We start from the raw sequence: 55072 nt of genomic DNA, 5'->3' as shown, positions 1-55072 counted from the left end.
TCGGGCTACGGGCTCGATGTCGAGACCGAGCTGAAAATGCTGCGCGTGGCGCGGGCGATCCCTGGGCATCGGCCCATCGACATCCGCACCAGTTTCCTCGGCGCCCATGCGGTGGCGGCCGAGTACACCGGGCGCGCCGAGGCTTATCTTGAGGAACAATGCCTGCCCGCCCTGCGCGCCGCCCATGCCGAGGGGCTGGTCGATGCGGTGGACGGGTTTTGTGAAGGCATTGCGTTTTCACCCGCGCAGATCGCGCAGGTCTTCACTGTGGCGCGCGATCTGGGCCTGCCGGTGAAACTGCATGCCGACCAACTCTCCGATCTGGGCGGGGCGGCGCTGGCGGCCGAGTTCGGCGCGCTTTCGGCGGATCATCTGGAGTACACACAAGAGGCCGGTGCCAAGGCGATGGCGGCAGCGGGGACCGTCGCGGTCCTTTTGCCGGGCGCGTTCTACACCCTGGGCGAAACCCAACGCCCGCCGCTCTCGGCGTTCCGGGCGCGTGGGGTTGATGTGGCGCTGGCCACAGACTGCAACCCCGGCTCCTCGCCGCTGACCTCTCTTCTGCTGGCCATGAACATGGGCTGCACGCTCTTCGGGCTGACGCCGCTCGAGGCGCTTCTGGGCGTGACCGCCCATGCAGCAAAGGCGCTTGGCGCGTCGGATCGCGGGCGCATCGTGCCGGGCCTGAGGGCGGATCTGTGCCTGTGGGACGTAGCGCATCCGGCGGAGCTCGCCTACCGGATCGGGTTCAATCCCTTGCATGCACGGGTGTTCGGAGGTGCCCTGTGAGCCCGCTCCTGACGCCTGGCGCGACACCGCTCGCTGTGCTGCACGAGCTCTGGGCCGAGACGGGGGCGCCAAAGCTCGACCCCGCGGCACATCCGATGATCGCCGCCGCGGCGGAGGTGGTCGCGGAGGCGGCAGCGGGCGAGACCGCGATTTACGGTGTGAACACCGGGTTCGGCAAGCTTGCCAGCGTGAAGATTGCGCCGCAGGACCGCGCCGCACTTCAGCGCAACCTGGTTCTGTCCCACTGCTGCGGCGTAGGTGCGCCCCTCGATATCGCGACGACCCGGCTGATGATGGGGCTCAAGCTGCTTTCGCTGGCGCGGGGCGCGTCGGGCGTGCGGCTCGAAACCGTGCGGCTGATCGAAGAGATGCTGGCGCGCGGGGTGGTTCCGGTGATCCCCTCGCAAGGCTCCGTCGGCGCGTCGGGCGATCTTGCACCGCTGGCGCATATGGCGGCCACGATGATCGGCGAGGGCGAGGCGTGGTACGAGGGCGCGCGGATGCCCTCGGGTGCGGCATTGCAAAAGGCGGGGATGGAGCCCATCTCGCTCGGCCCCAAGGAGGGGCTGGCGCTGATCAACGGCACGCAGTTTTCGACGGCCTGTGCGCTTGTCGGGCTCTGGGCCGCCTGGCGCAATGCGGCCACAAGCGTGGTGACGGCGGCCATGTCGACCGATGCGATCATGGGTTCCACCGCGCCACTGCGCGCCGAGATCCACGGCCTGCGGGGGCATCGAGGCCAGATCGAGGTTGCACAGGCGCAGCGTGATCTGATGGCAGGCTCCGAGATCCGTGAGAGCCACCGCGATGGCGACACCCGCGTGCAGGATCCTTACTGCATCCGCTGCCAGCCTCAGGTGACCGGTGCTGCCATGGACCTGCTGCAGGCTGCCGCGCGGGTGCTGGAGGTCGAGGCCAACGCGGTGACAGACAACCCCCTGGTGTTGGTCGAGACGCGCGAGATCGTCTCGGGCGGCAACTTCCATGCAGAGCCGGTGGGCTTTGCCGCCGATCAGATCGCGGTGGCCCTCTCGGAAATCGGGGCCATTGCGCAGCGCCGCGTCGCACTGATGGTCGACCCCACGCTGTCATTCGATCTGCCGCCCTTCCTGACCCCGGAGCCGGGGCTCAACTCCGGCCTGATGATCGCCGAGGTCACCACCGCCGCGCTGATGAGCGAGAACAAGCATCTCGCCAACCCCTGTACCACCGACAGCACCCCGACCTCCGCGAATCAGGAGGACCACGTGAGCATGGCCGCTCATGCGGCCCGCCGGTTGCAGCGCATGAACGAGAACCTGAACGTGATCCTCGGGGTCGAGGCGATCTGTGCGGCGCAAGGCATCGGGTTCCGCCAGCCATTGTCCACAAGTGTGCCCTTGCAGCGGGTGATCGACGTTCTGCGCGCGCGTGTGCCCGAGGTCACCGAGGACCGCTATCTTGCGCCCAGCATCGAGGCCGCCGCGGCCATGGTGGCCGACGGCACGCTCTGTGACGCGGTTGCCTTACCGCCCTTCGTCCGTGGGGAGGGCGCGTGACCCCCGTCACCGTGATCCGTGGCGCGGGCCCCGTGGTTCTGGGGATCCCGCATGCCGGCACCGAACTTCCGCCTGACGTGACCGCCGATCTGAACGCGACGGGACGCGCGCTGACCGATACGGACTGGCACATAGACCGGCTTTACGAGGGGCTGCTGCCCGAGGCGACCATTGTGCGGGCCAATGCCCATCGCTACGTGATCGACGCCAACCGCGACCCGGAAGGCACAAGCCTCTATCCGGGGCAGAACACCACCACCCTGGTGCCCCTCACGGATTTCGACGGGCGACCGATCTGGACCCGCCCGCCCTCCGAGGCCGCCATCGCAAACCGCCGTGCCGCGGTTCACGCGCCGTACCACACCGCGCTGGCGGAGGCGCTGATGCGGGCCAAGGCGCGGCACGGTGTGGCGATCCTTTTTGACTGTCATTCGATCCGGTCGCGCATTCCGTTCCTCTTTGAAGGCGTGCTGCCGGACTTCAATATCGGCACCAACGAGGGCCGCTCCTGTGCCGCCGAGGTTGCGGAGGCTGTCCACGAGATCTGCAATGCGGCCTCCGTCTATACCACCGTCCGCGACGGCCGGTTCAAGGGCGGCTGGACAACGCGCCACTACGGGCGACCTGCAGACGGCATCCATGCAATTCAGATGGAGCTGGCGCAATCCACCTATCTGGCCACAGAAGCCGCCCCTTGGGTCTTTGATCGGGCGAAGGCCCGCGCGCTGCGACGGCACCTGAGGCAGATGCTGACGGCGCTGGCCGACCTTGCGCCCAAACTTGGAGGGTTCTCATGATAACGACAGGTCACAACATCCGCGACATCTTCCCGCCCACCGGGCCGCAGATCAGCGCCAAGAGCTGGCTGACCGAGGCGCCGATGCGCATGCTGATGAACAACCTGCACCCGGATGTGGCCGAAAACCCGCATGAACTGGTCGTCTATGGCGGCATCGGGCGCGCCGCACGCACTTGGGAGGACTTCGACAGCATCGTGGCCAGTCTCAAGAACCTGGAGGCGGATGAGACCCTGTTGGTGCAATCGGGCAAGCCCGTGGGTGTCTTCCGCACGCACAGCGACGCGCCACGCGTGCTGATCGCCAATTCCAACCTGGTACCGCATTGGGCGACCTGGGAGCATTTCAACGAGCTCGACCGGCGGGGGCTGGCGATGTACGGGCAGATGACCGCCGGATCGTGGATCTACATCGGCACCCAAGGCATCGTGCAAGGCACTTACGAGACCTTCATGGAGGCGGGGCGCCAGCACTACGACGGCAATCTGAAGGGGCGCTGGATCCTGACCGGTGGTCTGGGCGGCATGGGGGGCGCGCAACCGCTCGCGGCGGTGATGGCTGGGGCCTGCTGCCTGGCGGTCGAATGTGACGAGACCCGCGCCGATTTCCGGCTGCGTACCCGCTATGTGGACGAAAAGACCGATGACCTCGACACCGCGCTTGAGATGATTGCGCGTTGGACGGCAGCGGGCGACGCAAAGTCTGTGGCGCTGATCGGCAATGCGGCGGATGTCTTTCCCGAGCTCGTGCGACGGGGCGTGCGCCCTGACATCGTGACCGATCAGACAAGCGCGCACGATCCGATCCACGGCTATCTGCCGCAGGGGTGGAGCGTCGCCGAATGGCGCGCCAGACAGGACAGCGACCCTGCGTCGGTGGAACAGGCCGCGCGCGCCAGCATGCGGGTCCATGTGGCCGCCATGGTCGACTTCTGGAATGCGGGCGTGCCAACGCTGGACTATGGCAACAACATCCGCCAGGTGGCCCTCGAGGAGGGGCTCAAGACCGCCTTTGCCTTTCCGGGGTTCGTGCCTGCCTATATCCGCCCGCTCTTCTGCCGCGGGGTGGGGCCGTTCCGCTGGTGTGCGCTCTCGGGCGACCCCGAGGATATCTACAAGACCGATGCCAAGGTGAAGGAACTGATCGACGATCCGCACCTGCACAACTGGCTCGACATGGCGCGCGAGCGGATCAGTTTTCAGGGGCTGCCAGCCCGCATCTGCTGGGTGGGTCTGGGCCAGCGGCACCGGCTTGGTCTCGCGTTCAACGAGATGGTGCGCTCGGGCGAACTCTCGGCGCCGGTGGTGATCGGGCGCGACCACCTCGACAGCGGTTCGGTCGCCTCACCCAACCGCGAGACCGAGGCGATGCGCGACGGCTCCGACGCGGTCAGCGACTGGCCGCTGCTCAACGCGATGCTGAACGTCGCAAGCGGCGCCACATGGGTGTCGATTCACCACGGCGGCGGGGTTGGCATGGGCTTTTCGCAGCACTCGGGCATGGTGATCTGCTGCGATGGCACCGAAGACGCCGACCGCCGTCTGGCCAATGTGCTCTGGAACGATCCCGCCACCGGGGTGATGCGCCATGCGGATGCCGGCTATGATATTGCGCTGGACTGCGCGCGTGAACAGGGTTTGAACTTGCCGGGGATACTCGGGAGGTAAGCCTATGTTCCTCAGGAACGCCTGGTACGTGGCCGCGTGGGAGCACGAGATCACGCAGAAGTTGCAGCAGATCACGGTGCTGGGCGAGACCATCTGCGTCTTTCGCACCCAGAGCGGCGAGCTTGTCGGGCTCGAGGACGCCTGTCCGCACCGCAAACTGCCGCTCTCCAAGGGGCGGATCAAGGGGGAGACGGTCGAATGCGGCTATCATGGCCTGACCTTCGACGGCGCGGGTCAATGTGTCTGGGCGCCGGGTACGGGGTGCATTCCTTCGGAGGCGCGCGTCCACGCCTATCCGCTGCACGAAAGATACGGGCTGGTCTGGATCTGGATGGGCAATCCCGTGCTGGCCGATCCGGGCGAGATCATCGAGATTGCCGAGTACGACGATCCGGCCTGGGGCATCAACCGCGGTGCCGCGATGGAGCTCGAGTGCAACTATCTGCTGATGTGCGACAACCTGCTCGACCCCACCCATGTGGCCTGGGTGCATGAGAGCAGCTTCGGCCAGAGCGCCGCGAAGGACACACCGTTGCGCGTTACGAAAACCGATGCGGGGGTGATTGTGCACCGCTGGATGCTGGATGTCGAACCTGCGCCGTTCTACAGGAAGGTCATCGGCTTCGAGGGCAACTGCGACCGCCTGCAGCACTACGAGGTGCGGTATCCCTCTCACGCGCTGATCAAGGCCGTCTTTGCCCCGGCAGGCACTGGCGGGCCGGACGGTCCGCTGCACCAGGATGTCTTCCGCATGGACAGCTACAACTTCATGACGCCGGTGACCGAGACCTCAACCCGGTATTACTGGTTCCAGCTGCGCAACATCCGCCCCGATGACGCAGCACTTTCGGAGATGATGAGTGCCGATGTCCAGCAGGCCTTCCAGGAGGACCGCGCCGTGCTCAGCGAGGTGCAGCAGGGCATGGCCAACAGCCGCACTCCTCATATCGACCTGCCCATCGACGCAGGCCCATTGCGGTTCCGGCGACAGTTGCAGGCGATGATCGACGAAGAACAGCAGGCCGGCCGCCAGATAGCGTAGCCGCCGGGCGCTCAGAAGCCGACGGCAGCGCCATCCTTGCGCGGGTCCGATCCCGCCAGATATCCGCGACCGGGCAGGCGGTGGATCAGCTGCGCGCCACCAAAGCCGAAGGCGTTGTCCGGCGCCTCCAGGGCGAGCTCGTGACCCATTGCGCGCAGCGCGTCGAGCGTGGCAGCGGGCAGGGTGGTCTCGCAGGCCACACCGAGGCCCTCGGTCACCCGCCAGCGCGGTGCATCCGCGGCCATCTGCGGATCCTGCCCCCAGAGCTGCGTGCGCAGCACCATCTGCACATGCCCCTGCGCCTGCATGGGGCCGCCCATCACCCCAAAGCTCATACGCGGGCCCTCCGGCCCCATCAGAAAGCCGGGGATGATGGTGTGGAACGGGCGTTTGCGCGGGCCGACGCGGTTGGGGTGGCCTGGGTCGAGCGTAAAACCCGCGCCGCGGTTCTGAAGCGCGATCCCGGTGCCCGGCACCACAACGCCGGAGCCGAAACCGGCGTAGTTCGACTGGATGAACGACACCATCATCCCCGAGGCGTCGGCCGCGGTCAGATAGACGGTGCCGCCATGTCTGGGCGCACCGACCTCGGCCTTCGTCGCCCGCTGCGGGTCGATCTGCCGAGCGCGATGCGCCAGGTACTCATCGTCCAGCAGGTTATGGGGGGTGACGGGCGCCATGTGATCGAGGTCGGCGACATAGCCCTCGGCGTCGCGCAGCGCAAGCTTCATCGCTTCGATCTGCAGATGCAGGGCACGCGGGTCGTCCGGATCCATGTCGCGAAGCTGCGTATGAGACAGGAGGCCCAGCCCCATGAGTGCCGCGATGCCCTGGCCATTGGGCGGGATCTCATGCAGGGTCACATCGTCGAAGGCCTTGCTGATGGTGCCGCACCAGTCCGCCTCATGCTGCGCGAGGTCCTGCGCCGAGAGGGCCGCGCCATGCTCGGCGGCACATGCGGCGATCTGCGCGGCCAGCGCGCCTTCATAGAAGGCTTTGCCCTTCGTTTCGGCAATGAGTTGCAGCGTCCGCGCGTGCGCGGGGCTTGCGAAATACTCACCGGCCTGAGGTGCGCGCCCCTTCGGCATGAAGGTCTCGGCAAAGCCGGGCTGATCCGCAAGCTGGGTCGCCGCGCGCTGCCAGAGCGCCGCGATCACGGGCGAGACCGGAAAACCCTCTTCGGCATAGCGGAGGGCCGGTTCGAACAGCGCCTCGAACGGCAGTCTGCCGAACCGGTCCGACAGCGCGACCCAGGCCGAGACTGCGCCCGGGACCGTGACACTTTCCCAGCCGTGAAACGGCATCTTGTCGAGATGTGAGAAGCGATCCGGTGTCCAGCCCGCGGGCGCGCGACCTGATGCGTTGAGCCCGTGCAGCTCGGCACCATCCCAGAGGATTGCGAAGGCGTCGGAACCGATGCCGTTGCCGGTGGGTTCGACGACCGTCAGGGTGATGGCCGCGGCAAGGGCGGCGTCCACCGCATTGCCGCCCCGCGCCAGCATGCTCAATCCGGCCTGCGCGGCCAAGGGGTGTGACGTGGCGACGATGTTGTCTGCCGCCACCGCCGATCGGCGGGACGGATACGGGTGATGGGCGCGCGGTTGCATGAACACTCCTTCCTCCCGCGACACAAGCAGGGCTTGGCCGCTTGCGGAAGGATGTGGAACACCGGAAGCAGGTCGTCAAGCGCGCGGCGCGCGGTGGCCTTCGGTGTCAGCCGACCTTGAAGCCCCAGAAGCTCGTCTGATCGGCCATGAAGTAGCCGTCAAACCCGCGCAGCCGGCCTTGCAGCTCCACGGTGTCTCCGGCGCCGAGTTGGGCCATCGTCTGGAAGGTCAGCGTCGTCTGCTCGGTGACATGTGGCCCGGTGTTTTCATGCAGCGAGCCCGCGATGATGTCGACCCCGTTGCGCAGCAGGCGCGCGCCCATGCGCGCCTGGTCCGAGGTATTTTCCTTGAATGTCAGCGCTGCGCCAAAGACATAGCTGCCGGCGACGGGGGCGATGAACTGGTTGGTGCCCGCATCGAGCGCGCTCTGATCGTTGAACTCGGCGTCGTTGATCGCGATCGTCGTCCAGACGTCAGCGGCGCTGTAGTTGTCGAAGTTCGTGACCCCCTTGAACCGGGGCAGATTGGGCTGTTCGACCACGCCGGTGGCGGCATCTACAATCAGCCCGTCGCGGAAATCGGTGCCGTTGGCCGAGGTGGCGAGGCGGATATCGTCGCTGCCGAAGAGACCGAAGAGCGCGCGCGTGCCGAAATCCTGCTGGAAGACGAAACCTGCATCATCTGCGGATGTCTCCTTGTTGAGCGTCGAGATCATATCGCCCGTGCCACCATCCGCCTGGTAGAGCGCGGTCCAGACAGCACCGTTGATCTTGGCCGAAAACGGCGCGGTGGGAAGCGACGTCATCCCAAGGCCGAAGGCCGCGATCTCCTGCAACTCGTCGCTATCAAGGTCGATCCATTCCGAGCCGTCGTAGACCACCAGCGCCTCGCGCCCGGTCACATAGGCGCGCCAGCCGGGCTTGGCGTCGAAATACTGCCAGAGGCCGTTTTCGAAGAGGGCGAGCCGCCCGTCCTGTCCGTCCCAGGCCCCTGTGGCGGCGTCGCCAACGATGTGCCGATCCCCCTCTGCCGGCGTGGCGGGAGGCGCGGGCTGATCGTCCGTCAGCACGGCCAGTTGCGTCAGCACGTCGAGAATGCGCAGTGCTTCGTTGTGGGTGACGTGCTTCTGAGCCTGATTTGGCTGGATGAACGGCAAGGACAGGCAGCTTGAGGTATCGGCCATTGGGGTTCCCATGAGAAGATATGTTCGGTGGCCAACCTGAGCGAAACACCTTGCGGCCGGCTTAAGCCACCGTGCGCTGGGGCACGGCGTCACGCGCGGACACCCGGGCGGTCGGTCGCCCGAGCCTCCGTTCTTCTCTTCTGTCTGGCCGTGTTTGGTGGTAATCACGGTCGGGTTGAATGACGCCATGCGGCGTCTCCCAAGACGAGCAGGCTGGCGCTGAGCGCCTGGGCCTGCGGTGAAAGGTGACAGATATGACCAGTTTGCGTTTCGTTTTTCTTTATGGGCTCCTGGCCGTCGCGGCCATGTCCACGCCGACGATGGCCCAGGTGCCGCCCAATTGTACGGTGGAGACCGTGACCGACCCGGAGCGGCAGGTGCTGTCCTGTGAGTTCGGGGTGGTCATCGAGATGGAGGCGGCTGCCCAGATGGGCTTCGCCGAGGCGGAAAGCGGCGCGCAACCCGGCGTCATCGATCTGGAGCGCGGCGCCGTGCTGATCGAAGCCGACAAGGGAGAGGCACGTCCGCAAATCCGAACCCCGCACGCCATCGCTGCGGTGCGTGGCACCACCTATCTGGTGGATGTGACGGCGGACCGGACCTCGGTTTTCGTGGTTGAGGGCGAGGTGTCGGTCTTGCGTACTGGTGCGACCGAAGAAGCAGTCGTTCTTGGCGCGGGCGATGGTGTTGACGTCGATGCATCGGACGAGGCGCTTGAGGGTCGCACATGGCCCGCAGATCGCGCCGCAGCCTTGCTCGCCCGCTTCGGCCGATGATGCAGGGCGCCCGGGCGCCGTTGGTTCTTGGTGCCCTCACATTGATCGCAGCGGGGGTCTGGGCCGCGCTGATCTCGGCGCCGCATCTTTCCGCTCGCGCCAGTGGGTTGGACCGGCTCGAGGCGGCTCTGCTCGATCTCCGGCTCTCGGTCTTCGGGCCGGTCGACCCGGCGACCGAAGTGGCCATCGTCGCCATCGACGATGCAACGCTCGCCGCCAACCAAGGCGCCCCCGGTGCCAACCGGGCGCTGCTGGCCCGCACGATCGATGCCATCGCGGCGGCAGGCGCGACGACGGTTGGGCTCGACGTGGTGCTGGCCGACCCGGGCGATGCCGCGGTCGATGCGCGGCTGGCAGAGGCTCTCTCGCAGATCCCAAGCGTGATTGCCGCCGCCGCCAGCTTTTCGGCAGGTTCCCAAGATGTCGGTGTCGCGCGCCCGGCCTCGATCCTGAGGCCGCAACCGGTCTTCGCTGACGTGGCACAGGCGGCTCTGGTGAACATCTCGACGGATGCGACCGGAACACCCCGCTACGTGCCATCCGTCTTCGCGACGGAAACCGGGATAGAGCTGTCCTTCGCACTTGCGCTTGCATCGCGGCTTCGCGGGGTGGAGCCGCAGATCGCAGCCGATGCGCTCAACCTCGGCGGCGACCTCGTGCCGCTCGATGTCGGCTTGACCATGCCGCTGCGGTTGATCGGCCCGGAGGGGCACATCCCCACCTATTCCGCCAGCGTCATCCTCGATGGTACGCATGCGGCCGATCTGGCCGGCAAGGCTGTCCTGGTGGGGTTCACGGCGACCGCCTTTGGTGACCGATTCCCCGGACCCTATGGTGAGAGCGTGCCGGGCGTTGAAATCATGGCCGGCGCCGTGTCGCAGATGCTCGGCAGCCAGCCGCTGCGCCGCGACCTGCAGACCCGCCGGATCGATACAGCTGCCAGCGTGGTCCTGGCGCTGCTGGCCAGCGGGCTCGTGCTGCTCCTGCCCTTGTCGAGCGGCGTTCCGGCCGCGCTTGCTCTGGTCGCGGCCTGGGGTGCCGCCATCCTCGCCGCCTTCTCGGCCGGCGTCTGGCTCAGCGCCGCGGTGCCTCTTGTCAGTGCAATGGCGCCGGTAGCGGCGGCGGCGGCCCTGCGCTACTACACCGAGAAGCGGCGCGCATCGCGCGGTGCTGCGGCGCTCGAAGCGCTGAAAAAGTTCCAGTCGCCGCTGCTGGCGGAGATGATCGCCGAAGACCCGGATTTCCTCAAACAGCCCACATCGCGGGCGCTCTCGATCCTCTTCATCGATCTGAGCGGGTTCACCCTGCTCTCAGAACGGCTTGGCCCGGCGGGCACGCAGGATCTGCTGAAAAACTTCCACCAGATCACCGCGGCAGGGGTCGAGGGGCAAGGCGGCGTTGTCTTGAACTACATGGGCGATGGGGCGCTTGCCGTCTTCGGTATGACCGACGACGGAGAAGCCAGTGCGGATCAGGCGTTCCGGACGTCCTTCGCCCTGCTCGACGACCTTGCCGCCCTCGGCGAGGGCCGGTTCACGGTTGGGTGCCGGATCGGGCTGCACCACGGCGAGGTCGTCCTGTCGCGCCTCGGCGGGGATCATCACCAGCAGGTTTCTGTTGCTGGAGACAGCGTGAACCTCACCAGCCGGCTGCTGGAGATCGCAAAAGCCGAAGGGGCAGCCATCGCCGCCACCGACAGTGTGCTGCAGCGCGCGCGGCAGTCACCGCTGCGTCCGGCTGACCGCACCAAGACGGTGGAGGTGCGCGGTCGGGACGGCGGGGCCGAGGTTCACTTCTGGATGGGTTGACCCGGCCTCGTCAGCTGTTGATCAGCTCACTCAGCTCTTGCGAAGCGGCGCGCAGATCGTCGATGTGCCGGCTGAGCGTGTCGATGTTGTGACGCTGCAGGGGCGCATGGACCGACAGGGTTGAGACCAGGCGCTTGCGGTCGTCGAGGATCGGCACGGCAATTGCGACCATGTCTTCCATGAACTCCTGATTGTCCATCGAATAGCCGCGCTTGCGGGTGGCCTCGATCTCGGCCTTCAGCGTGCTCTTGTCGGTCATCGTCCCGGGCGCGTGGCTTTCGATCGTCGCGGCCGAGAGGTAGCGGTCGAAATAGGCGGGCCTCAGCGACGACAGATACATCTTGCCGCTGGCCGTGCAGTAGAACGGCACCTGGGTTCCTACGGGCAGTTGTATGCGCAACGGCCAGTGGGTTTCGACCCGGTCGAGGTAGGTCATTCCGTCCCGATCCGGTGTGGCGATGTTGCAGGTCTCGCCGATCTTCTCGGCCACGCTGCGCAGGATCGCAAGCCGGACGGTGCGGATGCGTTGCGACGACGCCGTGTGAACGGATAACTGTCGCAGACGAGGGCCGGGCCCGTAGGACCGGCCGTCGACGTCTCTTTGCAGGAACCCTTCCGCTTCCGCGGTGTTGAACAGCCGGTGCAGCGTTGGCTTCGGCAGATTCAGCGTATCTTTCAACGCCGTGGGCGTGACGGGCACGCCGGCCTTGGCAACTTCCTCAAGCAGGACCAGCAACCGCAAATTGGTTGGGATCTGGCCCTGCCGTTGGTCTGCGAAATCATCCGGCATTATCGCTCCTAGATGCCCTTACCGCATCAACTCCACCAACCACAACGCGCTAAGCGGCGACATCGCGACGAAGATCCAGATCGCCAGCAGCGAGAAGAGGTAATACGTTGAGTACTTCAGCAACCGGAAATAGGGAACCCCTGTCACACCGGAAGCCACATAGAGGTTCAGACCGTAGGGCGGCGTGATGAACCCGATGGACGCGCCGACGAGGAAGATCACAGAGAAGTGGATGGGATCGACCCCGACGGACGCCGCGATCGGTGCAAGGATCGGCGCCAGAATGATGGTGACGGGAAGCGACTCCAACACCATGCCGGAGACGAACACGATCACCATCGCAGTCGCAAGAACTGCGTAGTAGCCACCCATCGAGATCACGAAATCGCCGATAACCTGTTGTGCCCCCAGAAGCGACAGGATCTGTTGCATCACCACCGAAATGGCAATCAGCGGCGCGAGGATCCCGGTGATCTGGGCCGACCGCACCACGATGCTGGGGATCTCCGGGATCGTGAAGCCATCGACCAGCAGCATCTCGCCCCAGCCCTTGTTCTGCCACTCCTTGTCGTCTGTGATGTGGAAGAGATGGCTGAGCGCCCAACTCACAAGACCGGCGATGACGCAGAAGCCCACGGTCACACCCGCCGCTTCGGTGGGCGAGAACTTGCCGGTGTAGATGCCCCAGAGCACCAGACCAATGGCGAAGAAGCCCAACCACGCGCCAAGACCAGTCTTCAGCACGCGTGCGATCTGAAGCGGGATGAGGAACCCCCAACCATTGGCCCGGCAGATGACCCAGCAGGCGAACTGCATGGCGAACACCATAAGCGCTCCGGGTAGGATACCGGCAATGAAGAGCTCGGAGATCGGAAGGTTCATCAGGAAGCCGTAGACGATGAAGATGATCGACGGCGGTATGATGATCCCGACCGTACCGCCCGCGGCGGCGGTGGCCGCCGAGAAGCGCTCGTCATAACCGCCCTTGACCATCTCGGGGTGCAGCATCGAACCGATGGTCGCGGTGGTGGCCGAGTTCGACCCCGAGATCGCTGCGAAGAGCCCGCAGGCGCCCAAGGAGGCCATCGCCAGACCGCCGCGCAGCCAGCCGAGACAGGCGTAGGCAAAATTCGACAATCGTCGCGCGATCCCCGACTTGTTGATCAGGTCGCCCGTCAGGATGAAGAGCGGCATGGCGAGCAGGGCAAAGCCCTTGTTGAAGACGTTCATGAGCTCGGAGCCCATGTTGTCGAGCGTGAGCCCCAGCACGAAGGAGCAGCCGATCACCCAGTAGGCGATGACCAGCAGCACCGGCACCCCGAGCATGAAGAGGCCGGTGACGCCCAGCGAGATGAGCGTGATGAGTGTACCGTCGGCCATTATGCATCCCCCCCGATAACGGCTTGTTCGATCAAGGGCTCGCCCGACCGGAATTTGCGCATGTCGTCCATGATGTTCTGCATGGCGCGCCCGGCCATGAGGACGGCTGCGGCCGGTGCCGTGGCGAGGAACCACCACTGCATCGTGTTATCCGTGCCCAGAACGATCTGGAAGTTCGAGGCCGAGTTGGCCGTGAGCCGGAAGGTCGTCACGAAGAGGATCAGGGCGAAGCCGAACCACAAGAAGAAATCGAGCCACAGACAGACGATCTGGCCGCCTGCGGGCATCTTGGTCCGGAACTCGGAAAAGCTCAGGTGCGTCCGCAACCGGATGTTATAGGAGGCCCCGAACCAGGCCATGATCATGAAGAGGAACGGCGGGATCGTCGTCGACCAGGGTTGCTGGTTGTTGAATATGAACCGGTCGATCACACCCCAGAAGATGATGAAGGCGATGGCCAGGTAAGAATAGACCATGATCGTGCGCTCCAGGTGCCGTTCGACAAAGGGCACTGTGCGATAGATCAGTGAGACGATGTATCCGCCGACGATCAGGGCGATCGTCCCAAGATACCACGCCGCGTTCGAGCGAAGCGCTCCGGAAATCTCGAAGCTGTCTCGCGACGCAAGCGCCGACAGAATCGTTCCCATCTCAGATAGAATAGACAAACCTCGTTCCTCCCAAAAAAGGTTTGATCCGCGGGGCCGGCCCGCCACGCGCGCGGTGTGATCACCGCCGGTGGCCTGGGTCAGGCAGGTCGCGGAAAAAAGGGCCGGCCCCCGCGAGGGGACCGGCCGCGAGACAGTGCTACGCGGCTTATGCCTTCCACCAGCGACGCGGCTCGACGTTTTCGGCCAGCGTGTGGGGGTTGTTACGGACTTCGTTGTAGATGTCCTGGTATGTGTCGATGCCACCGGCCCAGCCGTTGATCCGCTCGCGCCACTGCTCCCAGAGCTGCGGCTGGAACTCGGGCGAGCACATCTCTTCGGCTTTCTTGCGCTCTTCGTCCGACAGCATCGCCATGCGCACGTTGTTCTCGGCAAAGATCGTGCCGGGCAACTGCGGATCGGTTGCACCAACCGTGTTCACGAGGGCCGCTTCGTTGGCCGCCTGCACGTGCACCTGCGCCAGATATGCCGACTCCATGACCGCGTCCTGCAATTCGCCGCCCAGCCCGTCAAAGACAGACGCCGACATCGCGGTGTGCTCGGTGCCGCAGAAGAAGCGCAGATCGACCGACTGGCTGACGACGGGCGACATGTTGGCGTAAGCCACGGCCGAGGCCCAGGTCTCGGCCCCGTCGATCAGGCCCTGCTTGAGACCGTCGAGCGTTTCTTCCCAGGCGATCGGCACCGGGTTCAGGCCGAGCGCCTGCATTGCGATCCGGCCCAGCTGGGTGCCCGTTACGCGGTTCTTGGTGCCATTCAGCGTTTCGATGTTGGTCACGAGATCACGATCCTGCCAGGCGAGGCCCAACTGGATGCCGCGCAGCTCGGCGTGGCTGAAGAGGAACTTCAAGCCGTGACGCTTCTCGAAAGGCTCGCGCAGGATGCGCTGAGATTCCGGGCTGTACATAAAGTAGTATTGATCGGCCCGCGTCCGGAACATGTAGGCGTAGTCGAGCACGTTCAGATAGGGCGCGCCGCCCGCGGAGTTCTGCGTTGACGCCGCATACATGTCGACGATGCCTTGCTGTGTCTTCTCGACACAGGAGAGCTGGTTGCAGATCTGGTTGTTGCCGATGAATTCGACGCGAATCTCGCCATCGGTGCGGCTTTCCAGGTCACGTGCGAACTCCAGAACGCCGGCCCGCTCGATCAGCAGGTTTTGCGGGTTGAAGCCGGCAGCACCCATCTTGAGGGTGAACTTCGGTTCATTTGCGAACCGTTTTTCGTAGCTCGATTCAGCGGCTTGAGCCAGGTTCGACAGGCTCATCGCGCCGCCGAACGTGCCCGCGGCCAGCAGCGTCGAGCTGAGACCATAGCGGCCTGCAACTCGGAAGAGATCCCGCCGCGACAGGTGTTTGATATTGTTCTGAACTTTCATGACTTCCTCCCTGAATGTCATTTATTGAGACTAGCAGTCCCAAAAAACACTAGTATGTTTCCTTCTTTTTGCATAGAGTTTTTTTCGCAGCATCTTGGGAGGTGGAAGTGGAAGCTGATTTTATCGTCGTCGGTGCCGGCTCTGCCGGATGCGTGCTGGCCAATCGGCTCAGCGCGGATCCGAAGAACAAGGTGATCCTGCTCGAAGCGGGCGGGCGGGACTTGAACCCTTGGATTCACATCCCCGTTGGCTACTTCAAGACAATCCACAACCCGTCCGTCGACTGGTGCTACAAAACCGAGCCGGATCCGGGCCTCAATGGACGCTCCATCGAGTGGCCGCGCGGCAAGGTTTTGGGTGGGTCTTCCTCCCTGAACGGCCTCCTCTACGTTCGCGGTCAACCCCAAGACTACGACCGTTGGCGGCAAATGGGCAATAGCGGATGGGGGTGGGACGACGTTTTACCTCTCTTCAAACGGGCCGAGAACAACGAACGCGGCGCCGATGAGTATCATGGCGATCAGGGGCCGCTCTCGGTGTCGAACATGCGGATTCAACGGCCGATCACCGATGCCTGGGTCGCCGCGGCACAGGCGGCGGGGTACAAGTTCAACCCCGATTACAACGGCGCGGATCAGGAAGGCGTCGGCTTTTTCCAACTGACCGCGCGCAACGGGCGGCGCTGCAGTTCTGCCGTGGCCTATCTCAATCCGGTGAAGAAGCGGCCCAACTTGCGGATCATCACCCATGCGCAGGTCGACAAGATCGAAATCACCGAGGGCCGCGCCACTGGCGTGACCTACGCGGACCGCGGCGGCAACCCGCAGACCATCACGGCGCGGCGCGAGATCGTGCTCTGCGGCGGGGCGATCAACTCGCCTCAACTGCTGATGCTGTCGGGCATCGGCGAGGCAGAACAGCTCGCCGAGCATGGGATCGAAGTGAAGAAAGACCTCAAGGGCGTGGGCAAGAACATGCAGGATCACCTGCAGGCCCGACTGGTCTACAAGTGCAACGAGCCCACGCTGAACGACGAGGTCTCCAGCCTCTTCGGTCAGGCCAAGATCGGGCTGAAATACCTGATGTTCCGTGCCGGACCGATGACGATGGCGGCGAGCCTGGCCACGGGCTTCCTGAAAACCCGCGAAGACGTGGAGACGCCGGACATCCAGTTCCATGTGCAGCCCCTTTCGGCTGAAAACCCGGGAAAAGGCGCCGACAAGTTTTCGGCCTTCACGATGTCCGTCTGCCAGCTGCGCCCGGAAAGCAAGGGCGAGATCCGCCTCAACTCGGCACGTCCACGGGATTATCCCAAGATCATCCCGAACTATCTCTCGACCGAAACGGACTGCCGGACCATCGTTGCAGGGGTCAACATCGCGCGCAAGATCGCGCGGCATGCGCCGCTGACCTCCAAGATTTCAGAAGAGTTCCGGCCCCATGCGAGCCTCGATATGGACGACTACGAGGCCACACTGGATTGGACGCGCAGCAACACCGCATCGATCTATCACCCGACGGGCACCTGCAAGATGGGCTCGGATGCGGATGCGGTGGTGGACGCTGAGTTGAAGGTGCATGGGATCCAAGGGTTGCGCGTGGCCGACTGCTCGATCATGCCCGAGATCGTCTCGGGCAACACCAATGCGCCCGCGATCATGATCGGGGAGAAGGCGTCGGATCTTATGCTGGCCTCCTGAGAGTTCACAAAACTGATACAAATTCGTCATGTCTCTGTGTCTTGAGTCTGCGCCTTTGCGCGCACCTCAAGACCACGGAGCTTTTCAATGACGAGACACTTGCTGCTGACCAGCACGCTTTTGGCGACTGCTGCGATGACGCCTGCCTTTGCAGAGATGAATTTCAACCGCATCGCGTCCTTCCCGGTGACGTCGAATTTCGATGGCACGGCACCTGACGAGACCTCGGCGGAAATCATCGACGTGACGGGGGACGGCATGACCCTGGTCTATACCGACAGCCCCGCCGGTGTGATCGGTGTGATCGACATCACCAACCCGGCGGTGCCGGCCCCCAAGGGCACCTTGGCCGTCGATGGTGAGCCTACTGCTGTCTCGATCATCGGCAATACCGCCTTTGTGGGCGTGAACACCTCCGAGAGCTACACCGCGCCTTCCGGTTTCGTGAAGGCGGTGAACCTCGATGACATGAGCATCACCGCGACCTGCGACTTGGGTGGTCAGCCGGACAGCACCGCGCGGGCCACGGACGGCTCCTTCATCGCCATTGCCATCGAGAATGAGCGTGACGAAGACCTCGGTGAAGGTCGCGTGCCGCAGATGCCGGCGGGCGATCTGGTGATGATCGACGTGGCTGAGGGCACGCTTGACTGCGGCACCCTGCGCCGGGCGACGCTCACCGGGCTCGCCGAGGTTGCGGGTGACGACCCTGAGCCCGAATTCGTCGATATCAACGGGCGCGGCGAGGTTGTGGTGACCCTGCAGGAGAACAACCACATCGCCGTGGTGGCGAAAGACGGCAGCCTTGTGTCGCATTTCTCGGCGGGCGCTGTTGATCTGGAGGACATCGACACGACGGACGAGCGCGCGGCCCTGATCTTCGATCAGAGCCAGCCGCGGCGTGTCCGTGAGCCCGACGGGGTGCAGTGGATCGATGATAATCACTTCGCCATCGCCAACGAAGGCGACATGGATGGCGGTGCCCGGGGCATGACCATCTTCCACAAGGACGGCACGCTGGTCTGGGAGAGCGGCGCCACGCTCGAACATGCGATTGTTCAGATTGGCCACTATCCGGACAAACGCTCGGACGCAAAGGGGGTTGAGCCCGAGGGCATGGAGTTCGGCGTCTTCGGCGACACGCCTTACGTGTTCGTCATGGCCGAGCGTGCGTCCGTGGTTGCCGTTTATGATGTAAGTGATCCCGCAGCGCCGGTTCTGAAACAGCTCCTGCCGTCGGGCATCTCCCCGGAAGGCGCAGTGGCGATCCCCGAGCGCGGGCTGCTGGCCACGGCGAACGAGTTCGACGGGCTGGAGGATGGGGCGGCCCGTGCGCATGTGATGCTCTATCAATATGCCGAAGCGCCCGCCGCCTATCCGCATCTGACCTCCGAGGGCATGGATACGCTCACCGGTTGGGGCGCACTTTCGGGCATGGTCGCGGATGCCGAGGGTGTGATCTACGCGGTGTCCGACAGTTTCTATGGCTACCAGCCGCGCATCTTCAAGATCGACCCCACCGAAACACCGGCCCGGATTGTCGAGGCGATTGACGTGACCCGCAATGGCATGCCCGCACAGAAGCTCGACATGGAAGGCATCACACTCGACGGCGAGGGCGGCTTCTGGGTGGCCTCCGAAGGCCGGACCGACCGGGTGATCCCGCATGCGCTCTACCATGTGGGCGCAGACGGTCAGATCGAGGATGAGATCGGCCTTCCGCCCGAGTTGATGGCCGTCGAGAGCCGCTTTGGGTTCGAAGGCATCACCAAGGTTGGCGATACCCTTTGGATGCCCGTGCAGCGCGAGTGGAAGGACGACCCGAAAGACCACGTGAAGCTCGTGGCCTACAATCTCGAGACGGAGGCGTGGGGCGCCGTGCTTTATCCCAAAGCGGCGGCAGACAAGGGCTGGGTTGGTCTCAGCGACATGACGGTCTACGGAGACAACATCTATATCGTGGAGCGTGACAACCAGCATGGGCTCGAGGCGGTGACGAAGAAGATCTACGCGGTGCCGCTCTCCGAGATGACCCCCGCCGCTCTCGGATCAGAGCTGCCGGTGGTCACCAAGACGCTTGTACGAGACCTGATCCCGGACCTGACATCGACGGGCGGTTACGTGCTGGACAAGGTCGAGGGACTGGCGATCACCCCTGATGGCACGGGCTGGGTCTCCACCGACAATGACGGCGTCGATGATCACTCCGGCGAAACCATGTTCTTCAGCATCGGGCCGGTTGAAAAATAATCTCGCCCAATCCCAATGCATTGCGCGGCGCAGCACCTCATTTGAGGGTGGCGCCGTCAGACTCTGCATGACAGGGGCCCGACCGGCCCGGTAACCTGATGGCAGAGAATCAGGCGGGCCGGGGGGCGGTATGAAATACGAGACCATTACTGAAACGAAGGTGGCACACAGTGTCCTCGGTCTCGATGAAAAGGATGTCGCCGCCTTCGTCTGGGACCGCGTGAAGGACCGATCGCTGAGCAAGCTGATGGCGGACCTCAATCGCGATATGCTGTCCGGCACCGAACGTGAGCGCCAAGACGCCGAACGCGCGCTGAGCCGTCTGGGTTTTCTTTGATTGCCAAGGCGTGACCCATGGCGCGGGGTGCACTTTGTCCGACGCGATTGAGGTTGCCTGCGCAGTCTGAATTTTCTTTGGTTTTCAGCGTCTTGGGGCGGTTATGGCAGCATCTGATCGTGTCGGTTTCGTGCGACCAATTTCGAACGCGTAGCATCGCGGCATCGACGCCTCGCACACGCAGACTGACCAGATAGATGCGGAAGAGCGGTGTCTCCCCGTCCAACACCCATCACGCCATTGGGCTCGACAGGGCATGTGGTGTTGGAAACGTGCTGCTGAGGGGATCGTTTCTGCGATCCACGGCAGAGAGAGAGGCAACAGCTTTGGGATAGTTCGCCTGGCGCATCCAGCATGAGCGTCACCCGGTCACCGGCAAACCATGTCGGCCGCTACTCCACCGGTATCCCCTCCAGATCGGCATTCACGTCGACCGAGCGCAGGATCGGCCCACTTTCTGCGATGCGCAGCAGCCCCGCTTGCGTCGTTGAGGCGCGTTGGGCAGTCAGCCGCCTCCAGACCCGGGCGTAATCCGCGACACCACAGGCCAGCAGCGCCGCGGCTAAGGAAGACCGGTCTAGCAGCTGCTCCGGCAACTCCGCGAGCCGTGCCGCGGGACAATACGCTGTGATGGCACCGCCTGTGCCTCGGCCGCCTTATCGTTGTGCGCTGGGGCCTGGTGCTCAAAATCTCCTTGGTGAGCAAGCGGCCTGCCTCTGTGATGTTCTGGTGAAACCGCAGGCGCTTGCCGATGGGATAGTCGGCGGGCGCGCCGGTCACGAAGGCGGCTGCGCCACGCCGAGAGACCACGAGACCCTGGCTCGCCATGTGCGACACCGTGTGGCGCAGGGTGTGGCGGTGCACACCAAAGCGCTGTGCCGGGCGCGGCCCGATCTGCACCGTGTCAGACGTGTAATCACGCGGCCCGGTGTGGCGGGCGGTGAGGCGTTCTGCGGCATCGATCTGGCGGAGTTCGAAGGGCAGCGCCCGGCGGGTGGGTTTCTGCTCGCCTGGCGCGCGCATGATCTGCACTATGGCATTCCGCGCAGCGGTCTCGGCGTCCGGAAGGGTAGGCAGGATGCGCTTGCGAACCTATCGCGCGGGGTGTTGCAGAAGACGCAGGCGGCAGCGCCCCAGGGTGCTGGCCGGCCGGCTTGCCGCGCGGGCGCGCGAAACGGTGGCGGGCATCACAAAGCGGCTGGCGCGGGAGGCCGCGGAACTGCCTGAGAGCCTCCAGGTGACCTATGTGCCGAGTGATCGCCCCCTCGAAGATACTGTCGCTGAGATCGAGGCACTTTACTTCCCGGAGAGGCTGTAGCGATGCAGCTCTTCGAACATCTCTCCGTCGCGTTCACCCACCAGCGTCAGGCTGTCGACGACAAAAGGTCTCGGGGGCACGTCGTCGAAATGGGCATTCGCGTCGGCCAGCACCTTGCCGACCATCTCGCGCGGCATCGGACCCGTGAGTGTCATGTGGAACCTGAACGCCTCCATGACATAGGGATAGCCCCAGCGTGCGAGGTTCTCCTCCTGCACCGGCGTCAGCCTCGACTGGCGCCGCCGGGCAAGCTCGGCGTCTGTTGGCGGCGCGCGAAAGCAGTCGAGCTCCTTGACCACCGTGGCTGCAAGCTGCGCCAGATCGCGCACATCACCTGTGGGGGTCAGCGCGATGAACGAGCCGATCTGCGACAGGGTCAGACCGTCCAGAGCCACAGGCGCAAGCCGGGTGCTGAGCCTCTCCATCGCGTCCATCAGATCGGCCCGGCTGCGGCCGTCCGCCAAGCGAAACGGCGGCTTGATCGTGCCGTGAAAGCCATACTTGCGTGGCCGCCGGGTGACACTGTCGTCCGGGTGGCCCGCGGCGATACCGGCTGCGATGTCCCAGCCGAGCCAGGTCGCTCCGGCTTCGGCGAAGGCTCCGGGGCGGGGTGTGAAATAGACCCCGTATCTCGTATGGCCCATGCCGCAACCCCTTCCCGTTCGTCACCGTTTTCTCAACCCAGGTTAACACGCCCATGACATCCCGGACCATCTTCGCCAATGCCAAAATTGTCCTGCCGGGCGAGGTGATCGGTCGCAGCGAGACGATCGAAGACGGCCTGATCGCCGCCGTGGGTGCGGGCCGAACGACTGCTGCCGATGCCATCCGCGTCGGCTCCATCGTAGACAAGTCACCCAGCCGCTTCCCGCGGTATGCGCGCAGACTGGCCGATGAGATCGAGGCGATGCGCAAGCGCTGTGCGCTCGGGATCAGCCACCATCCGCACCTGCGCGCCGATCTGATCCGGTTTCGCGTGCTCGGCGAGGCACCGGTCGTGCGCTGGGTGTGGTCGACCGGGGCAAGGGTCAGCCAGGGCGCAGCACGACGGCGCCAGACCGGACCTCTGAGTCGCCTGGCCGACGCGCCGGGCAAGGCCGCCGACCCGCGCATTCCGCTTGCACATCCGGGCGCGCTCTGGCCTGATCCGCGCAATCAGACGAGAGGGCAGATCATGCGCGCAATGCAAGTCACCGAACTGGGAAAACCGCTGCGTTTGCAGGATATCCCGGCGCCCGAACCCGGACCGGGCGAGGTGCAGGTGAAGGTGCATACCTGTGGGCTGAACTTCGGGGATTTGCTTGTGATCAAGGGAACCTATCAGGAAAAGCCTCAGCTTCCCGCAACCCTCGGGATGGAGCTTTGCGGTACGATCACGGCGCTGGGCGAAGGCGTGACCGGGTTTTCCGAAGGCCAGCGGATCGCTGCCTATTGCGGTTTTGGGGCGCTTGCAGACTATGCCGCTATCCCGGCGAATGTCTGTGTGCCGATCCCCGACGCGATGACCGCCGAGGACGCTGCGGCTTTCCTGATCACCTATGGCACCAGCCACGTGGCGCTGGACTACAAGGCGCATTTGCAACCGGGCGAGCGGCTGTTGGTGCTGGGGGCCTCGGGCGGTGTCGGGCTCACCGCCGTGGAGCTGGGCAAGCAGATGGGCGCAGAGGTCATCGCAGTGGCACGCGGCGCAGAGAAGCTCAAGGTTGCCAAATCGATGGGCGCCGATCACCTGATCGATTCCGAGACAGATGATATCCGCAGCCTTGTCAAGGAGTTGGGTGGGGCGGATGTGGTTTACGACCCTATCGGCGGTGACCAGTTCAAGGCAGCCCTACGCGCCTGCAATCCGGAGGCGCGGCTGATCCCTCTGGGCTTTGCCAGCGGCGAGGTGCCGCAGATCCCCGCCAATCACCTGCTGGTGAAGAACCTCACGGTGATCGGCTTCTACTGGGGTGGCTACACGCGGGTGAACCCCAAGGTGCTGACAGACAGCTTCAAGGTGCTGACGGCTTGGTACGTGCAGGGCAAGATCAAGCCGCATGTAAGCCACGTGCTGCCGCTGGAGGAGGCGAACGACGCTCTCGACCTGCTGCGGACCCGCAAGGCGACGGGCAAGGTGGTCGTCAAGATCAGCGCGTTCGACGGTTGAGCACAGGCGTGGGTCTGCGGTGCACCGACAAGCGCGCGGGGCGATCGAAGAACGCAGTCGTTGGAAATGATGATCCCGTTGGGACGACGTCGGCACCACGGGCCACCGAAAATTCGCCGGCGCGCATGCGCGTTCCTCGGGCGTCTTGTGGCGCGCGTGCAGGCTGTTTCCGGCGACCCTGCCAGTGAGGCGCGATTTGTGCGACGCAGCTGCCGCTTGGACGAGCTTGCGGAACGGCCGCTATGAACGTGTTGGCGTCGGACTGACGAGAAGCAATGCGCCAAACAGGCACATCATACCCCCCGATATGCGCTGAAGCATGGGAAGTCGGCCGGACGCGAATGTGGATGCGACCCGTCCAAGACCGGCGTAGGCGAGAATCGCGACGGCTTCCATTGCAAGAAACGCAGCCCCCAGCAGCGCGTAGCTCTGCCAATAGGCTTCGACCGCGACGAACTGGGGGAAGAAGGCAGCGAAAATCAAAATGGCTTTGGGGTTGCTCATCGCCACAAGCGCTTCCGCTGCAAAAGCACGCCGGAGCGTGGTGACGCGCCCATCAATAGCCCGTGGGTCCAAGGCCTTGGCGCTTCGCCAGAGTGAGATGCCCAACCAGATGAGATAGATCGCTCCAACGACTTTCACGACATTGAAGACCGTCGCCGATGCCGTCAGCACCAGACCCAGGCCCAAGGCGCTGAGCACGATCATGGGCACAAAAACGATGAGCCTGCCGACGGCGGCCTGTCCGGCAAAAACAACGCCCTTCTTCGCTCCGTGTGTCATCGACAGAAGGTTGTTTGGTCCGAACGCGAGGTTCAGCGCAAAACAGGCGGGGATGAAGATCAACCAGTCAATCACGGGTGCACCTCAGTGAACTTTGGCCGCGGGCCGCAAGGCTCGGCGGACTGTCGCGGCAATGTGCGGCAAAAGCAAGATGTGGTTCGAACCGGACCATCGGGCCGTTTCATCGGCGCATCACGGCGGTGCGGGCGACGATGCGCGCTTTCTGACGTTCCCGCAGGAAGACGAAGAGGCCCGAGCCGAGGATCAGCGCGATTCCGGCCCAGACCTCCCAGGCGGGCAATTCCGCGAAGATCAGCCAGCCCCAGAAGACGGCGAGCGGCAGGCCCACGTATTCAAAGGGCGCCACCGTGGCGGCATCGGCCATGCGGTAGGCCTGGCTGAGGCAGTAGCCGATCACGGCGACGTTGAAGCCGAGTGCCAGCATCACCCACCAATCGCCCTGCGCCGGCCAGACCCAGGGCCGGAACAGGAACTGAATCGAAGGGTTTTCGACCCCTTCGGCAAAGCGCCCGTCGCCGGCCACGAGGTAGAACCCCACAGAGACCACGATGAAGACCGCCTGGATATAGACAGCGAGGGCCGAGGCCTTGCTCTCGACCCCGAGCTTTCGGGTCATCAGCTGGTTGAGGGCATAGGTCAGCGCCGAGAGCACCGGCAACAGCAGCACGATGCGCGAGGCATCGAGGCTTTCGGTATCGGCCCAGGGGCGCTGCATGATCACCACGCCGGCAAAGCCCACCACAACGGCACTCATCCGGACGACGCCCACCTTCTCGCCCAGGAACGGGATGCTGAGCACCGTGATGAAAAGCGGCGCTGCGAAGAAGAGTGCTGTGGCGTCGGCCAGCGGGATGGCGGCCAGGGCCACGAAATAGCTCATGTTCGCCACCACGATCAGCAGCCCCCGAATGAGGTGCAGCACAGGCCGCCGGGTCTTGAGGATCCGCCAGCCGCCCTCGACCTGCACCATCATCAGCGAGAACATGATCCCGATGCCGGAGCGCAAAAACACGATCTGATGCAGCGGGTAGCCGCCCGAGAGCTGCTTGATCAGCATGTCGTTGATCGAGATCGCGACCATGCCTGCTATGACGAAGGCAATGCCGAGGCTGGCGCGATTCTGGGGGAGGGTGGTCATGGCTCTGGTGGTATCAGCCCAAGGCGCGCTGTCGAGCCCGGAAGCGACATCGGTGAAATCGGATTGGCGCATGGGCGGTCGGCGCGTTAAGACGGGCGAAGGACAGACCGGAGGAGCCGCCCCATGCAGATGTCAGATACCCGCCAGATTGCCGCCAGCCCCGCGCAGGTCTATGCCGCGCTGCTCAGCCCGGAGGTGCTCGAAGCCTGCGTGCCGGGTGCGCAGCAGGTGACGGGCTCGCCCGAAGAGGGGTTCGAAGCGACGGTGGTGCAGAAGGTCGGCCCGGTGAAGGCGACCTTCAAGGGCGCGGTCACCTTGTCGGACATGGTGGAAAATGAATCGCTGACCATTTCGGGCGAAGGAAAGGGCGGTGCCGCAGGTTTTGCCAAGGGCGGTGCCGAGGTGCGCATGACCGCGAAGGACGGCGGTACGGAGCTCAGCTATGACGTCGAGGCCAAGGTCGGTGGCAAGCTGGCACAGCTCGGCAGCCGGATCATCGACGGCTTCGCCAAGAAGATGGCGGATCAGTTCTTCTCCAACCTCCAGGCGGTCTTGGAAGGCCCGGCCGAGGCGGGCGAGGCGCCCGCCGATGACGCGCCCGCAGAGGAGAAGCGCAACTGGCTGAAGCGGCTGACCGGAAAGGGGTAAACCTGCAGGGTAGGTCGGCTTCTGAACGGGGCGCCACGGATTGCGATGTGGCGCACAGAGGGCGGCGTTGAGTGTGCGTCTGCGCGCTGTTAACCTCGCAGGCCGCAGCCTAGGGTGCGCGGCGTGACGTGAAAGGGGCTGAGGCATGGCGGTCATTCTCGATATCAGAGACTTGCGCAAGTCCTATTCGGATGGGTTCGAGGCGCTGAAAGGTGTCGACTTGCAGATCGAGCAGGGCGAAATCCTGGCGCTGCTGGGGCCTAACGGGGCAGGTAAGACCACGCTGATCTCGACGGTCTGCGGGATCACGCAAGCCACCTCGGGGCAGGTCAGCGTGGGCGGACACGACATCGTGACCGCCTTCCGGGCGGCGCGTGCCATGATCGGGCTGGTGCCGCAGGAGATCAATCTTGAGCCCTTCGAGAAGGTCATAAATACCGTGCAGTTTTCGCGCGGGCTCTTCGGCAAGCCGCGCGACGACGCGGCGATCGAGCGGATCCTGCGGCAACTGTCGCTCTGGGACAAGAAGGACAACCAGATCCGTGCGCTGTCGGGCGGCATGAAGCGCCGGGTGCTGATAGCGAAGGCGCTCAGCCATGAGCCCCGGCTGCTGTTCCTCGACGAGCCCACCGCCGGTGTCGATGTGGAGCTGCGCAAGGACATGTGGGAGATCGTGCAGGGCCTGAAGGCGGATGGGGTGACCATCGTGCTGACGACGCACTACATCGAGGAAGCGGAGGCGATTGCGGACCGCGTGGGCGTGATCGCCAAGGGCGAGCTGCTTCTGGTCGAGGAAAAGGCGAGCCTGATGGCGCGCATGGGTCAGAAGCAGCTTGATGTGCAGCTGTCCGAGCCGCTGGAGACGGTGCCAGAGGCGCTGTCGAAGTACGATCTGACGCTCTGTGACGCGGGCTGCACGCTGACCTACGCCTATGACACGCGGGCCGAGCGCACCGGTATCACGAAGCTCTTGCAGGATGTCTCGGCGGCCGGGTTGGTGTTGCGGGACGTGGTCACGCGGCAAAGCAGCCTTGAGGACATCTTCGTGGGCCTGGTGCATGACGACAAGGGGGATACGGCATGAACTGGTCGGCGATCCGTGCGATTTACGTCTTTGAGATGGCCCGGTTTTTTCGCACGCTGGCGCAGAGCTTCCTCTCGCCGGTGCTGTCGACCTCGCTCTATTTCGTGGTCTTCGGCGCGGCCATCGGCAGTCGGATCCAGGAGATCGAGGGTGTGAGCTACGGCGCCTTCATCGTGCCGGGGCTGATCATGCTCTCGGTGATCACGCAGGCGATTTCCAACGCGTCTTTCGGCATCTACTTCCCGAAATTCATTGGTACGATCTACGAGCTGCTCTCGGCGCCGGTGAATTTCCTCGAGATCGTCGCGGGCTATGTGGGTGCTGCGGCCACCAAAGCCCTCTTCATCGGGGTGATCATCCTCATTACGGCGTTCTTCTTCGTCGATGTGACCATCCAGCACCCGCTCGCCATGATCGCTTTCCTGCTGCTCACCTGCCTAAGCTTCGCGCTTCTCGGGTTCATCATCGGCATCTGGGCGGGCAGTTTCGAGCAGCTCCAGCTGGTACCGCTGCTGGTGGTGACACCGCTCGTGTTCCTTGGCGGCGCGTTCTATTCGATCTCGATGCTGCCGCCTGTCTGGCAGACGATCTCCTACTTCAACCCCGTGGTCTACCTCATTTCGGGCTTCCGCTGGTCGTTCTTTGGGTCGGCGGACGTGCCAATTGCGGTGTCGCTTCTGGCGATCACAGGCTTCACCGCAGCCTGCCTGCTGGTGATCGGCTGGATCTTCAAGACGGGCTGGCGCATTCGGCAATAAAGCCGCAGGGGAAATCCTTCTCGCCTGCCTCCTTGTTTGCGGGGGGGTGCCATTCTACATGGGGTCTCATGAAACGCTGGATCCCCTTTATGAAATCCGACCCGACGGTTGCTGTGATCCGGCTGTCGGGGATGATTGCCGCCTCCGGGCGGGCGACGCTGAATGACGCAACCCTCGCGCCCATCATTGAAAAAGCCTTCACCCGCGGCAAGCCCGCAGCAGTGGCGCTGGAGGTGAACTCGCCCGGCGGCAGCCCGGTGCAGAGCTCGCTGATCGGGGGGCGGATCCGGCGGCTGGCCGAGGAAAAAGAGATCCCCGTGATCGCCTTTGTCGAGGATGTGGCCGCCTCGGGAGGCTATTGGCTGGCTGCAGCAGCAGATGAGATCTATGCCGATGACAGCTCGGTCGTGGGCTCGATCGGGGTCATCTCGGCCTCCTTTGGCGCACATGAGTTCCTGGTGAAGAACGGGATCGAGCGGCGCGTCTATACTGCGGGCAAGTCGAAATCCATGCTCGACCCCTTCCGCCCGGAAAACCCCGAGGACGTGGCGCGGCTGAAGGAGATCCTCGAGGACATCCACGTCAACTTCAAGGATCATGTGAGCGCGCGACGCCAAGGCAAACTGCCCGAGGACCGTGACCTCTTTACCGGCGAGATCTGGCTGGCCCGCAAGGCGACCGATCTGGGGCTGATCGACGGCATCGGCCACCTGAAGCCGATGATGCAGGAGCGCTTCGGCGAGAAGGTCAAGTTCCGCCGCTACGGCGTGCGCAGACCGTTTCTTGCACGGTTTGGGGCGCAGATGGTGGGCGATGCCCTGCACGGTCTGGAAGAGCGCGCCGCCTACGCGCAGTTCGGACTGTAGACTTCATGATCCTGAAGATTGTCACCCTGTTCCTGATCGTCATGGGCGTCTTGGCGATGTTCGGCAAGCTGCATTGGCTGGGTGGCAAGCGGCTTTCAAACGCCAAATGTCGGGCCTGCGGACGCTACCGGATCGGGAAGGGCCCGTGCCCCTGTGGCAAGGATGATCGCGCATGATCCTGCCGTGGGTTCTCTGCGGCTTTGGGTTGGTGCTGCTGCTTCTGGCGGGGGACGCGCTGGTCAAAGGGGCGGTGAACATGTCGCTGCGGCTGGGGGTGCCGGCGCTGATCGTCAGCCTCACGATCGTGGCTTTCGGGACTTCGGCGCCAGAGCTCTTGATTTCGGTACAGGCGATCCTCGACGATGCGCCGGGGCTGGCGCTGGGCAATGTGGTGGGCTCGAACACCGCGAATATCCTGCTGGTGCTGGGCGTGCCCGCGCTGCTGGCCACGATGCACACCGCAGAATGCAACACGCGCAAGACCTACAACCTGATGCTTGCAGCAAGCGTGCTGTTCATCGCGCTCGCCTTCCGGGGCGTCTTCGACTGGGTTGCCGGCAGCGTGCTGCTTGCAGGTTTGGCGCTGATGCTGCTGGATGCATTCCGCGATGCGCACCGGCACCGGCAGGCCTGCAAGAGCGCGCCCGAGGAAGAGCCCGAGGGGGCCGATCCGGACCTGCCCTGGTGGCGTATCCTGCTGCTTCTGCTGCTGGGGCTGGCGGGCTTGCCGCTGGGCGCGAACCTGCTGGTGGAGAACGCCACGATCATCGCCAAGACTTATGGCGTCTCGGACACGGTGATCGGCCTCACGCTTGTGGCCATCGGCACCTCCCTGCCGGAACTCGCGACAACGGTGATGGCGGCCCTGCGACGGCAGGCCGATGTGGCCCTGGGCAATGTGATCGGCTCGAACATGTTCAACCTGCTGGCCATCATCGGGATAGCGAGCTTCGTCGGGCCGATCCCGGTGGATCGTGAGTTTCTGACCTTCGATCTCTGGGTCATGCTTGGCGCCTCTGTTCTTTTGCTGCCCTTCGTCTATCTCTCTTGGAACATCACGCGGGTCTGGGGTGTGATCCTGAGTGGCCTCTACCTGGCCTATCTGGCGATCGTGCTCAGCTAGCGGACAACCGAGGGGGGATCTATGCCGACAGCTCTGGTGACAGGCGCCGGGCACCGCATTGGGCGCGCGATGGCGCTCTATCTTGCGGCGCGCGGGTATGACGTGGCGGTGCATTATGCGTCGTCCGTCGCGGGGGCCGAGGAGACGGTTGCGGCTGTCGAAGCCGCAGGCGCGCGTGCGGTGGCGCTGCAGGCGGATCTGCTGGAGGATGCCGCGACGGAAGCGCTGTTCGACCGGGCGGTCGAGGCGCTCGGCGGGCCTATCAGCTGCCTGGTGAACAACGCCTCGATCTTCGAGTACGACACGGTCGAGAGCGCGACGCGGCAGAGCTGGGACCGGCACATGCAGAGCAACCTGCGCGCGCCCTTCATCCTGACCCAGAAGATGGCCGCCCAGCGTCTCTTCCCGCAGACAGATGCCGCGCAGGAGCCGCAGGCGGCAGCGCTGATCGTGAACATGATCGACCAGAGGGTGCGCAAGCTGACACCGGAATTCATGACCTACACGCTCGCCAAGATGGGGCTTTGGGCGCTCACGCAGACCGCGGCCCAGGCGCTGGCGCCCGCGATCCGGGTGAATGCGATTGGCCCGGGCCCGACGCTGCAAGGGGGGCGGCAGTCCGCCGAACACTTTGCCAAGCAGCGTGCGGCAACGGTGCTGGAACGGGGCTCGAACCCGGCCGACATGACGGCGGCGCTGGGGTACTTCCTCGATGCGCCGGCGGTCACCGGGCAGCTTCTCTGTGTGGACGGCGGACAGCATCTGGCTTGGCAAACACCGGATGTCCTCGGCGTCGAATAGACGGTCTGACCGGCAAGTTTTGCACCGGCTTAAGGAGTGTTACAAATCCGTTACTAAAATGTCTTTGTTTTCAAAAACTTGCGCTGCGCAGAAGAAAATATCAAATGAAAACAGTGGCTTGGATATGTGCCTAATTATTGGGCAAACTGTAGAAATCCCGCTAAGGAAAAGGAAAAATTCGGGTGCCCGGAAGTTATCGGCAGAGTTATCCACATGATCCGTGGACAGGTTCGCCCTTGCAGTCGCTTCAACTCCGGTGCAGCCGCCGCTAAGAATCATACCTATGGTTATGTCAGGCCCAGATCAGACTCAGCCCAAGGATGTGGCGACCGGTCACGAGGTGATCCAGAGTTATCTCAAGACGCTCGACACCTCGCCGGGTGTGTACCGGATGCTCGATGCGCAGGCGCGGGTGCTCTACGTGGGCAAGGCACGCAATCTGCGGGCGCGGGTCAGCAACTACGGCCGGCCCGCGGGGCACAGCCCACGGATCGCGCGGATGATTTCGATGACCGCGTCGATGATGTTCCTGACCACGCGGACAGAGACCGAAGCGCTGCTGCTGGAGCAGAACCTGATCAAGCAGTTGAAGCCGAAGTTCAACGTGCTCTTGCGCGACGACAAGAGCTTTCCGAATATTCTGGTGACGGCGGATCATGACTTTCCGCAGATCAAGAAGCATCGCGGCGCGAAGAAGGAAAAGGGCGCCTACTACGGGCCCTTTGCCTCTGCCGGTGCGGTGAACCGGACGCTCAATCAGCTGCAGCGCGTCTTCCTGCTGCGGGACTGTTCCAACGCGATGTTCGAAAGCCGCACGCGGCCTTGTCTGCAGTATCAGATCAAGCGCTGCTCGGCGCCTTGCGTCGGCAAGATCAGCGCGGAGGAGTATCGCCGCTCGGTCAAGGATGCCGAGACCTTCCTGACGGGCAAGACCACGGACATTCAGGCGCGTCTGGCGGCTGAGATGGGAGCCGCGTCGGAGGCGATGGAGTTCGAACGGGCTGCTGCCCTGCGCGACCGGATCAAGGCCTTGACCCAGGTGCAGACGGCGCAGGGCATCAACCCGCAGAGCGTGGCGGAAGCGGATATCATCGCGCTGCACATGGACAGCGGGCAGGCCTGCGTGCAGGTCTTCTTCATCCGCGCGAACCAGAACTGGGGCAACAAGGATTACTATCCGCGGGTCGGACCGGATGTGGATGCGGCGGAGGTGCTGGAGGCCTTTGTGGGCCAATTCTACGATACGCGCGAGCCGCCGCGGCAGCTGATCCTTAGCAATGAGATCGAGAACCCGGACCTGATGGCCGAGGCGCTGAGTGGCAAGCTGGGCCGGAAGGTCGAGCTGCTGGTGCCGAAGCGCGGCGAAAAGGCGGAGCTGATTGATTCCGCCCTACGCAATGCCCGAGAAAGCCTCGCGCGGAAGATGGCCGAGACCGCGACGCAGGCCCGGCTGATGCGCGGGGTGGCGGAGGCCTTCGACCTGAAGGCGCCGCCCGAGCGGATCGAGGTCTATGACAACTCGCACATTCAGGGTGCCTTCGCAGTTGGTGCGATGATCGTGGCCGGACCCGAGGGGTTTCTCAAAAACCAGTACCGCAAGTTCAACATCCGGGGTGACGAGCTGACACCTGGTGACGATTTCGGGATGATGAAGGAGGTGCTGACCCGACGCTTCAAGCGGCTGATCAAGGAGGACCCGGAGCGCACGGAAGGGCACTGGCCAGATCTTCTGCTGATCGACGGGGGTGCGGGGCAGGTAAGCGCCGTGCGCGAGATCATGGAGGCGCATGGGGTGGGCGACATCCCCATGGTGGGCGTCGCCAAGGGGATCGATCGGGATGCGGGCAAGGAAGAGTTCTATCGCACAGGCAAGCAGCCCTTTGCGTTGCGGCACAATGATCCGGTCCTGTACTTCATTCAACGGATGCGGGATGAGGCACATCGCTTCGCGATTGGCACCCATCGCGCGAAGCGGGCGAAATCGGTGGGTGCGACGCCTCTGGACGACGTGCCGGGCGTGGGAGCCGCACGCAAACGCGCGCTGCTGGCGCATTTCGGCTCGGCCAAGGCGGTCGCGCGGGCCAATCTGAGTGATCTGAAAGCGGTGGAAGGCGTTTCGGGCGCGCTGGCCGAGAAGATCTATGATTTCTTCCACGAGCGCGGCTGAGTCTTCGATTGGCTTTTCTGCGAAAAGCCGATGCCTCCGGCGGGGATATTTGAGGCCAGAAGAAGCGCAGGGCGCTTTGCCGGACGATCTCGCTTCGGCGGGATGGCGCCCCGGATCTGTTGTCGCTTTCACCCGCATGGGCCGCGTTGTAGGGTAAACCCATGACGCTGACTTTGCCGAATATTCTGACGATTGTCAGGCTTGCGGCCGCGCCGATGGTCGCGGTGATGTTTCTCTACTTCACCCGGCCTTACGCGGATTGGTTTGCCCTCGTGCTCTTCGTCTTGGCGGCGGTCACCGACTGGTTCGACGGCTATCTGGCGCGCGCCTGGAAGCAGGAGACCAAGCTGGGGGCGATGCTCGATCCGATCGCCGACAAGGCGATGGTGGTCATCGCGCTCATGGTGATTGTCGGGTTTTCTGACGTCTACTGGACGCCCTGGCTGGTGCTGCCCGCAACGGTGATCCTGTTCCGGGAGGTCTTCGTGTCGGGGTTGCGGGAGTTCCTCGGCGACACCGCCGGGACGCTGAAGGTGACCCGGCTGGCGAAGTGGAAGACGACGGCGCAGATGGTGGCGATTGCGGTCCTGTTCTCCCGCGGGATCTTCGAGCATCATCTGGTCATGAACAGCTATGGGATGGATCCTGAGTTGATCGCCGAGGTGATGGGCGGTGAGGTCGAGGATGTGAATGGCTTGCGGACCTACTACCACGCCATGGTATGGTCCGGGCGGGTTGGCTTGTGGATGTTGTGGATTGCGGCGGCGCTGACGCTGATCTCGGGGTATGATTACTTCCGGAAATCCACACCCTATCTGAAGGATGAACTGGGATGAACGTGTTGTATTTCGCCTGGGTGCGCGAGCGGATTGGACTGCCGCGCGAAGAGGTGCAGAGCGAGGCCGCCACGGTCTCGGAGCTGGTCGACGAGTTGGTGGCGCGGGAAGCGCGCTATGCGGCGGCTTTCGCCGACCGTTCGGCGCTGCGCGTGGCCATTGACCAGGAGTTGAGCGACTTCGACGCCCCACTGGCCGGGGTGCGGGAGGTTGCTTTCTTCCCGCCCATGACCGGGGGCTGAGACGCATGCGCATCGTTGTGCAAGACGCGCCCTTCGATCTCGGGGCGGAAACAGCGCAGTTCGCCGCCGGGCACAGCAATATGGGCGCCGTGGTCACCTTCACCGGCGTGGTGCGCGACAGCGATGCAGGATCGCTCGAGGTGATGGAGATCGAACACTACCCCGGCATGACCGAGCGCGCCTTGACTGCAATTGCCGAAGAGGCGCAGCAGCGCTGGTCTTTGGGTGATGTGCTTGTCATTCATCGCTACGGGAGCCTGACGCACGGAGAGATGATCATGATGGTTGCAACCGCAGCGCGCCACCGCAAGGATGCCTTCGAGGCCGCCGAATTCCTGATGGATTTTCTGAAGTCTCGCGCCCCCTTCTGGAAGCGTGAGGTCACAGCCCACGGCGCGGATTGGGTTGCCGCAAAAGCGGAGGATGAGGATGCACTTGGCCGCTGGTAAGCGGTTTGACGTGCATCAAGGCGGGATGTGATCACGCGGTCTAGGGTCTCTCTCGAACCCGAAACACGAGAGAGAGGAGAGATGGGCGATGTTCAAGAAAATCACGGTGGGCTTCGATGGCTCGGAACCGTCGGAGAATGCACTGCGGATGGCCTGTGACCTTGCGGAGAAATACGGCTCGGAAGTCCATGTCTCGCATACGCCGAAAGCCGAAACGGTGGCCTTCGCGCTCGGTGCGGTTGCGGGCTATCACGTGGCCACGACCATGCCCTCGGCTGACGAGGTGGCCGAAGCCGCACAGAAAGTGATCGCCCAGGCCCGCGCCATCGCAAGCAATGCCGGGGTCAAGCAGCCCATCGCGCATGTGGGCGACGGTGAACCGGCGCAGGCCCTTCTGGACTATGCCAAGGAGATCGGGTCGGACCTGATCGTGACGGGGCGACGGGGGCTTGGCAACCTGTCGGGACTTGTCTTGGGCAGCACGTCACAGCAGGTGGCCCACACCGCGCGCTGTGCACATCTGACGGTGACCTGATGCTCAGGCGATCGGCGCGCGATTGACCCGCGCGCGCAGCTCTTCGGCCTCGTGCCGCGCGTCGCGCAGCCCGTCCATGGCTGCGCGCAGTTCCGCTTCGGTCTGGGCGAGCTGATTGGTCAGCTCCGCCTCGCGCTGTTGCAGATAGGTGATCGCCTGGTCGCGGGTCTCTTCGGCCTCGTGCAGCTCTTGGCTCATCCGGTCGAGCTGGGCCACATCTTCGGCCGCCACGCGGCTGAAGCGGTGCACGAGCCAGTTGGCAAACCAGCCCAGACAGAACGCCACAAACAGAATGACTGCCGTGGCAATGACAAACTCGGTCCTACTCATCCCCGGATCCCTCCGCACCCTCAACACCTTCACCACCTTCTGTATCGCCGGATTCCACGGCGCTTTCCAGTGTTGTTTCGCCTTCAGGTTGAGAGGAGACGGGGGAAATCAGACGAAACTCGATCCGGCGGTTGGCCTCGCGGCCCGCTTCGGTGTCGTTTTCGGCGATGGGTTGTGTTTCGCCGTAGCCTTTCGCCACGAAGGTGCTGGTCAGGACGCGGCGCGCGCGCAATTCATTGAGAACTGATTCTGCGCGGGCCTGGCTGAGCGCGAGGTTCATTTCCTCGCGCCCCTGGCTGTCGGTGTGGCCCTGCACTTCGAGGCGCAGATCGCCGCAGTCGCGCAGCACCTGAGCGATCATATCCATCGTGTTGAGTGCACTGTCGTCGATGGTGGCGCTGCCGGGTTCGAAGACGATCTTGGAGGCGGCGACGATCTGGCCAAGGTCGGCCTCGCACTCCTCGGGAGTGGGCAGGGCGGCTATGGGGTCGAGCGCTTCGACATAGGCGACGTCGATGTCGTAGGGGCTGTCCTGGCCCAGTTTGCTGGCCATGAACTGGGCGACCATCGCGCGCGCCCCGCGGTTGCCCGACTGGCCGGTGAGACGGATCGTCTCCGGGGTGACGGTCACCGTCCCGTTGGCCAGATAGGCCAGCGCCTGGATGCCGGTCAACACCCGCGCCGACCAGTCGGCAGGCAGGTCGTCGACCACGCGGGCGGCGGTATAGACGTTTTCGGACCCGAACTTCGCGCGCGCGAAGCTGTCGGTGACCTCGCGCATCTTCTCATCGGGCAGTCGGCCGCGCAGCTGCACCTGACCCTCGGGGCTGAGCGTGGCCACGAATTCGGCTGGACCGGCGGAGGGCGCGGGCGTCTCGGGCAGTACGGGCGTGAGCGCGAAGACCTCCGGCAGCCCGGTCTCGAGCTCGCCTGTCACCCGGTCGAAGAGCCGCTGATCGGTGCCTTCGGCGGCCACCAGCGTCACATCGGCGTTGGAGAAGGTGACGCTGCCAGCGCCAAGCTCCGCCAGCGCCGCGATGGCGGTTTCCACGGCCTCGGCCCAGCGGGGTGAGGGCACACCCATGCCGATCGTACAGGGCGCCGGGTCGCTGAGGCCCGCAGCGCGGGCGGCGGCAAGGATGCGTTCGCCGCTGGCTTCGGTATCGGCCGAGCAGGCGTCGAACCGGGCACCGTCGCCGTCCATGACGAAGCGCAGCGTGAAAGGTGTGATCACGGGCCGGGGTGCTGTGATATTGAGGGTCAGTTGCAGTGCGGGCGGTGCGGTGCGGGTGAGCTCTTTCTCGAGCGCGGCCTTGGCCTCGGTGCTGTTGGTGATCGCGGTGACCTCGACCCGGCCCGCGGTGAGCGAGATCTTGGCGCGCGGCAGGTTGCGCGTTGCGGTGATGGCGAAGGCCAGCGCATCCTCCCAGCCCTCGGGGGCAGGATAATCGGCGGTCTCCAACAGGTCGGTCACCGGCTGATCGCTCATCGCGCTGAAGCCCTCGACCATGTCGGCGCGGTCGGTGCTGTCGGGGATCAGCCCGATGATCGAGACGCCGGACGTGTTTCGCAGCACCTCGGCCGAGAAGCGCGGCGGCGCGATGGCCCGGGCGGCCTGAACCTCCATCTGATCGATGATGCGCGCGGCATCCACCACCGAACCCGCAACGCTGAGCGCGCGGAAGCGCAGGGCTTCGTTGGGCGCGGTTCCGGTCAGCAGCACCCGGAGCCCGTCGGCTTCGACCTCGGCCCAGGGCAGCGCGTTGGTATCGAGCGCGTCACGAACGCCGATCTCCGAGGAGTCCTCGACCAGCTGCACGGAAGAATTGGCCGCGACGAGCGCGGCTGCAGCGGCAGCGACAAAGGCAGCGACGGTGAGGGTGGCGGCGCGCGGCATGGAATCCGATCATCAGTTGCGACTGTCTTGGTGATACTCCCCACTGCGGAGGGGTTCAATCACACCAGCAGCGCTGCACCGAAAAAGAGCAGCGGGATCGCGCCGGTATCCCGGTTGGCGCGAAAGAGACGCAGGAGTTTCGCGTTATCGTCGATGTCGAGCCCGCGCAGCTGCCACGCCATGTGCCAGCCCATGGCCCAGGGGCCCGCAAGCGCCAGCACCATCGCCAGCACGGAGGCGTCCGGCAGGGCGGCCCCGATCACCGCGAGCCCCATGAGCCCAACGGTCACCATGAGGAACCGGCGCAGCCAGGCGCTTGTCTTGTCACCGAAGAGCCGGGCCGTGGATTTGATGCCGATGAGCGCGTCGTCTTCAGTGTCCTGATGCGCGTAGATCGTATCGTAGAAGAGCGTCCAGGCGATCCCCGCGAGGTAGAGCAGCACCGCGGGCGCATGCAGGCCGCCGGAATGCGCGGCCCAGGCGAGCAGCGCACCCCAGTTGAAGGCGAGACCGAGGAAGACCTGCGGCCACCATGTGAACCTCTTGGCGAAAGGGTAGATGGCCACAGGCAGCAGGGCGAGCACGCCGAGAGCGATGGCGGCCATGTCGAAAGTCAAAAGGATGCAGAAAGCCAGCAGCGATTGCGCGCACATCCAGATCACGGCACCCCGCACGGTGACCTGACCGGCGGGGATGGGGCGCGAGCGCGTGCGCTCGACCGCGCCGTCGAAGTCGCGGTCGGTGATGTCATTCCAGGTGCAGCCCGCGCCGCGCATCAGCCAGGCGCCGATCGCACAGCCCACGGCAATCCAGAGATCGTACAGCGAGGCGCGCTGGTCGTGCAGCATCGCCAGCGCCAGCCCCCACCAGCAGGGCAGCAGCAAAAGCCAGGTGCCGATGGGCCGATCCGCGCGGCTGAGCCGCAGGTAGGGGCGCGACCAGGCGGGGGCGAGGGTATCGACCCAGTTGCCCGTGACCGCGTCCGCGACAGCGCCATCTGGTGCAGGCTGCGGCTTTTGCATATGTCTCTCCCCATGGATCAGACCGTGACGGCAAAGATCAGGCTTTTTGTAGAGCATGCGTTGGGCGCGGGGCAATCGGTTCCGGTGTCGCGGGAGCAAGCGCATTACCTTTTCGGGGTGATGCGGCTGGGCGCAGGCGCGCAGATCCTTGTCTTTGACGGGCAGTCGGGCGAGTGGCTGGCCGAGGTCGCCGAGGCCGGCAAACGCGGCGGCGTGCTAAGCGTGCTGAGCCAGACGCGGGCGCTGCAGATGCCGCCCGACCTTTGGCTGATGTTCGCGCCAGTGAAGAAGGCGCGGACGGATTTCATCGTTGAAAAAGCGGTGGAGATGGGCGCTGCGCGGATCCTACCGGTGCAAACCGAATTCACGAATACGGGGCGTGTTCAGCGTGCGCGGCTGCAGGCCCATGCGGTGGAGGCGGCAGAGCAATGTGGCGCGACCTATGTGCCCCAGGTGGCCGAGATGCAGCGGCTCGACCGTGTGCTGGGCGCCTGGGACGCCGACCGTCAGATCATGTTCTGCGACGAGGCGCAGGCGGCCTCAAAGCCCACCTTACCTGCCGTTTGCGCGCCTTGGGCGATCCTGATCGGGCCGGAGGGCGGCTTTGCGGAAGGAGAGCGCGGCCGGCTGCGGCGCATGGCGCAGGCGCATCCTGTCTCGCTCGGGCCGCGCATCCTGCGCGCGGAGACGGCGGCGGTGGCGGCGCTGGCGCTTTGGCAGCAGTCGCTGGGGGATTGGGTGTGATCCGGGTTGCCGGGCCAGAGGATGCGGCGGCGCTTGACGCCTTCCTGCGGCCTCATGCGGCCACGTCGATGTTTTTGCGCGGCAATCTGGCGGCGCACGGGATTGGCGTGTCGGACCATACCAATGCGACGACGTTTTATCTGGACGAAGAGCCTGGTCAGATTACGGCTGTCGTCGGCTGCACAAATGGCGGGTTCCTGATGTGTCAGGCGCCGGGGGCGGCGTCGGGGTTCTGGATGGCCTGTGCAGAGGCGTTGCAGGGGCGTAGGCTGATCGGCATGACGGGCGTGCCGGAGCAGATTGCCGCCCTGGCCGCGGCTCTGGGGTTCGGGGCGGCCGACTTCCGGGTGCAGGATGTAGAGCCGCTTTATGCTCTGTCATTGGCGGACCTGCCGGATCTCCGGGTGCCGGATCTGTCGCTGCGCCGGCCACGGCCGGAGGAGGCGGGGTGGCTGGCCGGGTGGTTTGACGGCTATCACCGGGAGACCGGTATGGGCATGCTCGACGGGGTCGATGGGGCGATTGCCGCACAAAGGTTTATCGACAAGGCGGATGCCCGGGTTATGGAGATCGGGCGCGAGGTTTGTGCGATGTCGGCGCTGAACGCACGCACCACGGATATGGTGCAGGTGGGCGGCGTTTACGTGCCGCCCGAGCATCGCGGGCGGGGCCATGGTGGACGGATTGTGGCGCTGTACCTGGCGGAGATGCGTGCAGAGGGTATCCGTGAAGCGATCCTCTTTGCCGCAAGCCCCATTGCGGCCCACGCCTACGAGGCCATCGGTTTCCGACGCATCGGGTCATATCAGATCGCGCTCTTGGAGGAGCCGGTCGTGGTGGGAGCCGCAGCATGACGTCGTTCCTTCGACCGGAGCTTCTGGCGCAGCTGAAGCGCTGGCGCGAGGTGCTGTTGGGTGGCGCGATGCTGGTTCTGGGGCTCTGGTGGCTGATTGGTCCGGGACGCCTGCTGGTGCTGCCCGGCACGGCGCTGGTGCTGGTGGGCGCGGCTCTGATCTGGCTCGGCGTGCAGCGCGCGCGCTTTCGCAGTGCCGGGCAGGGACCTGGTGCCGTCAGCATCGACGAAGGGCAGATCACCTACTTCGGGCCGCTGACGGGCGGCTCCGTCGCGTTGCGTGAAATGCGCAGGCTGTCGCTCGACAAGGCACAGTATCCCGCGCATTGGCGCCTCAATCAGCCCGGGCAGGCGGACGTGCTGATCCCCGTGAACGCAGAGGGCGCCGAGGCGCTGTTCGACGCTTTCGCCACCCTGCCGGGGCTGCATACGGAGCGGATGCTGCACGCGTTGCAGAGCAGCGAGCGGCAGATGATCGTGATCTGGCAGCGCGATACGGACGCGCCGGCAGCCGTTCGTCTGCATTGACACCTTGGGCATTTCGGCCCATCCCTGACCTTCCAGACTACGCCACGACCGAACGGAGCCTCCCCCATGTCCATCCCTCAATCCGGCGGCGGGCCGATCACGTCTCATGACCAGTTGGCGCAATATCTGGCGGACGGCTGCAAGCCCAAGGACCAGTGGCGGATCGGGACGGAGCATGAGAAGTTCGGTTATTGCAAGGACACGCTGAAACCCTTGCCCTATGAAGGGGATCGCTCAATCCGCGTCATGCTCGAGGGCCTGCGCGACGCGCACGGCTGGTCCCCGGTTGAGGAGGGCGGCACGCTCATCGGGTTGGAAAAGGACGGCGCGAATATCTCGCTCGAACCCGGTGGCCAGCTCGAGCTCAGCGGCGGCCCGCTGGAGACCATCCACGAGACTTGTGACGAGGTGAACACCCACCTGCGCGAAGTGCAGGACGTGGCGGATCGCATTGGTGCGGGCTTCATCGGGCTGGGCGCGGCGCCGGTCTGGACCCATGAAGACATGGATCTGATGCCCAAGGGCCGCTACAAGCTGATGAACGACTACATGGCCCGCGTGGGCACCATGGGGCGTGTGATGATGCGGCGGACCTGCACGGTGCAGGTGAACCTCGATTTCGGCTCGGAAGTGGATATGGTGCAGAAGATGCGCGTGGCGCTGGCGCTGCAACCGCTGGCCACCGCGCTCTTTGCCAACTCTCCGTTCTTCGAAGGGCGCCCGAACGGGCACAAGTCCTGGCGCAGCGTGGCCTGGCGCAACCTCGATGCGGCGCGGACGGGCATGCTGCCCTTCGTCTTCGAAGACGGGTTCGGGTTCGAACGCTGGGTCGACTACGCGCTCGATGTGCCGATGTACTTTGTCTATCGCGACGGCCAGTATGTGGATGCGCTGGGGATGTCCTTTCGGGATTTCCTGAAGGGTGAGCTGCCAGCGTTGCCCGGCGAGATCCCGACGCTCAGCGACTGGGCCGACCACCTGACCACGGCCTTCCCGGAGGCTCGGATGAAGCGCTTCATCGAGATGCGCGGGGCCGACGGGGGCCCCTGGCGAAGGCTCTGCGCGCTGCCGGCCTTCTGGGTGGGGCTGATGTATGACCAGACGGCGCTGGATGCGGCCTGGGACCTCGTGAAAGCCTGGGACATGGGCACGCGCGATCTGATGCGGGTGGCGGCCTCGGTAGATGGGCTGCAAGCCGAGGTGCATGGCATCCGGATGCACGATATCGCGCGCGAGGCGCTCAAGATCAGCGAGGCCGGGCTCAAGGCACGCGCCAAGGCGGGGGCGGGCGGCATGGTGCCGGACGAGACGCACTTCCTCAATGCGCTGACCGAGAGCGTGGAGAGCGGCAAGGTCCCCGCCGATGAACTGCTGGAGCGCTACGAGGGGGGCTGGGGCGGCGATCTCAGCCAGATCTACGCCGAGTACTCCTATTAAGGCGAGATGTTTCAGCTGGACGCGACCAGAATTGCGATTGGTTGCTGCTTTTCGTCTCAGGTCGGGCGCGCGAACCGGCGCCGGGCCTCGTCCGCCGCAGCACGCAACTCACAGCTCAAGGCGTGGTCGTTGATCAGCCCCATCGCCTGCATGAAGGCGAACATCGTCGTCGGGCCCACGAACCGCCAGCCGAGACGCTTGAGCGCCATTGAGAGACGGATCGAACTGGGGCTCTGGGATTGGGTCTGGGGCCGGCCGAGCTCCTCAGGCGGTGGTTCGTAGCGCCAGAAGAAGGTCGCCAGAGAACCTTCGGCCTCCACCATCTCGACCGCGCGGGCGGCGTTGTTGATCACCGCCTCGATCTTGCCGCGATGCCGGACAATCCTCGCATCCCCAAGCAGCCGCGCGACGTCCTGCGCGCCGTATCGGGCAACTTCATGAAAATCGAACCCGTCGAAGGCAGCCCGGAAGGCAGGGCGCTTGTTGAGTATGGTGCGCCAACTCAGTCCGGACTGGAAGGATTCCAGGCAGATCTTCTCGAACAGCCGGATGTCATCGGCAACCGGAAATCCCCATTCGTGGTCGTGATAGTCGAGAAATTCCGGGGCGCTCCCGGCCCAGCGGCAGCGCGCATGGCCGTCGGGACCCGTAAAGGTTTCGGACATCGGCCTCTCCCGTCAAAAGCGCGGTGCGCAGGTGGCTCCAGTTCAGTCGCTGCGCAGCTTGTCGCGCAGGCGGTCGAACAGATAGGTCCCGCTGCGGCGTCCGGCAATCTCTTCGGCCAAGGCGCTTTTCGGCACGCCGGCGAACCAGACTTCGATCAGGCCCAGCGGGCCGCGCTGCTCTGCGCTGAAATCGCGGGCCTCTATCCCCAGGCTCTTGCCAAGGGCACCCGCAGCGGCGGCGTCTTCGGCGTTGTAGAAGCGGATATGCGCCGTCGATACCGCGAAATCGACGCGCTGGAGGTTCGCGACCGACAGTCCGGTATCGTCCAGCTGGGCGAGGCTGGCGTTCAGGCGCCCCTCTGGCACCGCATCTGGCGCGTAGACGCGCAGATCGAGGACCGAGAGATCGGTGCCGCCCGCGGCCAGCTTGTCGGCCAGTGTCCACTCCGCACCAGGCAGCGGGTCAGGTGGTGTCACCGGCAACGCTGGAGGGTCGGCTGGGGTCTCAGCGGCAGCGAAGGCCTGCAGCGGCAGCCAGGCCACGAGGGACAGCGGCTCTTCGGCGGGTGAGTTCGGCTGAGCCTGCACGTCTGCAAAGAGAGGCTGCGCTTTGGCCAAGGGCGGTGTTTTGGCCGGGGGCGGGGGGTCTACCGCTGCGGGCAGGGCGACCTGGGTCACTGGCGGTGTGGCCGGGACCGGTGCGGGGTCGGGCGGGGCCGGCGTGACCACGGGGGCGGGCTCAACGTCCATCGCGACCCTCTCGTCGGGTGCGGGGGGGTCCGGCTGTGGCGTGGCGGTTTCGATGATAGGCGGCGGGGGCCGCAGCGCGCCGATGCCCAACAGGGTACCAAGACCCAGTGCGAGGCCGAAGCCGAGGCTGGCAAAGCAGGCCATGGCCACAAGTATCGTGCGGCCGGGTCGCATCAGGACGCCGCGGCGCACATCGCTCTCCGGTGCTGCGACAGTGTGTTCGTCCGCTGTTCCTGAGATGCCGTTCGCCTCTGCATCCTCCGCCGTGTCCGGAGGGGGCGCTACAATGGCCTCCACCTCGCTGGTCCGGGTGGTCTTGGCTTGAAGGTGGCGGGCCAAGGCCCGCTCGCGTTGCGCCCGCGCAGCCGTCAGCCGCTCTTCCCAATTCGGAACGGCGTAGAGGTCTTTGACCGTCGGTTTTTCACCCTGCGCCCCTTGAGGATCGCCGGAGTGATCGCTGTTTTTCTCTAACATGTTATGCGCCCCCCCCGGGCGAACAGTTAATGAAACGCAGACATCCCCGCGGCACTGAAGGGGATCGACCCAAGGAAATCAAACCAAAAAAACCTTCTGCGTTTTTAAGAGCTTGAGTGGATCTTTCCTACAACACCCCCCGTTTTTCCGCGTGGCGGAGGTTGGCAGCTTGCCACTTTGCCGGACGACTTCCCCGCGCATGACGGCGTCGTGCAGCTGGGTTGAAAGGACGGAGCCCGTTGATTGTTAACCCTTTTTTAACCTTTTGCGCTGTCCGCGGTGGTGTGGAAGATATGGCGCATCCGTGCGTCTTCGACCGGTTGTCCCCCCGGCAAAGGTCCTGCGATATGTCCCTTCCCGTATGGTTTGGCGGAGCCGCCGGGCTTGGACCGCGCAGCAGGTCAGGTGAGGTGCCGCAGGATATCGAAGACGGGATGCAACCGCTCGAGCGCCTGAGTCGTGCGCTTCACAAGACCTGGCGCGGTCACGAAGCGGGTGTCCGGCAGATCGATCCAGGCGGCGAACCCCTTGCGCCGCAACACCTCCGAATGGGGATGCGCCGCGTCGAAGCCGGGTGGGACACGTTTCAACTCGGGTGGGCTGACCCGCACCCCCTTACCCGCGAGCCGTGCCGTCAGGTCGATCAGCTGGGCACCGGCTGTGCCACTCACCCGCGCGCGGAAGGCCGCAAGCCCGGGTTTGTCGAATTGAAACACCCCGCAGCCGAGCGAGAGCTTTTCGGTGTTCAGCCCGAAGAACCACATCGGGGTGTTGGCCGTGGCCGGTTGCGGCGCGAAGGACAGATGCAGATGAGTGTTGTAGGGGGTCTTGTCCTTGGAGAACCGGATGTCGCGGTTGATACGGTAAATCTTGGGCAGATGTGGCGCGCCAGTCAGCGCTTCGAGGGCCGCGCTCATCGCGACGCCAAAATGCTTGGCCGGATCCCTGATTTCAGCCTCGTAGACCGGCTTGTTGGCCTGAAACCAGTCGCGCCGGTTGTTGGCCTTGAGGTCGCGCAGAAAGGTGAGGGCGGCGGGCGAGAAGTGATCGAATGCGGTCATATGCTCGCCTTTCAGGATTTCGGCGGCAATGCGGCCACGAACTGTAGGGCGCGGCGCAGCCAGTGTTGCAAGACGGGATCGGGGCAGTCGTCATTGTCCACGAGGATGTATCCGCCCATCTTGCGCGTGCCCTGCATGAGCGGCCGGACGATTGGGTCGCGCAGCGCCTCTGCCGCCTGCGCCTTGCCGATGCGAAACATGAAGCGGCGCGCGCCTTCGTTTTCCCGCCGTGCGCCGCTGAGCATGTGGCCGTTCAACAGGAAGATGGTGCCGCCCATCATGCGCTTTTCGGTGATCCCTGCATGCCCTGCCAGAGCGCGGCGCATGCGGTCGGCCAGGGCCGCGTCCTGCGGCATTAGACCAGCCCCGCCATGCGCAGCAGGATCGCCACCGAGAGGGCGAGGATCGTGAGTGTGGTCATTAAGGTCCCGATGAGGCGCGCGGGGCCGTTCGGATTGTGGCGAAACCCGATGTAGTGAATGAGCCGCGCGGCCATCAGCACAAGGCCGCAGGTGATCAACAGCCAGGGTGCTGCGCCTGCCATCTCGGCGCCCGCCAGTGCCAGAAGGGCCAAGGGGACGTATTCGATGAAGTTGCCATGCGCGCGGATGCGCCGCAGCAGGTCCTCGTCGTCGCCCGCGAGCATCATGATGCCCGTCTTCGCCCGGCGCAGACCCACCGCAATGGCCATGGGCAGGCTCATCAGCGCGAGCAGGGCGATAAAGACCAGCGTATAGGTCGGTGCATGTTCCATCATTGACGTCTCCCTGGGCTCAGCCTGCCATGCTTTCATAGGTGATCAGTGCAAAGCGTGCACCCTGCGGATCGGTCAGGCTCGCCATCCGTCCCACGCCCGGCATGTCCATCGGCGCTGTGACCACGCTGGCACCCATGGCTTCCGCAGTTGCCACGCTGGCGTCCACATCAGCGACGGTAAAGTAGATGGTCCAGCTGCCGCGCTCCTCCGGCATCGGGGAGAAGCCGCCGATGGCCGTCTCACCCACGGCGGCGGCGGAGTAGCTGGAGCCGTCCTGCATCGGCATGTCGTTGATCGTCCAGCCGAGCACCTCGGCGTAAAAGGCCTTGGCGGCGGTCTGGTCGGGGCCTGCGTGGCCGATCCAGCCCGCGTTGCCGATTGTTGTCATTTCGAGAAGGCTCATGGGTTTGCTCCTTGTTGTGCGCGTCCTCATGCGTAAGGACAGCCCAAGGACGCCTGCGATGGCTGCGATCCGACAGCCATCAGAGATTTTTCTTCAACGCGGCGATTTTTTCATCGAGCAGGCGGCGTTCGGGCGCGGTGGGCCCAAGGGCGCGGGCGCGCCTGTAGGCAGCCAGCGCGGTCTCCGGGTGACCGGTGTCTTCCAGAAACGCGGCCCGCATGGTGTGGAACCAGCGGTAGCCATCGAGCTCGGGCGCAAGCGTCTGCATTTCGGCGAGTGCATGCGCGGGACCCTTGGTGCGGGCCTGTACGGCAATGAGGTTGAGGCGCACGACCGGCGAGGGTTGCAGCGCGTGAAGGGCGGCGTAATGCGCCTCGATCAGGGGCCAGTCGGTGGCGTCAGACGAGGGCGCGCGGGCGTGTTCGGCGGCGATAGCGGCCTGGATAAGATACGGCCCCTGGTGCCCGATGCGCCGGGCCTTGTCGAAGAAGGCCTGCGCTTCATTCATCTCCGCGCGCGACCAGAGGCTGCGGGCCTGGTCTTCGAAGGCAATGGGCTGGCCCTTGTCATCGACGCGTGCGTGACGGCGGGCGTGCTGGAAGAGCAGGAGGGCCAGCAAGGCCATCTGCTCGCCCATACCGGGGAAGAGCTCTGCCAGAAGCCGCGCGATGCGGATCGCCTCCTCGCAGAGCCGCGGGCGCATCTGGGTCTCCGTCTCGGACGCCGACCAACCGTCATTGAACATCAGATAGACCATAACCGAAACCTCGGCCAAGCGCCGCCCGCGCTCCTGCGGGCTGGGGGTCTCGAACGGGACGGGGTTGTCCGCGATACGTTTCTTGGCGCGGGTGATCCGCTGTTCCATCGTCTTGGCTTTAACCAGGAAACCGCGGGCGATCTCGGCGACCGAGAGGCCGGCGACGACGCGCAGGGCCAGTGCGATCTGGTCGCGCCGCTCCAGCGCAGGGTGGCAGCAGATGAAGAGCAGCCGCAGCACATCGTCCCGCAGCGCGTCGGGGTCGGGCAGAGGAGCGGCGGTCTCTTCCATCACGGTCTGGTTCTCGGCGAGGATGCGGGACCGGCGCTGCTGCTTGCGCAGCACGTCTAGCCCGCTGCGCCGGGCGGTGGTAAGCAGCCAGGCGAGCGGATCGTGCGGCTTGCCGCGCGCGGGCCAGTGTGTCAGCGCCTTCAGGCAGGCCTCGGCAAAGGCCTCCTCCGCCACCTCAACCGACCCGAAGTAGCGCGTGAGGGCCGCCATGGCGCGGGGTCGCTGCTGCGCGAAGCTTGCCGCCAGCCAGTCGGACGGGGCGCTCATCCCTCTGTCGAGATCACCCCACCGGCCCAGGAGATGGGGCGCACCTCCAGCCGGGCGATAGGCGACGAGATCATGCGGGCGTAGTCCAGCGCCTCGTCGAGGTCGCGGAACTCGGCCGCGTAAAAGCCCAGGAAGCTCTCCTTGGTTTCGGCAAAGGGGCCATCGACGATGAGCGGCGTGGCGTCGGGTGCCGAGGCGGGCGAGATCGTCACGGCCGTGGAGGGCGGCATCAGCTTGACGCTGATGTAGTCGCCCCGCGCGCCCAGCCGCTCCTGCAGGCTTCGGTGACCGGCCATGACCTCGTCCTGCCGGGACTGGGGCAGTTGCTCGAACAGCCCCGCCTCGCCGTAAATGGTGATCGCATACATCATCTGGAGACCTCCGTGCTGGTGATGATGATGCGAGGACGCGCGGGCCAATGCAAATCCGACAGGACGCTCGCGGGCCACTACACCTAAAGTATGATTTGCGCCTGGCTTCCGCACCGCTAACATCAGCGAGGTACACAGAGGAGGAGTCCACCTATGGCTTGGAGCAAACCCGTCGCCCGCGAGATCAAATGCGGCATGGAAATCAACATGTACGGTCCCGGTGAGGACGACGAGCGCGGCGGCGAGCGCGACGTTATCTAGAGGCACAGCCATTTCATGCACCTGATTGTTCTCGGGGCCGGCGCCGGTGGGGGCCTGCCCCAATGGAACTGCGGTTGCCGGAATTGCAAGGATGCACGTGACGGGACGATTGCGTCGATGACGCAGTCGTCCGTTGCTGTTTCGGCGAATGGGTCGGACTGGGCGGTACTTAATGCCTCGCCCGATATCCGTGCGCAGGTTCAGCGGGTCCGACAGATGCACCCCGGCGCGCTGCGGGGCACGCCGATTGCCTCGGTGGTTCTGACCAATGGCGACATCGACCATATCGCGGGCCTGCTGACACTGCGCGAGAAGACGCCGTTCACCACCTATGCGACGGCCTCGGGGCTGGAGATCCTCGAGAGCAACTCGGTCTTCAACGTGCTGGATGCGGAGCTGGTCGCGCGGCACCGGATCGAGCTGGAAGCGCCCTTCGAGGCGGCGCCGGGCCTCAGGACTACGGCGTTTTCGGTGCCGGGGAAGGTCGCGCTGTTTCTCGAAGGGGACACGCTGAACCTCGAAGAGGCGGGCGAGCAGACGGTGGGTCTGATCCTTGAAACGGAGGCGGCGCGGGCGATCTATATCCCCGGCTGCGCGAAGGTGCCGGACTGGCTGCTGGAGCGGTTGGAGGGCGCTGATTTGCTGCTCTTCGACGGGACGGTGTGGAACAATGACGACATGCAGCAGACCGGCACCGGGGAGAAGACGGGCGCGCGGATGGGGCATCTGCCGTTGAACGGTGCCGAGGGCAGTCTAAAGCGGTTGGCGGGTGTTGAGGGGCGCAAGGTCTATATCCATATTAACAACACCAACCCGATCCTGCAGCCCGAGAGCCCCGAGCGCGCCGAGGTTGAAGCACGCGGCTGGGAGATTGCCTACGACGGGATGGAGATCATGTTATGACTATACATGCCCCGAGCCGAGAAACCTTCGAGGCGCGCCTGCGCCAGATCGGAGATGCGCGCTATCACGACAAGCATCCGTTCCATCAGCTGCTGCATTCGGGCGGCTGCACCCCCGATCAGGTGCGGGCCTGGGTGATCAACCGGTACTACTACCAGACGCGCATCCCGATGAAGGACGCGGCCTTCATGTCGCGGGTCACGGACCCGAACCTGCGGCGCATCTGGCGCAGCCGGATCGAGGATCATGATGGCACGGAGCCCGGGACCGGGGGCATCGCGCGCTGGCTGAAGCTGGCGGAAGGCGTGGGGCTGGACCCGGACTATGTGGCCTCGGAGGTGGGTATTCTGCCAGCGACGCGCTTTGCGGTGGATGCCTACGTGCGCTTTGTGCGCGACGAGCCGCTGTTGCCGGCGGTGGCCTCCTCGCTCACGGAGCTCTTTGCGCCGAAGATCCATTCGGAGCGCATCGCGGGGCTGTTCGAGCATTACGACTTCGCCAATGCCGAAACGATGTCTTATTTCCAGAACCGGCTGAAGGAAGCGCCGAAGGACGTGGCCTTCGGGCTCAAGTGGGTGCTCGATCATGCGGTGACGCAGGCGGATCAGGATGCGGCAGCCCGCGCGCTGACCTTCAAGACAGAGGTTCTCTGGGCGCAGCTTGATGCGCTCTACTCCGCCTATGTGGAGCCCGGGCGCATTCCGCCCGGCGGCTGGCAGCCCGGCGAAGGTCTGCTGTGATGCAGGCCGAGGATGTCCCCCTGTTGCCGCGCGGCGTGCGCTGCCACTTCGACACCGTGCGGAAGGTGGATGTGCTGCTGGGGCCGGAGCGGGTGCTGATGCTCGACCAGATCGGTCTCGCGATTTTGCAGCGGACGGACGGCGAGGCCTCGATCGCGCAGATTTCCGACGATCTGGCGCAGACCTATGAGGCGGAGCGCGAGGTAATCGAGCCCGATGTGATCGCCTATTTGCAGGATCTGCGGGAGAGGGGGTTCGTGCATGTGCGCAGCGCCTAACCCTCCCATGGCGATGCTGGCCGAGCTCACGCACCGCTGTCCGCTCGCCTGTCCCTACTGCTCGAACCCCACGGAGTTGGCGGCAAAGGAGACGGAGCTCTCGACCGAGACCTGGGCGGATGTGTTCCGGCAGGCGGCTGATCTCGGCGTGCTGCAGTTGCATCTCTCGGGGGGCGAACCGGCGTCCCGCTCGGACCTTGTGGAGCTGGTGATCGCGGCGCGGGAGGCGGGGCTTTACACCAACCTCATCACCTCTGGCATCGGTCTCAATGAGCGGCGGTTGCGGGCGCTGGATGACGCCGGGCTCGACCATGTTCAGCTGTCGCTGCAAGGTATCACCGCCGAGATGGCGGACCGGATCGGTGGCTACACCGGCGGGTTCAAGCGCAAGATGCATGTGGCCGAGCTGATCGATCAGATCGGCTTTCCCCTGACGCTGAACGCGGTGATGCACCGGGAAAACCTCGATGATCTGCCCGCGACCATCGAGATGGCGCTGCGGCTCAACGCGCGGCGGATCGAGATCGCCTGTGTGCAGTTCCAGGGCTGGGCGTTGACCAACCGCGCCGCCCTGCAGCCGCGCGCCGAGCAGGTGGTTGAGGCCAAGCGAACGGTGGCGGAGGCCGTGGAGCGGCTGCGCGGGCAGCTGGTGATCGACTTCGTGCCGCCGGACTACTATTCGGATTATCCCAAAGCCTGTATGAACGGCTGGGGGTCCACCGGGCTGAACGTCTCGCCCGATGGCACGGTGTTGCCGTGCCACGCCGCGGCGATCATCCCGGGGCTGGAGTTCGACCAGGTGCAGGCGCGGCCTCTCCGCGATATCTGGTACGACGGTCCGGCCTTCAACGCCTTTCGCGGCACCGACTGGATGCCGGAACTCTGTCAGGGGTGCGAGCGGCGGGATATCGACTTCGGCGGTTGCCGCTGTCAGGCGATGGCGATCCTGGGTGATGCAACAGCCCCCGACCCGGTGTGTCGCAAATCGCCTGGGCGGGCGACCCTCGATGCGCTGCTCGCGGAAGACCGCCAAGGCGTTGAGGCGCCTGAGTACGTCTATCGACGATAGATTGCCGACTCGGGTGCCTCCGTTCACTTCTCCGCGAGAGCAGCGGCCCGGAAATCCGATCACAGCATCAAACCTTGCGCCGGTCCGGCACCGCCGGCCAGCCCCCGAGCCTCCCTGCGGGAGGGGGCTTCTTCCCCACCCAGGGTCGGGGGCCGGCCTCTGGCCTTCCGTAGGATCCTCTTGGATTCACGGAACGCCACTCCCTCCGGTCCGCTAGGGGAGCCAGTCAGGTGGCGCGCGGCACGGACGTCAGAAAATCGGCCAATACAGCGCGGGAGAGCGGCTTGTGCGCGAGCCCGACATTCAGCACGGCACAGCGCTCGGCCAGCTCTCGCGAGCGGTCAGCGGAGATGATCGTGATCGGCAGATCGCCGTAACGTTGGCGCAGATGCAGGACCAGATCGGTCCCGCGCAGGCCGTCGCCCAACTGATAGTCGAGGACGAAGCAATCCGGCACCACCCCAAGCTCTTCGTAAAGCTCCAATGCCTCCTCGGCGCTGGGGCTTTGCAGCACATCCGATCCGAGCGCCTCGATGGTAAGCGAGATCGAGTTGCGCAGAGCGGCATCATTTTCCACCAACCCGATCAGACGCCCCTGTGTCGACTGGCTCGCGGCGGGTGACGGCGCAGGGGTCTGTCCTGCGGCGACGCCACGGGACGCCCTCAGCCCCACGGAGAAGCAGCTGCCGCGCCCCAACTCGGACCACAGCGTCAGTTCGTGATCGAGCATCTTGCAGGCGCGGTCGACAATGGCGAGGCCGAGGCCGAGGCCGACCTGATCGCCGCGCGCCTTCTTGAGCTGCCGGAACTCCTGGAAAATCACGCTCTGGTCTTCGGCGGAGATACCGGGGCCCTGGTCGCAAATGTCGATCCGCACGGACCCTGCCATCTGCCGGACGCCCACGAGGATCTTGCGCCCGGTCGTGTAGCGGATCGCATTGCTCACGATATTCTGCAGAATACGGTAGAGGTAGGATTGGTCGCTGCGCACCTTCGCCGAGGTCGGCACAAAGCGCAGGTCGAGCCCGCGGGCCGATGCCAGCGGTGCGAACTCGTTGTAGAGCGTCGTGAAGACCCGGTTGAGATCCACCGACGTGACATCATAGGTCGCGAGCCCGAGATCCAGCTTGGAGATGTCGAGCAGTGCGGTGATGATCGCTTCGGCACTTTCAAGCGCCGAGGTGGTCTTGCGCACCAGCTCGCGGTCGGGGTCGCCGCTCACCCGGTCTTCGAGCACGGAGGTGTAGAGCTTGGCTGCCGACATCGGTTGCAGCAAATCATGCGAGGCAGCGGCGACGAAACGTGTCTTGGAGGCATTCGCCCGCTTGGCCGCTTCCAGCGCCTTGCCGAGCTCGATCGTGCGTTCGGAGACCCGCTTTTCCAGCGTCTCGTTGAGTTCGCGCAAGGCGCTGGAGGTCTGACGCTCCCGCGTGATGTCGGTGAAGCTGATCACGAAGCCGCGGTCTGGCATCTCCTGCATGAAGACGTCGAAAATGGCATCGTCGTCGCGCAGCACCTCGAAGCTCAACGGGTCACGGCCGGCGCTTTTGCGCGCCCACGCGCTGAGATCGGCCTTCTGCATCCGGTCGGAATAGGTGAAGAGGTCCTCCAGCCGCTCCAGCAACTCCTCGAAGTCGCCTCCGCGGAAGGTCGGCCCGATGCGCCGGCGCAGGAGATCCTCCATCCGCCGGTTCCAGCCGACCAGTCGGCGGTGGTGGTCGAAAATGCAGATACCCTGCTTGATGTGGTCGAGCGTGGCGCGCAGCATCAGCGCCTGCTTGTGCACCAGCTTGTCGCGCTCCTGCCGTTCCAGCCGCATGATCTCGGTCACATCCGTCTGCAGGATCACGGTGCCGCGGGTGTCGGTGCGGTGCTCGCTGACCTGCATCCAGCGGTTGCCCGTGAGCCGGATGTTGAACACCACGTGATCCTTGCGGTGCAGTTCCATCCTGGTTTCGCGCCAGCTTTCGGGGCTTTCGTCGGCGGCCCAGTCCCGGTCGGTGCTGGTGCTGATCAGGGTGATGTAGTCATCGAAGGCCAGCCCCGTGCTGAGCTGGCCGCGCACATCGCGCAGCGCCTCGCAGAAGCGGCTGTTGTAGAGCACCAGCCGGTCGCTCTGGTCGAAGAGTGCAAAGCCCTCATCGATGGTTTCAATGGCGTCGGCGAGATTGGCGCGGGCGTCCTCCGCCTCCTGCCGGGCAAGGGCAAAGCGGGCGTTCGATTCGTGCAGCAGATCGAGCGTGCGTTCCAGGTCGACCGTGCGCTGGCGGACCTGTTCTTCCAGCATCGCGGCGCGTTCGAACTGCGCATAGGCGAGCCCGGTCTGGTCCGGGCTCTGCTCGACCTTGCGCATGAGCGCCTCGGCGATCTGCATCAGCTTCTCGTTCTGCCGCTCGAGGCTGTCGGAGGGGTTGACGAGGTCCATGGCTCAGCGATCGGGGTTGACCAGCATGACCCCGGTCATCGTGTGGTTCACATGCAAGGGCCCGATCTGTTCGCCATAGGTGGAAAAGCCCACGACCCGGTTGCGGGCCATGATCTCGGAGAGATCGCGGGTGGCCTGGGTCTGCTCGGCTTCTATCCGGCGCAGCACGCAGTCGCAGGCGAAGATGTCCACATCCTCGCGGCCCGCCTTGATCTTGGAGAGCTCCTGGTCGAGATGTTGCGCAATCCCCTGAGGCTCGGCCACGTTGAGCACCATGCCTTCGTCGATGGCGGCGAAGAACACCAGCTCACCCGCCTCGTTCACCCGCTGGATTGCGCGCACATGGTGCGTGTCGCCCAGACGCACCACCACAGGATTGGCCGAGAAGGTGAACTCGTCCAGCTGATCGGGATCCTTGTTCACGATCCGCGCGTATTCGCGGGCCGCGGGTTCGGCGTTGATCTCCTTGACGATGCGGCGTTCCGGGTCGGCCTTCGTCACGATCATGCGCCGTCCGGTGGGCTCCAGATGGTTGAGGCTGAAAACACGGGTCTCGCAGGCGGTGCGCACGAAGGTCACCAATGCGCTGCCCGTACTGAGCTGATCGCCATGGGCGAGCCAGGTGGTCTCGAACCGTGTGCCGTCGCCGGAGGAGCCGCCGAAGACCGGCCAGGAGCCCATCGCCGGCGCGACTGTCGCGGCGAGCGCATCTTCGCGGAGCGACAGGCCATCCACCAGAATGAAGCCGAACCCGTTGGGCTTGTCCGCGTGCTGATCCGCCAATGCGGTGCGCGCCTGCACCAGCCGGTCGATCAGGCTTTGCGGATCGAGCGTTTCCAGATCGTCGATCCGGACCGTTTCAGTGGCGAAGTGGCGTGCGGGCAGCCCGATCACCACCGAAACGCCATCCTCGGCATAGCCGTTCCAGCCGATCTGTCCGGCGGTTGTACAGCCTGTCAGAGCGGTCCCCGGAAAGGTCTTTGCCGCGGCGGAGGAGATACGCTCCAGATCGTCGCGGTTCGGGCTGAACACGAAGAGCTGCGCCCAGGTGTCGTGGGCGAGCCGATCCTTCAAGCAACGTGCCGGATTGGTCTCCGCCGCCGAGATATGGACCGTTGCCAACAATCGTTTCGAAACCGCGTCCGACGCGGCTATGCTTTGCGCACCTTCCATTTTCATTGGGTCTTGCCTCCCGCTAAGGAGGATAGGCGCAAGCCTAGCTCTCAGGCAAGATGGAGTTGAACCGCGCGCGTTGCGAGACCAGAACCGCTTGCGTGCGGCTGTGCACACCGAGCTTGCGCATGATTGCCGTGACATGCGCCTTCACCGTGGTTTCGGCAATCGAGAGATCAAACGCGATCTGCTTGTTCAGCTTGCCTTCGCAGATGAGTTGCAGGATGCGGGATTGCTGTGCTGTCAGGTCCGACAGCCGCGTGACCGCATCGCTCACCGCGTCCTCTTCGGGCGCGCTGAAGCTCTCGGGTTGGTAGGTCTGGCCGTCGGCAATGGCGTTGATCGCCTCTTCCAGCTTGGCGCGCGGGCTGTGTTTCGGCACGAAGCCGGCCGCACCGGCGGCGAGCACCGACGACACCATGCGCGCGTCATCCATCGAAGAGACGACCAGCACCGGGGCCGCACCTGCTGCGCGCGCGATCTCGATCACGCCGTCGACACCCGCCACATCGGGCAGGTTCAGATCAAGCGCCACCAGCCGGGGCTGTGGTTCATCCGCGAGGAGCGCGCGCGCGCGCTCCAGCGTGTCGGCGGTTTTGACGTTCACGCCGGGCATGACGCTGCGCAGTGTGAGCTCCAGCGCGTCGCAAAAGAGCGGGTGGTCGTCTACAACGAGGATCCAGCCTGTCTCTGCCGCCTGCGCCCAGTCTCGGGATGTCTTGAGAATATCCGTCGTCATACCTTCACCCTACTGTATTCTTCATACCAGAAAACCATCCAAAGGTCTCATGTGAAAAGGGCGCCCCGCGCGGGACGCCCTATGTCATTCGCCGTCATCCGCGGCTCAGTTCGCGCTGGCCAGCTGTTCGGGCAGGCGGAAGGTCCAGAGCATGCCGCCCTGATTGAGGTAGTTGACCTTCTTGGCCACCTCGCCGCCCCAGAGCGGCACAGCCCCGCCCCAGCCGGAGATCACGGTCACATATTGCTC

General features: G+C 64.7%; 58 protein-coding genes (2 of these 58 cut by a window edge). 33 read left to right on the top strand and 25 right to left on the bottom strand.

Features of this window, described 5'->3' with window-relative positions; genetic code table 11:
- The 5 genes in view from hutI to MUB52_RS04975 are tightly spaced (at most 4 nt apart) and all read left to right on the top strand, a layout consistent with a single transcriptional unit that may run on beyond the window.
- On the top strand, positions 1-789 hold the 3' portion of the coding sequence (hutI, locus tag MUB52_RS04995) for an imidazolonepropionase (protein WP_263843094.1). 405 nt of this gene lie to the left of the window's left edge; only the last 789 of its 1194 coding nucleotides appear in the window; its start codon lies off the left edge, out of view; the stop codon is at positions 787-789.
- Positions 786-2327 (top strand): histidine ammonia-lyase, encoded by a 1542-nt coding sequence (hutH, locus tag MUB52_RS04990; RefSeq protein ID WP_263843093.1) that lies wholly within the window; start codon positions 786-788, stop codon positions 2325-2327. Before hutI ends, hutH begins: the two co-directional genes overlap by 4 nt.
- A complete protein-coding gene (gene hutG, locus MUB52_RS04985; protein ID WP_263843092.1) occupies positions 2324-3124 on the top strand; it encodes an N-formylglutamate deformylase in 801 nt (266 codons plus the stop codon). Before hutH ends, hutG begins: the two co-directional genes overlap by 4 nt.
- Positions 3121-4791 carry a urocanate hydratase gene (gene hutU / locus MUB52_RS04980; protein WP_263843091.1) on the top strand — a complete coding sequence of 557 codons (1671 nt, stop codon included), beginning with the start codon at positions 3121-3123 and terminating at the stop codon, positions 4789-4791. The genes hutG and hutU overlap by 4 nt, the downstream gene beginning before the upstream one ends.
- 4 nt (positions 4792-4795) lie before the next feature.
- Positions 4796-5833 (top strand): aromatic ring-hydroxylating dioxygenase subunit alpha, encoded by a 1038-nt coding sequence (locus MUB52_RS04975; protein ID WP_263843090.1) that lies wholly within the window; start codon positions 4796-4798, stop codon positions 5831-5833.
- 11 nt (positions 5834-5844) lie between these two features.
- Here the strand turns inward: MUB52_RS04975 and MUB52_RS04970 are convergent, their stop codons facing one another.
- Together MUB52_RS04970 and MUB52_RS04965 are read right to left on the bottom strand one after the other, a co-directional pair.
- On the bottom strand, positions 5845-7440 hold the full coding sequence (locus MUB52_RS04970; RefSeq protein ID WP_263843089.1) for a gamma-glutamyltransferase family protein: 1596 nt from the start codon (positions 7438-7440) through the stop codon (positions 5845-5847).
- A 106-nt stretch (positions 7441-7546) separates the two neighbouring features.
- The gene (locus MUB52_RS04965) at positions 7547-8623 is read right to left on the bottom strand and encodes a DUF2793 domain-containing protein (protein ID WP_263843088.1); all 1077 of its coding nucleotides are present in this window, start codon (positions 8621-8623) and stop codon (positions 7547-7549) included.
- 254 nt (positions 8624-8877) lie between these two features.
- Between MUB52_RS04965 and MUB52_RS04960 the strand changes: the two genes are divergently transcribed.
- Together MUB52_RS04960 and MUB52_RS04955 are read left to right on the top strand one after the other, a co-directional pair.
- Positions 8878-9399: a FecR family protein gene (locus MUB52_RS04960; protein ID WP_263843087.1), complete on the top strand. Its 522-nt coding sequence runs from the start codon at positions 8878-8880 to the stop codon at positions 9397-9399.
- A complete protein-coding gene (locus tag MUB52_RS04955) occupies positions 9351-11207 on the top strand; it encodes a CHASE2 domain-containing protein (protein ID WP_263843086.1) in 1857 nt (618 codons plus the stop codon). Before MUB52_RS04960 ends, MUB52_RS04955 begins: the two co-directional genes overlap by 49 nt.
- A gap of 10 nt (positions 11208-11217) precedes the next feature.
- On the opposite strand, the gene MUB52_RS04950 is transcribed toward MUB52_RS04955, so the two are convergent.
- The 4 genes from MUB52_RS04950 to MUB52_RS04935 form a co-directional block, all read right to left on the bottom strand.
- Complete coding sequence (locus MUB52_RS04950; protein ID WP_263843085.1) at positions 11218-11997, bottom strand: IclR family transcriptional regulator; 780 nt, start codon at positions 11995-11997, stop codon at positions 11218-11220.
- An 18-nt stretch (positions 11998-12015) separates the two neighbouring features.
- Positions 12016-13377, bottom strand: coding sequence for a TRAP transporter large permease (locus MUB52_RS04945; RefSeq protein WP_263843084.1), 1362 nt, complete (start codon positions 13375-13377; stop codon positions 12016-12018).
- On the bottom strand, positions 13377-14045 hold the full coding sequence (locus MUB52_RS04940; protein ID WP_263843083.1) for a TRAP transporter small permease: 669 nt from the start codon (positions 14043-14045) through the stop codon (positions 13377-13379). Before MUB52_RS04940 ends, MUB52_RS04945 begins: the two co-directional genes overlap by 1 nt.
- A gap of 148 nt (positions 14046-14193) precedes the next feature.
- Positions 14194-15423, bottom strand: a complete 1230-nt coding sequence (locus MUB52_RS04935; protein ID WP_263843082.1) for a TRAP transporter substrate-binding protein — start codon at positions 15421-15423, stop codon at positions 14194-14196.
- 107 nt (positions 15424-15530) lie between these two features.
- Here MUB52_RS04935 and MUB52_RS04930 point away from each other — a divergent pair, with 107 nt between their 5' ends.
- From MUB52_RS04930 to MUB52_RS04920, 3 genes are all read left to right on the top strand, one after another.
- On the top strand, positions 15531-17123 hold the full coding sequence (locus MUB52_RS04930; RefSeq protein ID WP_263843081.1) for a GMC family oxidoreductase: 1593 nt from the start codon (positions 15531-15533) through the stop codon (positions 17121-17123).
- An 87-nt stretch (positions 17124-17210) separates the two neighbouring features.
- Positions 17211-19373, top strand: coding sequence for an esterase-like activity of phytase family protein (locus MUB52_RS04925; RefSeq protein WP_263843080.1), 2163 nt, complete (start codon positions 17211-17213; stop codon positions 19371-19373).
- Positions 19374-19503: 130 nt separating this feature from the next.
- Positions 19504-19710 carry a hypothetical protein gene (locus tag MUB52_RS04920; RefSeq protein ID WP_263843079.1) on the top strand — a complete coding sequence of 69 codons (207 nt, stop codon included), beginning with the start codon at positions 19504-19506 and terminating at the stop codon, positions 19708-19710.
- 392 nt (positions 19711-20102) lie between these two features.
- Here MUB52_RS04920 and MUB52_RS04915 read toward each other — a convergent pair whose 3' ends face one another.
- The gene (locus MUB52_RS04915; RefSeq protein ID WP_263843151.1) at positions 20103-20342 is read right to left on the bottom strand and encodes a UTRA domain-containing protein; all 240 of its coding nucleotides are present in this window, start codon (positions 20340-20342) and stop codon (positions 20103-20105) included.
- A 97-nt stretch (positions 20343-20439) separates the two neighbouring features.
- On the opposite strand from MUB52_RS04915, the gene MUB52_RS04910 reads away from it, so the two are divergent.
- Positions 20440-20937, top strand: a complete 498-nt coding sequence (locus MUB52_RS04910) for a nucleoside/nucleotide kinase family protein (RefSeq protein WP_263843078.1) — start codon at positions 20440-20442, stop codon at positions 20935-20937.
- 69 nt (positions 20938-21006) lie between these two features.
- On the opposite strand, the gene MUB52_RS04905 is transcribed toward MUB52_RS04910, so the two are convergent.
- Complete coding sequence (locus MUB52_RS04905; protein WP_263843077.1) at positions 21007-21672, bottom strand: DUF1045 domain-containing protein; 666 nt, start codon at positions 21670-21672, stop codon at positions 21007-21009.
- A gap of 530 nt (positions 21673-22202) precedes the next feature.
- Between MUB52_RS04905 and MUB52_RS04900 the strand changes: the two genes are divergently transcribed.
- The gene (locus MUB52_RS04900; protein WP_263843150.1) at positions 22203-23177 is read left to right on the top strand and encodes an NADPH:quinone oxidoreductase family protein; all 975 of its coding nucleotides are present in this window, start codon (positions 22203-22205) and stop codon (positions 23175-23177) included.
- Positions 23178-23417: 240 nt separating this feature from the next.
- Here MUB52_RS04900 and MUB52_RS04895 read toward each other — a convergent pair whose 3' ends face one another.
- Together MUB52_RS04895 and MUB52_RS04890 are read right to left on the bottom strand one after the other, a co-directional pair.
- The gene (locus MUB52_RS04895; protein ID WP_263843076.1) at positions 23418-24035 is read right to left on the bottom strand and encodes a LysE family translocator; all 618 of its coding nucleotides are present in this window, start codon (positions 24033-24035) and stop codon (positions 23418-23420) included.
- Between the two features lie 106 nt (positions 24036-24141).
- On the bottom strand, positions 24142-25119 hold the full coding sequence (locus tag MUB52_RS04890; RefSeq protein ID WP_263843075.1) for a DMT family transporter: 978 nt from the start codon (positions 25117-25119) through the stop codon (positions 24142-24144).
- A gap of 123 nt (positions 25120-25242) precedes the next feature.
- Here MUB52_RS04890 and MUB52_RS04885 point away from each other — a divergent pair, with 123 nt between their 5' ends.
- The 12 genes from MUB52_RS04885 (at position 25243) to MUB52_RS04830 (ending at position 34628) form a co-directional block, all read left to right on the top strand.
- The gene (locus MUB52_RS04885) at positions 25243-25767 is read left to right on the top strand and encodes a CoxG family protein (protein WP_263843074.1); all 525 of its coding nucleotides are present in this window, start codon (positions 25243-25245) and stop codon (positions 25765-25767) included.
- 145 nt (positions 25768-25912) lie between these two features.
- Positions 25913-26851 (top strand): ABC transporter ATP-binding protein, encoded by a 939-nt coding sequence (locus MUB52_RS04880; protein WP_263843073.1) that lies wholly within the window; start codon positions 25913-25915, stop codon positions 26849-26851.
- A complete protein-coding gene (locus MUB52_RS04875) occupies positions 26848-27609 on the top strand; it encodes an ABC transporter permease (RefSeq protein WP_263843072.1) in 762 nt (253 codons plus the stop codon). The genes MUB52_RS04880 and MUB52_RS04875 overlap by 4 nt, the downstream gene beginning before the upstream one ends.
- Positions 27610-27677: 68 nt before the next feature.
- Positions 27678-28475, top strand: a complete 798-nt coding sequence (locus tag MUB52_RS04870; RefSeq protein WP_263843071.1) for a S49 family peptidase — start codon at positions 27678-27680, stop codon at positions 28473-28475.
- Positions 28476-28480: 5 nt separating this feature from the next.
- Positions 28481-28651: a hypothetical protein gene (locus MUB52_RS04865; RefSeq protein WP_263843070.1), complete on the top strand. Its 171-nt coding sequence runs from the start codon at positions 28481-28483 to the stop codon at positions 28649-28651.
- Positions 28648-29598, top strand: a complete 951-nt coding sequence (locus MUB52_RS04860; protein ID WP_263843069.1) for a calcium/sodium antiporter — start codon at positions 28648-28650, stop codon at positions 29596-29598. Before MUB52_RS04865 ends, MUB52_RS04860 begins: the two co-directional genes overlap by 4 nt.
- A 21-nt stretch (positions 29599-29619) precedes the next feature.
- Entirely contained in the window at positions 29620-30399 is a 780-nt protein-coding gene (locus tag MUB52_RS04855; protein WP_263843068.1) for an SDR family oxidoreductase, read from the top strand.
- A 289-nt stretch (positions 30400-30688) separates the two neighbouring features.
- Positions 30689-32566: an excinuclease ABC subunit UvrC gene (gene uvrC, locus MUB52_RS04850; RefSeq protein WP_263843149.1), complete on the top strand. Its 1878-nt coding sequence runs from the start codon at positions 30689-30691 to the stop codon at positions 32564-32566.
- 161 nt (positions 32567-32727) lie between these two features.
- Positions 32728-33402, top strand: coding sequence for a CDP-diacylglycerol--glycerol-3-phosphate 3-phosphatidyltransferase (gene pgsA / locus MUB52_RS04845; protein ID WP_263843067.1), 675 nt, complete (start codon positions 32728-32730; stop codon positions 33400-33402).
- Positions 33399-33644, top strand: a complete 246-nt coding sequence (gene moaD / locus MUB52_RS04840) for a molybdopterin converting factor subunit 1 (RefSeq protein WP_263843066.1) — start codon at positions 33399-33401, stop codon at positions 33642-33644. The genes pgsA and moaD overlap by 4 nt, the downstream gene beginning before the upstream one ends.
- Before the next feature lie 5 nt (positions 33645-33649).
- Positions 33650-34093 (top strand): molybdenum cofactor biosynthesis protein MoaE, encoded by a 444-nt coding sequence (locus MUB52_RS04835; protein ID WP_263843065.1) that lies wholly within the window; start codon positions 33650-33652, stop codon positions 34091-34093.
- Positions 34094-34181: 88 nt separating this feature from the next.
- On the top strand, positions 34182-34628 hold the full coding sequence (locus MUB52_RS04830; RefSeq protein WP_263843064.1) for a universal stress protein: 447 nt from the start codon (positions 34182-34184) through the stop codon (positions 34626-34628).
- Between the two features lie 3 nt (positions 34629-34631).
- Here MUB52_RS04830 and MUB52_RS04825 read toward each other — a convergent pair whose 3' ends face one another.
- The 3 genes from MUB52_RS04825 to ubiA are packed head-to-tail and all read right to left on the bottom strand — an operon-like array spanning position 34632 to position 37877.
- Entirely contained in the window at positions 34632-34958 is a 327-nt protein-coding gene (locus tag MUB52_RS04825) for a hypothetical protein (protein WP_263843063.1), read from the bottom strand.
- Positions 34951-36855 carry an OmpA family protein gene (locus tag MUB52_RS04820; protein ID WP_263843062.1) on the bottom strand — a complete coding sequence of 635 codons (1905 nt, stop codon included), beginning with the start codon at positions 36853-36855 and terminating at the stop codon, positions 34951-34953. Before MUB52_RS04820 ends, MUB52_RS04825 begins: the two co-directional genes overlap by 8 nt.
- A 59-nt stretch (positions 36856-36914) precedes the next feature.
- Positions 36915-37877, bottom strand: a complete 963-nt coding sequence (ubiA, locus tag MUB52_RS04815) for a 4-hydroxybenzoate octaprenyltransferase (protein ID WP_263843061.1) — start codon at positions 37875-37877, stop codon at positions 36915-36917.
- Between the two features lie 24 nt (positions 37878-37901).
- Between ubiA and MUB52_RS04810 the strand changes: the two genes are divergently transcribed.
- The 4 genes from MUB52_RS04810 to MUB52_RS04795 all read left to right on the top strand — a co-directional run bounded on the left by MUB52_RS04810 (position 37902) and on the right by MUB52_RS04795 (position 41439).
- Positions 37902-38621, top strand: a complete 720-nt coding sequence (locus tag MUB52_RS04810) for a 16S rRNA (uracil(1498)-N(3))-methyltransferase (protein WP_263843060.1) — start codon at positions 37902-37904, stop codon at positions 38619-38621.
- The gene (locus tag MUB52_RS04805) at positions 38618-39475 is read left to right on the top strand and encodes a GNAT family N-acetyltransferase (RefSeq protein WP_263843059.1); all 858 of its coding nucleotides are present in this window, start codon (positions 38618-38620) and stop codon (positions 39473-39475) included. The genes MUB52_RS04810 and MUB52_RS04805 overlap by 4 nt, the downstream gene beginning before the upstream one ends.
- Positions 39472-40002, top strand: coding sequence for a hypothetical protein (locus MUB52_RS04800; protein WP_263843058.1), 531 nt, complete (start codon positions 39472-39474; stop codon positions 40000-40002). Before MUB52_RS04805 ends, MUB52_RS04800 begins: the two co-directional genes overlap by 4 nt.
- Positions 40003-40068: 66 nt before the next feature.
- Complete coding sequence (locus tag MUB52_RS04795; RefSeq protein ID WP_263843057.1) at positions 40069-41439, top strand: glutamate--cysteine ligase; 1371 nt, start codon at positions 40069-40071, stop codon at positions 41437-41439.
- Positions 41440-41495: 56 nt separating this feature from the next.
- Here the strand turns inward: MUB52_RS04795 and MUB52_RS04790 are convergent, their stop codons facing one another.
- From MUB52_RS04790 to MUB52_RS04755, 8 genes are all read right to left on the bottom strand, one after another.
- Positions 41496-42104 carry a DNA-3-methyladenine glycosylase I gene (locus tag MUB52_RS04790; RefSeq protein ID WP_263843056.1) on the bottom strand — a complete coding sequence of 203 codons (609 nt, stop codon included), beginning with the start codon at positions 42102-42104 and terminating at the stop codon, positions 41496-41498.
- 42 nt (positions 42105-42146) lie between these two features.
- A complete protein-coding gene (locus tag MUB52_RS04785; protein ID WP_263843055.1) occupies positions 42147-43328 on the bottom strand; it encodes a hypothetical protein in 1182 nt (393 codons plus the stop codon).
- 401 nt (positions 43329-43729) lie between these two features.
- A complete protein-coding gene (locus MUB52_RS04780) occupies positions 43730-44389 on the bottom strand; it encodes a DUF2461 domain-containing protein (protein WP_263843054.1) in 660 nt (219 codons plus the stop codon).
- Positions 44390-44400: 11 nt separating this feature from the next.
- Positions 44401-44745, bottom strand: a complete 345-nt coding sequence (locus MUB52_RS04775) for a TfoX/Sxy family protein (protein WP_263843053.1) — start codon at positions 44743-44745, stop codon at positions 44401-44403.
- Entirely contained in the window at positions 44745-45146 is a 402-nt protein-coding gene (locus MUB52_RS04770; protein ID WP_263843052.1) for an MAPEG family protein, read from the bottom strand. The genes MUB52_RS04775 and MUB52_RS04770 overlap by 1 nt, the downstream gene beginning before the upstream one ends.
- A 16-nt stretch (positions 45147-45162) precedes the next feature.
- A complete protein-coding gene (locus tag MUB52_RS04765; RefSeq protein WP_263843051.1) occupies positions 45163-45549 on the bottom strand; it encodes a VOC family protein in 387 nt (128 codons plus the stop codon).
- A gap of 79 nt (positions 45550-45628) precedes the next feature.
- Positions 45629-46864, bottom strand: coding sequence for an RNA polymerase sigma factor (locus MUB52_RS04760; RefSeq protein WP_263843050.1), 1236 nt, complete (start codon positions 46862-46864; stop codon positions 45629-45631).
- A complete protein-coding gene (locus tag MUB52_RS04755) occupies positions 46861-47235 on the bottom strand; it encodes a YciI family protein (RefSeq protein ID WP_263843049.1) in 375 nt (124 codons plus the stop codon). The genes MUB52_RS04760 and MUB52_RS04755 overlap by 4 nt, the downstream gene beginning before the upstream one ends.
- Before the next feature lie 153 nt (positions 47236-47388).
- Between MUB52_RS04755 and pqqA the strand changes: the two genes are divergently transcribed.
- Genes pqqA through pqqE form a run of 5 tightly spaced genes read left to right on the top strand, consistent with a single transcriptional unit; the run spans position 47389 to position 50486 of the window.
- Positions 47389-47496: a pyrroloquinoline quinone precursor peptide PqqA gene (pqqA, locus tag MUB52_RS04750; protein ID WP_263843048.1), complete on the top strand. Its 108-nt coding sequence runs from the start codon at positions 47389-47391 to the stop codon at positions 47494-47496.
- Positions 47497-47511: 15 nt separating this feature from the next.
- Positions 47512-48399, top strand: coding sequence for a pyrroloquinoline quinone biosynthesis protein PqqB (pqqB, locus tag MUB52_RS04745; RefSeq protein ID WP_263843047.1), 888 nt, complete (start codon positions 47512-47514; stop codon positions 48397-48399).
- Positions 48396-49139, top strand: coding sequence for a pyrroloquinoline-quinone synthase PqqC (gene pqqC, locus MUB52_RS04740; protein ID WP_263843046.1), 744 nt, complete (start codon positions 48396-48398; stop codon positions 49137-49139). The genes pqqB and pqqC overlap by 4 nt, the downstream gene beginning before the upstream one ends.
- Positions 49139-49417: a pyrroloquinoline quinone biosynthesis peptide chaperone PqqD gene (gene pqqD / locus MUB52_RS04735; RefSeq protein WP_263843045.1), complete on the top strand. Its 279-nt coding sequence runs from the start codon at positions 49139-49141 to the stop codon at positions 49415-49417. The genes pqqC and pqqD overlap by 1 nt, the downstream gene beginning before the upstream one ends.
- Positions 49401-50486: a pyrroloquinoline quinone biosynthesis protein PqqE gene (pqqE, locus tag MUB52_RS04730; RefSeq protein WP_263843044.1), complete on the top strand. Its 1086-nt coding sequence runs from the start codon at positions 49401-49403 to the stop codon at positions 50484-50486. Before pqqD ends, pqqE begins: the two co-directional genes overlap by 17 nt.
- A 226-nt stretch (positions 50487-50712) precedes the next feature.
- Here pqqE and MUB52_RS04725 read toward each other — a convergent pair whose 3' ends face one another.
- The 4 genes from MUB52_RS04725 to MUB52_RS04710 all read right to left on the bottom strand — a co-directional run.
- Positions 50713-52911 (bottom strand): hybrid sensor histidine kinase/response regulator, encoded by a 2199-nt coding sequence (locus MUB52_RS04725; protein ID WP_263843043.1) that lies wholly within the window; start codon positions 52909-52911, stop codon positions 50713-50715.
- A 3-nt stretch (positions 52912-52914) separates the two neighbouring features.
- Positions 52915-54090, bottom strand: coding sequence for an FIST N-terminal domain-containing protein (locus tag MUB52_RS04720; protein ID WP_263843042.1), 1176 nt, complete (start codon positions 54088-54090; stop codon positions 52915-52917).
- A gap of 37 nt (positions 54091-54127) precedes the next feature.
- Complete coding sequence (locus MUB52_RS04715) at positions 54128-54823, bottom strand: LuxR C-terminal-related transcriptional regulator (RefSeq protein WP_263843041.1); 696 nt, start codon at positions 54821-54823, stop codon at positions 54128-54130.
- A gap of 105 nt (positions 54824-54928) precedes the next feature.
- Positions 54929-55072, bottom strand: the 3' portion of a protein-coding gene (locus MUB52_RS04710; protein WP_263843040.1) for a PQQ-dependent methanol/ethanol family dehydrogenase. 1623 nt of this gene lie beyond the right edge of the window; only the last 144 of its 1767 coding nucleotides appear in the window; its start codon lies off the right edge, out of view — the gene reads right to left on this strand; it ends in the stop codon at positions 54929-54931.

The organism is Roseobacter sinensis (assembly GCF_025755255.1).
Classification (GTDB): Bacteria; Pseudomonadota; Alphaproteobacteria; order Rhodobacterales; family Rhodobacteraceae; genus Roseobacter; species Roseobacter sinensis.
This window is presented reverse-complemented; position numbering and strand designations above follow the sequence as displayed.

What these genes read in the sequence shown, in the direction of transcription:
- uvrC (WP_263843149.1), top strand. Translation starts at nt 30,689, where the DNA reads ATGTCAGGCCCAGATCAGACTCAGCCCAAGGATGTGGCGACCGGTCAC.
- MUB52_RS04925 (WP_263843080.1), top strand. Translation starts at nt 17,211, where the DNA reads ATGACGAGACACTTGCTGCTGACCAGCACGCTTTTGGCGACTGCTGCG.
- MUB52_RS04715 (WP_263843041.1), bottom strand. Translation starts at nt 54,823, where the DNA reads ATGACGACGGATATTCTCAAGACATCCCGAGACTGGGCGCAGGCGGCA.
- hutU (WP_263843091.1), top strand. Translation starts at nt 3,121, where the DNA reads ATGATAACGACAGGTCACAACATCCGCGACATCTTCCCGCCCACCGGG.
- MUB52_RS04885 (WP_263843074.1), top strand. Translation starts at nt 25,243, where the DNA reads ATGCAGATGTCAGATACCCGCCAGATTGCCGCCAGCCCCGCGCAGGTC.
- MUB52_RS04820 (WP_263843062.1), bottom strand. Translation starts at nt 36,855, where the DNA reads ATGCCGCGCGCCGCCACCCTCACCGTCGCTGCCTTTGTCGCTGCCGCT.
- MUB52_RS04950 (WP_263843085.1), bottom strand. Translation starts at nt 11,997, where the DNA reads ATGCCGGATGATTTCGCAGACCAACGGCAGGGCCAGATCCCAACCAAT.
- MUB52_RS04865 (WP_263843070.1), top strand. Translation starts at nt 28,481, where the DNA reads ATGATCCTGAAGATTGTCACCCTGTTCCTGATCGTCATGGGCGTCTTG.
- pqqB (WP_263843047.1), top strand. Translation starts at nt 47,512, where the DNA reads ATGCACCTGATTGTTCTCGGGGCCGGCGCCGGTGGGGGCCTGCCCCAA.
- pgsA (WP_263843067.1), top strand. Translation starts at nt 32,728, where the DNA reads ATGACGCTGACTTTGCCGAATATTCTGACGATTGTCAGGCTTGCGGCC.
- MUB52_RS04825 (WP_263843063.1), bottom strand. Translation starts at nt 34,958, where the DNA reads ATGAGTAGGACCGAGTTTGTCATTGCCACGGCAGTCATTCTGTTTGTG.
- pqqD (WP_263843045.1), top strand. Translation starts at nt 49,139, where the DNA reads ATGCAGGCCGAGGATGTCCCCCTGTTGCCGCGCGGCGTGCGCTGCCAC.
- pqqC (WP_263843046.1), top strand. Translation starts at nt 48,396, where the DNA reads ATGACTATACATGCCCCGAGCCGAGAAACCTTCGAGGCGCGCCTGCGC.
- MUB52_RS04855 (WP_263843068.1), top strand. Translation starts at nt 29,620, where the DNA reads ATGCCGACAGCTCTGGTGACAGGCGCCGGGCACCGCATTGGGCGCGCG.
- pqqE (WP_263843044.1), top strand. Translation starts at nt 49,401, where the DNA reads ATGTGCGCAGCGCCTAACCCTCCCATGGCGATGCTGGCCGAGCTCACG.
- MUB52_RS04965 (WP_263843088.1), bottom strand. Translation starts at nt 8,623, where the DNA reads ATGGCCGATACCTCAAGCTGCCTGTCCTTGCCGTTCATCCAGCCAAAT.
- MUB52_RS04860 (WP_263843069.1), top strand. Translation starts at nt 28,648, where the DNA reads ATGATCCTGCCGTGGGTTCTCTGCGGCTTTGGGTTGGTGCTGCTGCTT.
- MUB52_RS04780 (WP_263843054.1), bottom strand. Translation starts at nt 44,389, where the DNA reads ATGACCGCATTCGATCACTTCTCGCCCGCCGCCCTCACCTTTCTGCGC.
- MUB52_RS04795 (WP_263843057.1), top strand. Translation starts at nt 40,069, where the DNA reads ATGTCCATCCCTCAATCCGGCGGCGGGCCGATCACGTCTCATGACCAG.
- MUB52_RS04975 (WP_263843090.1), top strand. Translation starts at nt 4,796, where the DNA reads ATGTTCCTCAGGAACGCCTGGTACGTGGCCGCGTGGGAGCACGAGATC.
- MUB52_RS04880 (WP_263843073.1), top strand. Translation starts at nt 25,913, where the DNA reads ATGGCGGTCATTCTCGATATCAGAGACTTGCGCAAGTCCTATTCGGAT.
- MUB52_RS04905 (WP_263843077.1), bottom strand. Translation starts at nt 21,672, where the DNA reads ATGGGCCATACGAGATACGGGGTCTATTTCACACCCCGCCCCGGAGCC.
- MUB52_RS04800 (WP_263843058.1), top strand. Translation starts at nt 39,472, where the DNA reads ATGACGTCGTTCCTTCGACCGGAGCTTCTGGCGCAGCTGAAGCGCTGG.
- MUB52_RS04875 (WP_263843072.1), top strand. Translation starts at nt 26,848, where the DNA reads ATGAACTGGTCGGCGATCCGTGCGATTTACGTCTTTGAGATGGCCCGG.
- moaD (WP_263843066.1), top strand. Translation starts at nt 33,399, where the DNA reads ATGAACGTGTTGTATTTCGCCTGGGTGCGCGAGCGGATTGGACTGCCG.
- MUB52_RS04835 (WP_263843065.1), top strand. Translation starts at nt 33,650, where the DNA reads ATGCGCATCGTTGTGCAAGACGCGCCCTTCGATCTCGGGGCGGAAACA.
- MUB52_RS04765 (WP_263843051.1), bottom strand. Translation starts at nt 45,549, where the DNA reads ATGAGCCTTCTCGAAATGACAACAATCGGCAACGCGGGCTGGATCGGC.
- MUB52_RS04935 (WP_263843082.1), bottom strand. Translation starts at nt 15,423, where the DNA reads ATGAAAGTTCAGAACAATATCAAACACCTGTCGCGGCGGGATCTCTTC.
- ubiA (WP_263843061.1), bottom strand. Translation starts at nt 37,877, where the DNA reads ATGCAAAAGCCGCAGCCTGCACCAGATGGCGCTGTCGCGGACGCGGTC.
- MUB52_RS04760 (WP_263843050.1), bottom strand. Translation starts at nt 46,864, where the DNA reads ATGAGCGCCCCGTCCGACTGGCTGGCGGCAAGCTTCGCGCAGCAGCGA.
- MUB52_RS04755 (WP_263843049.1), bottom strand. Translation starts at nt 47,235, where the DNA reads ATGATGTATGCGATCACCATTTACGGCGAGGCGGGGCTGTTCGAGCAA.
- MUB52_RS04720 (WP_263843042.1), bottom strand. Translation starts at nt 54,090, where the DNA reads ATGAAAATGGAAGGTGCGCAAAGCATAGCCGCGTCGGACGCGGTTTCG.
- MUB52_RS04970 (WP_263843089.1), bottom strand. Translation starts at nt 7,440, where the DNA reads ATGCAACCGCGCGCCCATCACCCGTATCCGTCCCGCCGATCGGCGGTG.
- MUB52_RS04955 (WP_263843086.1), top strand. Translation starts at nt 9,351, where the DNA reads ATGGCCCGCAGATCGCGCCGCAGCCTTGCTCGCCCGCTTCGGCCGATG.
- MUB52_RS04770 (WP_263843052.1), bottom strand. Translation starts at nt 45,146, where the DNA reads ATGATGGAACATGCACCGACCTATACGCTGGTCTTTATCGCCCTGCTC.
- MUB52_RS04790 (WP_263843056.1), bottom strand. Translation starts at nt 42,104, where the DNA reads ATGTCCGAAACCTTTACGGGTCCCGACGGCCATGCGCGCTGCCGCTGG.
- MUB52_RS04890 (WP_263843075.1), bottom strand. Translation starts at nt 25,119, where the DNA reads ATGACCACCCTCCCCCAGAATCGCGCCAGCCTCGGCATTGCCTTCGTC.
- MUB52_RS04920 (WP_263843079.1), top strand. Translation starts at nt 19,504, where the DNA reads ATGAAATACGAGACCATTACTGAAACGAAGGTGGCACACAGTGTCCTC.
- MUB52_RS04775 (WP_263843053.1), bottom strand. Translation starts at nt 44,745, where the DNA reads ATGCCGCAGGACGCGGCCCTGGCCGACCGCATGCGCCGCGCTCTGGCA.
- pqqA (WP_263843048.1), top strand. Translation starts at nt 47,389, where the DNA reads ATGGCTTGGAGCAAACCCGTCGCCCGCGAGATCAAATGCGGCATGGAA.
- MUB52_RS04785 (WP_263843055.1), bottom strand. Translation starts at nt 43,328, where the DNA reads ATGTTAGAGAAAAACAGCGATCACTCCGGCGATCCTCAAGGGGCGCAG.
- MUB52_RS04830 (WP_263843064.1), top strand. Translation starts at nt 34,182, where the DNA reads ATGTTCAAGAAAATCACGGTGGGCTTCGATGGCTCGGAACCGTCGGAG.
- MUB52_RS04725 (WP_263843043.1), bottom strand. Translation starts at nt 52,911, where the DNA reads ATGGACCTCGTCAACCCCTCCGACAGCCTCGAGCGGCAGAACGAGAAG.
- MUB52_RS04960 (WP_263843087.1), top strand. Translation starts at nt 8,878, where the DNA reads ATGACCAGTTTGCGTTTCGTTTTTCTTTATGGGCTCCTGGCCGTCGCG.
- MUB52_RS04870 (WP_263843071.1), top strand. Translation starts at nt 27,678, where the DNA reads ATGAAACGCTGGATCCCCTTTATGAAATCCGACCCGACGGTTGCTGTG.
- MUB52_RS04945 (WP_263843084.1), bottom strand. Translation starts at nt 13,377, where the DNA reads ATGGCCGACGGTACACTCATCACGCTCATCTCGCTGGGCGTCACCGGC.
- MUB52_RS04900 (WP_263843150.1), top strand. Translation starts at nt 22,203, where the DNA reads ATGCGCGCAATGCAAGTCACCGAACTGGGAAAACCGCTGCGTTTGCAG.